Source organism: Ruegeria sp. CH11 (assembly GCF_056537105.1).
Genome location: NZ_JBQFQX010000001.1, coordinates 622,370 through 678,550, shown reverse-complemented (window position 1 = coordinate 678,550; position 56,181 = coordinate 622,370). Strand labels below are relative to the sequence as shown.

Genomic DNA, 56,181 nt, shown 5'->3' with positions numbered 1-56,181 from the left:
AGATTGTCGGCCACCAACTGCTTGTCGGCCTCGGCCTCGGCTGCTGCGTTGCGCTCTTCCAGAATGTTGATCGCCTCGATGATCACCTCGGGGTTTTCCAGCAGGTATTCGCGGACCTGCGCGCCAAACTCGGCCTTTTCGGCGTCGGTCATCGCATTCAGGTCCAGCGCCTGTGCGGGACCGGTGATCAGGGAAAGCCCCAGAAGGGCGGGTGCAGCATGTCTGAGGATCATTTCCGTCTCCTTTTCTTTTTCTGTGCGCGCTCCGCAGCAATCAGCACATCCTGCGCCCTTTGCCAACCCGGAGACCCCTCGGGCAACTGCCCGATTGCGCGTTTTGCATGGATGCCCGCATCGGCCAACCGGCCCTGCAAAGCATATCGTTCTGCGGTCACGGCCGAGGCCATGCCGTTATTTCCGACCTGAGCGTAAGCAACACCCAGATCGCGCATCAGTCTGAGGTTTCGGTAATCTCTGGCGCGGGCTTTCTCAAGGATTTCCAGCGCCTTTTTCGTCTGCCCATCCGCCAGCAGTGCGCGCCCATACCCGGCCAGGATCAGCGAGTCGTACGGTGCCATCTCGTTTGCCGATCGATACGCTTTAACAGATTCAGATACCTGTCTGTTTTCCAGCAATATTTGGCCTTTTAACTCGTAATAGTACGGGTCGTCCGGGCGCATCTCAAGCGCGGCGTTGATGGCGGCACGGGCTTGCCCAAGACTGCGGTTTTGATGATGTGCCGATGCCTCACGCATCAGGCGGATATCGCGATGGTCTTCTTCGGCGGCCCGGCGCAAGGTCCAGCCGGGCGCGCGCAGAAAGGCGGACAGTTTGCCTTTGACACGGGCAAACCAGTAATCGGCATTTGGGTTTCGCTTCGCCTGATCGCCGAATTCATCCAGAAAGGCCTCGGCAGCGCGCAGGCGTTCGCGGCTGGTTGGGTGCGAGCGCATGTAGGGGTCCTGATTAACCTCGCTCAGCAACTCCTGCCCGGCAAACTTGCGATGCAGCGTGACCATACCACTAGGTGAGATGTCGGCCCATCGCAGATAGCTGGCGGCGCTGCGGTCGGCTGCCGCTTCTTCCGCACGGGTATGGCCCAGGAAACTGCGCAGCGCGGATGAGGATGTTCCGGCGGCGATCCCTGCCGCGGCCTCTCCACCCCCCGCCAGACCGACGATCAGCGCCAATGCGGTGCCAAATTGCGCGTTGCGCTGGGCGGCGCGCAGATTTTCAACCCGGCGTGCCAGGTGGCCGTTGGCGATGTGGGCGGCCTCGTGCGCGATCACCGCCTGCAACATCTCGGGGCTGTCAACCGACAGGATCAGGCCGTAATTCAGGTAAATCGCGTTATAGTCGATGACAAAGGCGTTGAAGGTGGCGTCGTTGACAACGAAAATCCGCACTCGATTGGTGTTCAACCCGGCGGCGCGCAGCACCGGAAAGGCCAGCTCGCGCAGGCCGCGTTCGATATCGGGGTCGCGGATCAGACCTTTTGCATCGGCCTGCAACGCGCCTGCGATCCATGTCATTGCCACCAACAACAGGGCCGGGATTGACGCCAGCCTGGATACGCGTTCAAAAGCCATGGCTGCAACATGGGAGAAGGCCATGAGAAACTCAACCCGGTCCGGGGTCGATCCCTTTATCGTGATGGACGTGATGGAGGCCGCGCGCAAAGCAGAAGAGGCCGGACGCCACATCATCCACATGGAGGTCGGCCAGCCCGGAACAGGCGCCCCGAAAGCCGCGACCGAGGCTCTGGCAAAGGCGATGGAGCAGGGACCCTTGGGCTATACCGTCGCGCTTGGTCTGCCTGCGCTGCGCCGACGGATCGCGCAGCTTTACGGCGACTGGTACGACGTCGACCTGAACCCCGAGCGTGTGGTGATCACACCCGGTTCGTCGGGCGGCTTCCTGTTGGCCTTCACGGCGCTTTTTGACAGCGGTGACCGTGTTGGCATCGGCGCGCCCGGGTATCCATCTTACCGCCAGATTCTAAAGGCGCTGGGGCTGGTGCCGGTGAACCTTCCCACCGCGCCAGAGAACCGGTTGCAGCCAGTGGCACAGGATATCGCCGGACTGGATTTGCAGGGCCTGATGGTGGCATCTCCGGCGAATCCGACCGGGACAATGCTGGACCGCGCCGCCATGAGCGCGCTGATCGAGGCGGCGCGCGGGCAGGGCGCATCCTTCATCAGCGACGAGATTTATCACGGGCTGGAATACGAGGCCAAAGCCGTCACAGCGCTGGAGCTGACGGATGAGTGCTATGTGATCAACTCGTTCTCCAAGTATTTCTCGATGACCGGTTGGCGAGTTGGCTGGATGGTCGTACCCGAGGAACAAGTGCGCGTCGTTGAACGTATCGCGCAGAACATGTTCATTTGCGCCCCTCACGCCAGTCAGGTCGCAGCGCTGGCGGCGATGGAGTGCGAGGACGAGTTGCAGGCCAATCTGGACGTCTACCGGGCGAACCGGACACTGATGCTGCAAGGGCTTCCGCAAGCGGGTTTTATGAACATCGCACCACCAGATGGTGCCTTTTACGTTTATGCCGACGTGTCGGATCTGACGGATGACAGCCGCGCCTTTGCTGCCGAGATTCTGGACAAGGCCGGTGTTGCGGTCACCCCGGGGCTGGATTTTGACCCCGAACGCGGTCACACAACGCTGCGGTTCTCCTACGCGCGCTCAACGGCTGACATCCAAGAGGGGCTCGGCCGGTTGCGGGACTTCATGGCCGCGCGGGGTGCGATCACAACCGTGGCTTAAGGCGTTCACAAAATCCGGCGGGTGCGCTAGGGTCATGCACAACGATCTCGGTAAAAAAACTTGAGGCCATGAGCAGGATTATCTTCGCATTCGCGCTGATCTGGGCGCTGGGCAGTGCTGCGTTCGCGCAAAACTTCAGCGCGCTGGCACGCATATTGCCTGAACAGTCCCGCATCACCGATCAGGGGCGCGCGGGCGTACGGGTCGACCTTGCACTCAGCCAAGGGGTTCCGTACCGCATTTTCACCCTGCAAGACCCCTACCGAATGGTGCTGGATTTTCAAGAGGTTGACTGGACCGGACTGGATCGGGAAGGGTTCCTGCAAAGCCGCCGCATCAGCGATGTGCAATACGGTGCCTATGTGCCCGGCTGGTCGCGGATGGTTCTTGAACTGGGCGCGCCGCTTGCCGTTGACACAGCTGAGCTGCGCGTCGAGCCAGATAGCGGAAGCGCGCAACTGACGCTGAACCTCAAAGGCACGGATTTCAGCACCTTCGCTACCAGCGCAGGCGCACCGCGTCAGCCGGGTTGGGATCTTCCCGCGCCTTCGATCGAACCAGTCAAGCCCAGACAGAACGCAGCCCGGGCGGTGCGCGTTATGCTTGATCCCGGCCACGGTGGTATCGACCCCGGGGCCGAAGCAGCTGGAACCAACGAAAAGACGCTGATGCTGACCTTCGCGCGCGAGTTGCGCGAAGTGCTGCTGCGGTCTGGCGGTTTCGAAGTGGTTATGACCCGCGTTGACGATCATTTCGTCTCGCTGGAGCGGCGCATTGCATTGGCGCATAGGGCCGGAGCAGATGTCTTCATTTCGCTGCATGCGGATTCGCTGTCTGAAGGGCGCGCACATGGGGCGGTGGTCTATACGCTGTCTGACGAAGCATCGGACGTTGCCAGCCAGAAATTGGCCGAACGTCACGACCGGGGCGATCTGATCGCGGGTGTCGATCTGAGCGGCTCGGATGATCAGGTGGCGGATATTCTGCTGGACATGGCGCGCCGCGAAACGCGCCCGCGTACCGATGCGCTGGCGCGGGCGTTGGCCGATGGGATGGGTCAGCAGGGTGGGCCGATGAACAGCAAACCGCTGCGAAGCGCGTCGTTCTCGGTGCTCAAAGCGGCTGATATCCCTTCGGTTCTGATCGAGCTTGGGTTCATGTCCAGCCCGCGCGATCTGAAAAACCTACAGAATCCGGAATGGCGGGCTGGAATGGCGCAAGGGATCGTTAACGGGTTAGAGCGTTGGCGGCAGGACGATCTGGTCAAGCGATCCCTGATTGGTCAGTGACCCTACGGCGCAAACCGGCTATTATTGGCCATCGTGTTTTGACCCCGCGCGGGGGCGACACTATATAGGCGGCACCGCGAGCAAAAGGCAGTAACGTGATCCGTTTCATTCTTTCGATTTTCGGGGCGATTTTCAGCCTCGTGACCCTGGGTATCTTTATGGCTGCGCTGGTGATCGGCGCGGTGTTCTGGATGTATGGCCGCGACCTGCCCAGCCATGAATCGCTGGCGCAGTACAAACCGCCGACGATCAGCCGGATTTATTCGGGCGAAGGTCAACTGATCGATGAATTCGCGCAGGAACGTCGCCTGTTCACACCGTCCGAGGAAATTCCCGATCTGGTGAAACAGGCATTTATCTCGGCCGAAGACAAGAATTTCTACACCCATCAGGGATACGATCCGCGCGGTATCATCGCTGCGGGGGTTGAGGCGGTGCGCACCAAGGGCGAAACCGTCCGGGGGGCCTCGACTATCACCCAGCAGGTGATGAAGAACTTCCTGCTGTCCGGCGACCGCCGGGCCGAGCGCAAGATCAAGGAGATCATCCTCGCCACAAGGCTTGAGGATACGCTGGACAAGGAACAGATACTCGAACTTTACATGAACGAGATCTTTCTGGGTCAGAACTCCTATGGTGTGACCGCTGCTGCGCAGACCTATTTCAACAAGACGCTGCAAGAGCTCGAACCGCATGAGGCCGCTATGCTGGCCGCGATGCCCAAAGCGCCGTCGGATTATCACCCGGTCCGCCAGAAAGAACGCCTGTTGAACCGTCGTAACTATGTGCTGCGTGAGATGCGGCAGAACGGGTATATCGACCAGGCGACGTATGATGCCGAGGTCGAGATGCCGCTGCGCTCGGTGCAGAACGGCGATTTTGAAAGCTTCCGCACCGCGTTGCCGCCGCGTGACTACTTCACCGATGAAATCCGCCGCCAGCTGAGCGAGGATTTCGGTGAGGGTGAGTTCTTTACCGGCGGTTTCACCGTGCGCGCGTCCGTGGACGAAGAGATGCAGGTCGAAGCTGCGCGGGCCTTGCGTGAGGCGTTGCAGAAATACGACCTGTCCCGTGGCAAGTGGCGGGGTACCGGCGAGGTGATCGCCGAAGAAAAGCTGGCAGACGAAACCCAGTGGCGCGAGGCGTTGTCGATCATCGAAATCCCGCGTGACGTCGTGCTGCCGACCCAATGGTACCCGGCCGTTGTATTGAACGTGGCCGAGCAGTCCCTAACGGTCGGCATCGAAGATGGCCCCGCAGATGGCGTGATCCCGCGCTCGGATATCAAATGGATGCAGGGCGATTTTGCCGCCAATTTCAAACGCGGTGATGTCATCCTTGTGATGGCGGGGGAAGAGGGGCAATGGTCTGCCCGTCAGGTGCCCGAAGTGCAGGGCGGCTTTGTCGCGATGGACGTGAACTCGGGCCGTGTGTTGGCGATGCAGGGCGGGTTTTCCTACCAGGACACCGTCTTTAACCGCGCAACGCAAGCGCAGCGCCAGCCGGGATCCAGCTTTAAGCCTTTTGTCTACGCCGCCGCGCTGGATAGTGGCTATAGCCCCGCGACCATCGTGGTGGACGCGCCGATTGAGGTGAACACGCCGCAGGGTCTGTGGCGTCCCAAGAACTCGTCGAACAAATTCTACGGACCAACGCCCCTGCGCACGGGAATTGAACAGTCACGGAACCTGATGACGATCCGTCTGGCACAGGAAATCACCATGCCGGTGGTTGCCGGTTATGCCGAGCGGTTCGGGGTTTACGACCGGATGGGCGCGTTTTTGGCGAACTCGCTGGGGTCCGAGGAAACCACGCTGTACAAGATGGTTGCCGCCTATGCGATGTTCGCCAATGGCGGCGAGCGGGTCGAGCCCACTCTGGTCGACCGAATTCAGGACCGGTTTGGCAAGACCATCTATCGCCACGACGACCGGCAATGCACGGATTGTAATTCAAGCTGGCTCGAGCCGGATGAATCGCCCACGATCATCACGGATCGCAGTCAAGTTATGGATGCGATAACGGCCTATCAGTTGACCTCGATGATGAAGGGCGTGGTCGATCGCGGAACCGCGTCGCGCTATGTCAACCTGCCCGTGCCGACGGCGGGCAAGACCGGCACCACCAATGACTCCAAAGACGCATGGTTCATCGGCTTTACGTCCAACATCGTGGCCGGCTGCTATATCGGTTACGACCGTCCACGCGCGATGGGGCGGGGGGCCTATGGGGGCACGATGTGCGGCCCGGTGTTCCAGAGCTTTATGGAGAAGGCGGTCGAGAAGTACGGCGGCGGGCCGTTCGACGTTCCTCCGGGTGGTCATTTCATCAAGATCGACCGGTTCAGCGGCGCGCGTCTGCCGGACAATGCCAGTGGCGAGTACGTGGTTGCCGAATATTTCCGTGATGGTGTCGACGGCTTTATCGACCGCGTGTTCGATGGTGGATTTGCAATGGGATCCGATCTGCCTCTGTTTGAAGAGGTGCGCGGAGGAGGACGGCAGGTCACAACCTCGACCGGAGATCAGATTCTCGTCGGGCCAAACGCCAGTCAGGGTGAGTTGCAGGGCGGCGGGCTTTACTGATCCGCCGCGCGCAGCAGCAGGTTCAGCAGGTCCGCTTCGGCGTCCTCGGTGACAACGCGGCCCGAGCGCAAGAAAATCGACAGCGCACATTTGGCGGCCGACCACTTGGCCAGACGGCTGCGTGAGACGCTCATCGCCTCGGAAAACAGGTCCAGGCATTTGTCGATATGGCGGCGATTGCGCACCAGTTCCGGCAGTTCCTTTGGGTTACGCAGGGCGTTCGCCATCTCGAACGCGGGATCGCCGACATATCCTTTGGCATCAATGACCCGCAATCCACCACCGACGAGCAGGACATTGTCATAGTGCAGGTCGCCATGCAGGGGCACGTGAACGTGCTGACTGTCCAGCAGGTGCCGTGCAAGTTCCATTCCGCGCTGCATGTCTGTTTTCAGACCGACCGGGCATGTCGTGGCAAAGCGGCAGTTGAAAAACGGTGCCAGCACAGACTGGAGTGAGGCCAGACCGGGAACATCAGGCGGCGGGCTTTGGTGCAATTGGCGGGCCATATCGGCAAGGTGTGTGACCGCATCATCCGTTTCGCCGCCGCAGGCAATATCGCCCAGCGACGGCCCGTCCAGCCAGTTCATCAACACGGCGGTCGGGGTTTCAGCGATGATTACAACCGCGCCCCTGTCTTCCCAGGCTTGCAGCAACCGGATGCCAGGGGCCTCGTTTCCCCGGTTCGCACGCCGATACACCTTGAGCGCCGCCGTGTCCCCTGCAGCCGTTTTGACATTCCACACCCGGGCATGTCCTGTCTCAGAGACGGCGGCAATGACCGTCAGACCCCAACGGGACAAAATCTTGTCTGGCACGTCCTGCATTCCCGCCTCACTTGTCTTGTGGTGGCCCCAAGCTCTTGCTATCACGCAGGCCTGATTGAGCAATTTGGGACAAGACCATGCGCGCCGAAACCCAGAACATCGTGGCGGAAATTGAAAAGTCGCTGGAGCTGCTGGCGCAGCGCATGGACTATGAAACCGCGCCGCACCGGTTGGAGGAATTCAACGCCCGTGTCGAAGACCCCAACCTGTGGGACAGCCCCGAAAACGCGCAAAAACTGATGCGGGACCGGCAGATGCTGGTCGACGCCATCGAAACCTATGAATCCATCAAAACCGACCTCAGCGACAATATCGAGCTGATCGAGCTGGGCGAGATGGAGGAGGATGAAGAGGTCGTTCAGGACGCGGAAGACGCGATCAAGAAGCTGCAAGCCAAGGCCGCCAAGAAAGAGCTTGAGGCGCTGCTGGACGGCGAGGCGGACGGCAACGACACGTTCCTGGAAATCAACTCGGGCGCAGGCGGCACTGAAAGCTGCGACTGGGCGTCGATGCTGGCGCGGATGTATGTTCGCTGGGCCGAGAAAAAGGGGTATACGGTCGAACTGCAATCCGAAACGTCGGGTGAAGAGGCGGGGATCAAATCCGCCGCCTATAAGATTTCCGGCCACAACGCCTATGGCTGGTTGAAATCCGAAAGCGGCGTGCATCGGCTGGTGCGGATTTCTCCGTTTGATTCAGCGGCCAAACGGCACACGTCGTTCAGTTCGGTCTGGGTTTACCCGGTTGTGGACGACAACATAGAGATCGAGGTGAACCCTTCGGATATTCGCATCGATACCTATCGGTCCTCGGGTGCGGGCGGTCAGCACGTGAACACCACGGACTCGGCAGTGCGGATCACGCACATCCCGACCGGAATCGTGGTGACAAGTTCCGAAAAGTCGCAACACCAGAACCGCGACATTGCGATGAAGGCGCTGAAATCTCGCCTGTATCAGCAGGAACTCGACCGCCGCAACGCTGATATCAACGCCGCGCACGAGGCCAAGGGCGATGCCGGTTGGGGCAACCAGATCCGGTCTTACGTGCTGCAGCCCTACCAGATGGTCAAGGATCTGCGGACCAACCACGAAACCTCAGACACCAAGGGTGTGCTGGACGGTGATCTGGACGGGTTCATGGCCGCGACGCTGGCGATGAACGTATCGGGCAAAAGCCGGTCCGAGGCGCAGGGCGAGGGCTGATCGGGCTGTGATCAACCTGATCAAAGGCCACTGGCAGCTGATCGCGATAGTCGCATTGGTCTTTATCTTCTGGGGCACGCCCTTCGTGCTGCCGCTGAAGATACTGGTTGTTTTTCTGCACGAGCTGTCACACGCCATCATGATCATCGTGACCGGAGGCTCGGTCGAAAGCTTCTCAGTATCCCCGCAACAGGGTGGGCTGGTTGTGGGGCGCGGAGGCAATCGCTTCTTCAGCTTGTCCGCTGGCTATCTTGGGTCGTTGCTGCTGGGCATGGGTTTGTTGCTCATCGCCCTGCGTACGCATTGGGACAAAGCGGTGCTCGGCGGGTTTGGCGGTGTCATGCTGCTGGTCGCCGTTCTCTATGTGCGCGACAGTTTTGCCATTGCGTTCTGTGCGGGCGTTGGTGCCGCGATGATTGCGATGGCGTGGTATCTCAGCCGTCCGATCTGCGATCTGGTGCTGCGGATTATCGGCCTGACCAGTATGATCTACGTTCCCTACGACATCTTTGACGACACAATCAGGCGCTCGGGCATTCGCTCGGATGCCTACATGCTGGCCGAAGAATTCGGAGGCACCACGATGATATGGGGTGGATTGTGGTTGCTGCTGAGTCTGTTGGCGATTTTCTGGTGCCTCAGACGCTGTCTTGGTCGAGACAGCAATTTGCGGTTTGACCTGAAAATTCGGTAAGTCACGTCGCTCTTGCCAGAAAAGATGTATTCAAACTGTGGGTTTAAATGAGGGTGGACCCTCGCTAGGCTAGACCCGAATAGCTGCGAAAGCCCCGAGACCCTGATGGATATCACCCGATCATCTGCCGTTGACTTGCAGGCCGAACTGTCCTCTGGACGTCTGTCGTCAGAGGAATTGATGCAGGCAACGCTTGACCGCGTCAAAGCTGTGAATGGCGCGGTGAATGCGATCGTTGCACTGCGCGACGCCGACGCATTACTGGCTGAGGCCCGCGCCAAGGATGCGGGCGCTGTCAGCGGACCGCTGCACGGAATGCCCATAGCCGTAAAAGATTTGGTCGAAGTGGCCGGTATCGTCTCGACCCATGGTTCGCCGATGTTTCGCGATCATGTGCCCGCGAAAGACGACCTGCTTGCCGCCAGGTTGCGGGCCGCGGGGGCCATCCTGATCGGCAAGACCAACGCGCCCGAGTTCGGATTGGGATCACACACGTTCAACCCGGTCTATGGGGCGACGCTGAACCCTTACGACCCAACGCTGTCCTGTGGCGGGTCTTCGGGCGGTGCGGCGGTTGCTCTTGCAACAGGCATGGTCGCTCTGGCGGACGGATCGGACATGATGGGTAGTTTGCGAAACCCGGCCGCGTGGAACAACGTCTATGGGTTCCGACCCAGTTGGGGGCGCATCCCGTCCGAGCCGATCGGCGATGGTTTTCTGCACCAGCTTTCCACCGCAGGTCCAATGGCGCGCAGCCCCGAGGATTTGGCCCTGTTGTTGGATGTGCTGTCCGGGCCGGACCCGAGGCAACCGCACAGCCGCCCCGTTGCACCAGTTATGCCACTGGAAAAGGTGGAGCTCGCTGGGCTTCGGATTGGCTGGCTGGGCGATTGGGGTGGTGCCTTTCCCTGCGAAGAGGGGGTGCTGGAGACCTGCCAGAACACGCTACGCGTCTTGGCGGATCTTGGCGCCGAGATACACGAGGTTGCACCACCCTTTGATGCGGATCGAATCTGGGACAGCTGGATCACACTGCGATCGTGGAGTGTTGCTGCTGGGTTGCTGCCGCTCACTGACCGCCGAGGGCAGCTGAAGGACAGCGCGCAATGGGAATTGTCGCGGGGGCTCGCTCTAAGTGCGATGGAGGTCCATCAGGCGAGCGTGATCCGTTCGGAATGGTTCAGGCAGGCCGTCGAGGTCTTTGAGGATTTCGATGTGCTGATCCTGCCGGCCGCCCAGATTTGGCCGTTTCCCGTCGAATTGTCCTATCCGACCGAGATCGAAGGAACGGCGATGGACACCTACCACCGCTGGATGCAGGTCGTCACACCGGTCAGCCTGCTGGGTTTGCCCTGCCTGTCCGCTCCTGCAGGGTTTGGTGCGCAGGGTCTGCCCATGGGGGTGCAGATGTTTGGCCCGCGCGGATCGGATGCTCGCCTGTTGTCGATCGGGGCGGCCTATCACGCCGCGACGCAATGGCCGCAGAACAAGCCGGCCATGTGACACCGGCTGGCAGGAGGAGAAACTGGGAATGGAAAGACCGTTTGGCGTACCGCCGCTAAAGCCTGTGGATACGGCAATGTTGCGGCAGGCCCTTGCGATGGCGTGGCTGGATTTCCGTCGTGCACCGGTGTTTGGGCTGCTGTTTGCCGGGTTCTACGTTCTTGCCGGTTGGCTGATGGCCTGGGTGACGCTGAAAACCGGCACGTCATTCTGGCTGGTGCTGGCCGCCATTGGCTTCCCGCTGATCGGCCCCTTTGCCGCCGTTGGTCTTTACGAGGTTTCACGCCGTTTAGAACAAAGCGAGCCCTTGGATTTCGCAGGCGTGTTTGGCGTCGTTGTTCAGCAAGGCCGCCGTCAGTTGCCATCCATTTGTGCCATCATCGTTGTGATGTTTCTGTTCTGGTTCTTTCTTGGACACATGATTTTCGCCCTGTTTCTGGGGCTTTCGACGATGACCAATGTCTCGTCTTCTTTCGAGGTATTGCTGAGCGCGAACGGTTTGACCATGCTCGCTTTCGGATCAGCTGTCGGGGCGGTATTTGCGCTTGTGCTGTATATGATCACAGTGCTGTCAATTCCGATGCTGCTGGACCGCGAGTTGGATTTCGTCACCGCCATGATCTCAAGCTATTCCTATGTCAGCACAAACTTCCGGGTGATGGTAATGTGGGGCGCATTCATCGCAATCGTGACCTTTGTTGCGATGGTACCCTGGTTTCTGGGACTGTTGGTTGTGTTGCCGGTGCTGGGACATGCCAGTTGGCACCTGTATCGGCTGATATCGGACGACAGCGGCTCGGTCACGCAAGACGGCTGATCCGGCGGCTGCAATATGAGAGCGCTTACGAAAGTGCGGTGGTGAGGTCTGTTCTCGACGGTGCTTCGGGTGCCGCGCGGCCCAGGTTGAGCGCGACTGGAAGGCTATCGCCCAGATGGACCAGCGCAGTCGCCCGCGTGACCGGTTGTTTGCCGGACGCGCCTGCCAGATAGGTTATGTGCCCGGTCCAGATTGGCGCGCCATCGCTGGGGCTTTCAGATACAGACATCACCCGGTGATCTCTTCCACCGCGGCGCGACATCAGCACGAATACCCGCGACCCCGAGCGGCAGACAATCCCTCGAACCTCGCGTGCGGCAGGTGGCTTTTCGGGCATCAGCGCGCGTGGTTCATATCCGCGCAACAACGTCGTCTGTCCGGTCTTGCGGACGTAGAACAGCCGGTTTTGAACGTGATCGGTGTCATCGGGATCGGTTTCTGCCGAATGAAAGAATCCGACAGGCAGATCAGGTTGCCGGTGCGCCGTAAGAAACTGATCCAGGAAATCTATCGAAGGATGGCGCGGCTGGGTTTCAAATTCGCCCAATGGCTTTAGCAGAATACGGGCGTCCACATTGAAGAACCCGCAAATCCGATCCAAAACATCAGGCCGGGGAAAGCTCTCGCCCGAAAGATAGCGGTTGAACTGGGTCCGGTTGATGCCAAGCTGCCGGCACAGCTCTGAAACCGAAGGGTAGTTCTGGGCCAGAAGCCGCAGGTTTGCTCCGAACATAGTGCGCAGTTCTTCAGGGCTGCGAGAGCGATTGGTCATGTCCATCCCAGTATCTGCCGGTATTTCAGCAAAAAACACGACCCCGTCGGTCCGCGAGACCGATCTGCAGCCAAAATCACCAAAAAGACCCCATCGGACGGCGAACACCGTCACGTTGCGGCCCTTAAGCTAGCGGCGGATGTGGCAAACGCAACAGGCTTTTTCGCATTTTGCATGCTCTTTTGCTCGGTATTTCCCGATTAAGAACAATACACGCTACTGGGTTCTATTGGTTCCGATGGCGGATCGGGACGCGCAGGCTGCAAGGCTGACCGCAGGTGGGTCAGCCCGTCGGGCTGGGAATTGGTGCTCAGTCGCCGCGCAGCAGGGCCGCGACTCCGGTCCGGGCGACCTCGACCAGGCCCAGCGGGCGCATCAGGTCTGCGAAGGCATCGATCTTGTCGGGCACGCCTGTGATCTCGAAAATGAATGAGTTCAGCGTGCTGTCCACCACGTTGGCGCGGAAAATATCCGCCAGACGCAGCGCCTCGACCCGCTTTTCACCTTCGCCAACAACCTTGATGATCGCCAGTTCCCGCTCGACCGAAGGACCCTCGACCGTCAGGTCATGCACGTCATGAACAGGCACGATCCGGCCCAGTTGCGCCTTGATCTGCTCAATCACCTGCGGCGTGCCTGTAGTGACGATGGTGATGCGGCTCAGATGGCCGGTATGGTCGACCTCGGCCACTGTCAGGCTTTCGATGTTATATCCACGCCCCGAGAACAGTCCGATCACACGGGCCAGCACGCCGGGTTCGTTTTCGACCAGCAGCGCAATCGTATGGCGCTCCTGCTCGTCCGAGAAGGTGGGCCGTAGGTTATAGGCCGAGTGGCGGGTAGAGCCTTTGACGATGTTTAGCGGTGTCATGGTGTTTCCTATGAAGCGTAAGGAGCAGGAAGGGGAGTGCGAAGCCGACGAACAATGGCGGACACGCATACGATAACGGCGGCCAGCGCGACCGGAGCAAATGCGAACCGCATGCCCATGTTTGGCAGGTCGGTAAAGAACATGATCAGAAAGGCAGGTGTGATACCCAGCCACATCAGACCGGCGAGTATAAGCCCGGCTGTGTTGCCACCCAGAACACCAGCGCGCAGCAGAAACAGTGCTGCAGGTGCAAGCAGGGCGGATTCGTAGAACCACAGATAGGGGGTCGAGGTAACAATGCCCAGCAACAGCGTCGCGGCCTTCAGGTCGAACCCGATCTTCGGGCTGCGCCAGGCAACGAAGACGATAACAGCCGCCAACCCGGTCATGATCCATTGCAGTATCAGCGCCGCCTGATCCGAAATTCCAAGACCGGAAAACGCCGAGAACGCACTGATCATAAGCGAGTTTTCGTTGCTGGCTCCGCGGACATTGTCGAAGTGATATTGCATCATTGCGACCATTTCGGGCCAATATTCAACGCCGACGATGAGCGTCGAAACTGCGGTGATCACAATCGTCGTGACCGCTGCCGATACAAAGGTCGTCCAGGCCGATGCGGCGATCAGCGCGATAGGGATAAGCAGCCCAAGTTGCGGTTTGAGCGTCAGCAACCCGATGACAATGCCCGCCAGAATAGGACGTTCGGCGCGCATCAGCGCCAATGCACCAACAATGCCCGCAGTCCACAGAACGCTGGTTTGCCCCATGGTCAGGTTGGGCATCATTGCCGGGGCCAGTGCAAATCCCAGCCACACCGGCGTGATGCCACCCGAGAACGGACGGAACGCAACCAGCGAGGCACCGATTGAGGCTAGGGTAAAAACCAGCCATGCGGCAGAGAACGACAAAAGGCCCAGTGGCATCAAGGCGACGAGAAATCCAGCCGGATAAGCCCAGGGCATCCACTCATCGTCGAAAACGCCATGGACGGTAGACAACTGATCGATGTTCAGCGCATCCAGCGGTGCGCCGGAGGCGGCCAGAGTTGCGGCCGCCCAGAACACTCGGAAATCCACATTCAACGACGCTTTGCCGTCCTCGAGCAGTTCAATCCAACTCAACGAAATCCAGATCGCGCAAAACGCTAACAAAAGCGCGGGCATCAGGGTTCCAGCCTGCCAGCCCCTGCGCCCTTTGAAAATCGCCAACCGCGCCTCGGCGCGCTGGGTTTCCTGATCGCGATTTAGGTCCATCTGTTTCATTGATCGATTTGTTATTTATTACCTGAGTCTTACGCAAAGAAGTTAAACTAGAACCGACCCTTTCGAGTCGATCACGCCCTGTGTTTCAGCCTCACCCAACAGCATCTCGTTATGGGCTTTGCCCGACGGGATCATGGGGAAGCAGTTCTCGTGCTTTTCGACCAGACAATCAAAGATCACCGGACCGTCATAATTGATCATCTCGATGATTGCGTCGTCCAGATCGGCGGGGTCGCTGATCATGATGCCCTTGGCTCCGAATGCCTCGGCCAGCTTGACGAAATCGGGCAGGGCTTCGGACCAGGAATGCGAATACCGCTCGCCATGCAGCAGTTCCTGCCACTGGCGAACCATGCCAAGACGTTCGTTGTTCAGGATGAATTGCTTGACCGGCAGGCGATACTGTACGGCGGTGCCCATCTCTTGCATGTTCATCAGCCACGATGCCTCACCCGCCACGTTGATCACCAGCGCATCCGGGTGCGCCATCTGAACGCCGATCGAGGCAGGGAAGCCGTACCCCATCGTGCCCAGACCGCCCGACGTCATCCAGCGGTTGGGGTCCTCGAACCCAAGATACTGGGCGGCCCACATCTGGTGCTGACCGACTTCGGTCGTGATATAGCGATCGTGCTTTTTCGTCAGTTCTTCAAGACGTTGCATCGCGTATTGCGGTTTGATCGACTTTTCGCTGTTGGTGAAGGCAAGGCAGTTGACCTTGCGCCATTCGGCGATCTGGGCCTGCCACTGCTTCACATTTGCAGCATCGGTCTTGCGCCCGCGCGCTTTCCAGACCTTCAGAATGTCCTCGAGCACATGGGCAACGTCGCCGACTATCGGGATATCGACACGGATGACCTTGTTGATCGAGGACGGATCGATGTCGATATGCGCCTTCTTCGAATTGGGCGAGAAGGCGTCGATGCGACCGGTGATCCGGTCGTCGAATCGCGCGCCGATATTGATCATCAGATCGCAGTCATGCATCGCCAGGTTGGCCTCATAGAGACCATGCATGCCCAGCATGCCCAACCAGTTCTCACCCGAGGCAGGATAGGCACCCAATCCCATCAGGGTCGAGGTGATCGGAAAGCCCGTTGCGTCCACCAGCTCACGCAGAAGCTGGCTGGCGGCAGGGCCCGAGTTGATGACGCCGCCACCGGTGTAGAATACCGGTTTCTTGGCGGTTTCCATCGCTGCGACCAGTTCTGTGATCTCTTCCAGATCGCCTTTCAGCGTGGGCTGGTAATGCGAGGTCGACGGTTTGGGTGCCTTGTATTCACCATTCGCAAACTGCACGTCTTTGGGAATGTCGACCAAAACCGGACCCGGGCGGCCCGAAGTTGCGACATGGAACGCCTCATGCATGGTTTCAGACAGCGAATCCGTGTCCTTCACCAGCCAGTTATGCTTGGTGCAGGGGCGGGTGATGCCAACGGTATCGGCCTCCTGAAATGCGTCCGAACCGATCATGAAGGTCGGAACCTGACCAGTCAGAACCACAATCGGGATCGAGTCGAGCAATGCGTCGGTCAGGCCGGTCACAGCGTTTGTCGCGCCGGGGCCAGAGGTCACAAGCGCAACACCGGGTTTGCCGGTCGACCGGGCGTACCCTTCGGCAGCGTGAACTGCGCCCTGTTCGTGCCGCACCAGAATGTGGCGAATGTCGTTTTGCAGAAAGATCTCATCATAGATCGGTAGGACGGCGCCGCCGGGATATCCGAATACCGTGTCCACACCCTGATCCTTGAGGGCCTGAACCACCATCTTTGCGCCGGTCATCTCACGTGTCATCTGCTTTGCTCCGTTCGCGACATGTGTCTTGCGTTCCGCATAAAAAAAGCCCCCGACTTTTCGGAGGCGCATGGGTTCGAGTATGGTTTTCCGTTACCGGCCCATGCGCGTTGTTCCCACGATTACGACTAGCGCTTTCATCGCCAGAGGCTCCTTTTTTGCGTTGCAGCGACATTATGAGCGGGGGAAAGGGGCGTCAACAGGCAATTGAACCAATTTCGTAACCGAGAAGACGTTTTTTTCGAAATTTTATTGCGCGAAATGCCGCATGGCGGGAATTTTCAGGAAATCCTTCCAGAGTTGGCCGGGAAAGACGCGAATTTTCAGGTCAAAAAGCGTCAGGCCGATGTCTGAAACGGGCATGATCGGTGCCTTTGGCTGCGACAGGGTGGAGCTGATAGCGGTAAAAGGGAGGGTCGGATCATGTTGCACGATCTGATTGACGTTGGACGGTATCCGATTGATCGCCCGGACTCATGGGCCTACGCGCAACTGATCAGGGATCTTCAGCGTGACCTGAACGAAGAGGGCTGCGCGGTTCTGACCGGTTTTGTCCATGACAAGGGGATCGAGAAAATACTGGCCGAGGCTGACGCGGTCGCAGGCAACGCATATCGGTCGTTCAATCGCACCAATGCCTATTTCACAAAGGACGATCCGCGTTTCGGGATTGGCCACCCGATCCGCAGGTTCTATGACCGCTCGAACGCATTTGTTCCTGCCGACAATTTCAAAAGATCGGGACCGTTGCGCCGGATTTACGAAGACCCGTCATTCATGCCCTTCATTCGCGCCGCGCTGGGTGAACCGGCCGAACGGTTCTTTCGCTACGATGACCCATTGGCGGACGTCATCATTAATGTCGTTGAGGAAGGGCAGGGGTTTCCCTGGCATTTCGATACCAACAATTACACCGTAACTCTGGCCATTCAGAACGGCGAGGACGGAGGAGCTTTTCAGTATGTTCCCAACCTGCGCACCCCCGAAGAAGAGAACTTTGGCGCGGTTGCCTCGATTTTGGACGGTGACATGAGCGATGTTCGTCAACTGGATTTGCAGCCTGGCGATCTCCAGATCTTCAAAGGGCGCTATGCGCTGCATCGGGTCGCCCCGGTGGAAGGCGCGCGCAGACGCTATGTCGGCATATTCTCGTTCGTCGAAGCCGAAGGCATGTGCGGAGGGGTCGAGCGCACCCGCCAACTATATGGCCGGGTGCTGCCCCAACATTATGAGCGCGAAGGGAACCGGAAAGATCAGCTATTGGACTGAGGCGGGACGCGGTATGTTGGACCTCATTGAATTCAGGAGGTTCAGATGGCCAAAATATTGCAGCTCACGCCGTTTGTTTTGTGCTCGTCCCTGCAAAATCAGATCGCGTTCTACTGTGACCGGTTGGGATTTACCTGCGGGTTCACGCAGGACAACTATGCCTATCTGTCTAACGGGTCGATTGCGATACGTCTGCTGGAATGCCCGCCGCGCCCGGACGGGCGGCCGCTAGGTGACAATCAGTCGTTCTACGTCGATGTTCAGGACATTGATGACTTATATGCGGCATTGGCACCGCGCTTGTCGGATCTGCCCGAAGGGCGGGTGCGTCCGCCCTTTGATCAGCCCTACCAACAGCGTGAGTTCCACGTGATCGACGAGGATGGAACGCTGGTGTTTTTCGGCCAGGACATCAGCCCGCGCGCTAATGGGTGAGCGCTCCCGCCCGTTTTCGACACGCCTTGCGGCGCATCTCCGCCGGTTGGGCCGGGCAGCGCGTGCCGCGCTGCGGTCAGGATTGGGTTTGTCGATTACGCGCTTTTGGAGACCGTGAATTCGATCAGGTCCCAGCGATTTCCAAACGGATCTCGCCATACCGCGACGGTTCCGTAAGGTTCGTGTCGGGGTGGTTCCTCGAATTCCACACCTGCCGAAAGCATCGCCGCGTGGTCGCGATTGAAGTCGTCGGTCTCGAGAAAGAAGCCGACGCGTCCGCCGGTCTGGTTGCCGATCGCAGCGGATTGTTGCTCGCCGACCGCTTGTGCCAAGAGCAGCGAGCCGCCAGTGGACCCCGGCGGTGCAACGCGCACCCAGCGCTTGCCCGCGCCCAGATCGATGTCCTGAAGCAAATCAAAGCTTAGAACCTGAGTATAGAAAGAAATGGCCGCGTCATAGTCGGGAACGACCAGCGTCACCGCGTGAAGGGATTGCCGCATGCCTTAGCCCTTGGTCGGGTGACGGTCAGGCAGTTGGATATTGGCGACCTGTTCGGCAATGGGCGGCGAAGACAGGGGGTGATGCCCGGCGTCACCAAACTTGCTTGGGTCTTTGACGGCTTGCCACGATCCCCCCAAGTAGACCTGAAATCCCGAAAACTTGGCCTTGTAGCCCATCTTGGGGCTGCCTGGGACCCAATAACCCAGATAGACATAGGGCAGGCCAGCCTCACGCGCGATCTCGATATGATCAAGGATCATGTAGGTCCCCAGTGAGTCCTGCTGTTTGAGCGGGTCGTAGAACGAGTAGACCATGCTGAGCCCGTCATCCAGAACGTCTGTCAGGCTGACGGCAATCAGCGTGTCGGTTTCGGGATCGGCATATTCCACGACGCGGCTGCGGATCGGGGTTTCCTCGATCATTGCGGCAAATTCGAACACGTCCATGTCGGCCATGCCGCCATCCGCGTGGCGCGCGTCCAGGTATTTGCGGAACAGATCGAACTGTTCGTCCGTGGCCCAGGGCGATGTGGCCCTGCGTTTGAGATAGCTGTTTCGCCGCAACACGCGTTTCTGACTTTTGCCCGGTTGAAACGCGGCGACGTCGATACGTGCCGACAGGCAGGCGGCGCAATCGGTGCAAGAGGGGCGATAGAGAACGTTTTGCGAGCGACGGAACCCCTGCTGGGACAGGCTGTTGTTCAGCTGATCTGCGCCTTCACCCTGCAAGGCGGTGAACAGCTTACGCTCCATCCTGCCCTCAAGATAAGGGCAGGGCTGGGGTGCCGTCACATAGAATTGTGGCGCGATAGGCAGCGTGTGTCGCATGAAGGTCCTGTGTTTCCCGTGGCGCGATGATAGCAACGGTTTCAGGACCCGCCAAGTGTTTCACGCGATCTTGGTGTCAGGCGCGTCTGTTCATCATGACCGTGCCCAGAAAGGCGTCGGTCAGGCCCTGACACCGGGCGCTGGTCAGCATCATGACGACCGAGATGATCTGGAGAACCGGAAAGGCCATGCTGACAAAGTAACCGGCTGTGTGCGCCACGGCTTTGCCCATGTCCATGCGTTCGCCGAACGAATCCCGCAGCTCGATACCCATGAAGCGCATGCCCAGTGTCGCCGAGCCATTTGCGATGGTCACCACGCGATAAACAAAGCTGACGACGGCGTAGATCAGCGCGAGGATGAAGAAGCCCATGCCAAAGGTCAACAGAATGGCGACGGTGCAGAGCAGCGAGATGAAGGCGATGTCAAACAGCCACGCGACGAACCTTTTGGTTGCGACGGATTGATAGAATTCTGGCTGACTGTCTGGGTCGGGCAGGTGGGTCATTTTCAGGTTTTCCGGGTGGTAATCTTGGGAAGAACCCTGTCCCGAAATGCGGGACAGGGCAAGTCTGGATCAGGCGCGTTCGCCGTTTTCCGCGTCGTCGTGGTTATCGCGGGCGCGTTCGTCCATGAACTGGTCGAACTCGGCCTTGTCTTTTGCGTCGCGCAGGCGGCGCAGGAAGGCTTCGAAGTCCTTCTGCTCACGCTCGAGCCGGGCCAGTGTGTCGGCCTTGTAGGCGTCAAAGGCGCTGTTGCCCGACGGTTTCATTGCGCTCATGTGGCTGTTCCAGGATTTGCGGCGACCGCAGGATTTGCTGAACATACGTTTGCTCCAGATCATGTAGGCAAGAAAGGCCAGGCCGATGGGCCAGAAAAAGATAAAGCCAAGGACCATGGCAGCGATCCAGGCCCCTTTGCCCTTGCTGTCCAGCCAGGCTTCGGCGCGGTAAAGCCATCCCGGATTTTCGGGGACGGCGGGTTCGGATAATGCGGTCATGTTGTGGTCTCCGGGTTGATGTAAAAACTGTTTACATTTCCTAGATGGGGCGGGGAGAATGGGGTTGCAAGGGGTCAATGTGAAAAAGATTTACATTTTGTAGAAAGACCTGTCCGGTTGACGTTGCCAGGGTAACAGAGCAATTTGCCAAAATGTCTGTCACGGAACGAAAAACCGCCCCCTCACTTGCTGAAATCCTTGCGCTGGAAAAGCGGGTCTGGGCCGCTTTGGTCGAAGGCGACGCGCAGGCGGATCGCGCATTGCTGAGCGCGGATTTTCTGGGTGTCTATCCCAGCGGGTTTGCCAATCGCGACGATCATGTGGGCCAGTTTGCCGATGCGCCGACCATGGCGCGGTTTGAACTGAGCGAAACCCAACTGCGTGTGCTGACGCCAGATATCGTGCTACTGTCCTACCGGGCCGACTATCAGCGGCCGGGCTCTGAGATGACAGAGACGATGTTGATCTCGTCGCTATGGGAGCGGCGACACGATGTCTGGGTGAACAGTTTCAGCCAGGATACTCCGTTGGATCGCAAATGACCGCGCCTCTGTCGATTCAGCGTTTGCCGCGCGCATATGACACGGCGCTAGGCGAGGAAACCCGCGGACTGGTATGTGATGTGACGCCCGAGCAGGCCGATCTGATTGCGGGCACGGCAGGATCCAGCCCCTATCTGAAGGGGTTGATTGAGCGCGAGTCAGATTGGCTGCCAGTGGCGCTGCACAGCCCGGATCAGGCCCTTGTCGACATCATGGCCGCCGCGCGCGACCTGCCGCCGGATCAGTTGAAGCCGGGGCTTCGGGTGGCAAAGCGGCGCGTGGCGCTGTTGACCGCGCTCGCGGATCTGGCAGGCGCCTGGCCCCTGGAAAAGGTTACTGCGGCGTTGACCGATTTTGGCGCTTTGGCTGCGGATGTTGCGGCAAAGTCCGAAATTGCGGCCCTGATCCGGCGCGGCAAGTTGCCGGGAATGACGCCCGATGACGTCGAAACCGCCGCCGGTATGGTCATTCTGGCAATGGGTAAGATGGGCGCGCATGAGCTGAACTATAGCTCGGATATTGATCTGATCGTGCTGTTCGACGAAACCCGGTTCGATCCGGATGACTTCTATGATGCGCGGCAAGGAATGGTAAGGGCAACGCGGAACTTCTGCGCCACGCTCAGCGACAAGACGGCCGATGGTTATGTGTTTCGCACCGATCTGCGCCTGCGGCCTGATCCGGCGGTGACCCCGGTCTGCATGGCAATGGAAGCCGCCGAGCGATATTATGAAAGCCTTGGACGAACCTGGGAACGCGCGGCTTATATCAAGGCGCGCCCCTGCGCCGGCGATATGGCTGCGGGTGACAGGTTTCTGGAAACGCTGCGCCCGTTTGTCTGGCGTCGCCACCTGGATTTTGCCGCCATTCAGGATGCCCACGACATGCGTCTGCGCATTCGCGAAAACAAAGGCACGGGTGGCGCGCTGGTGATCCCCGGGCACGACATGAAGCTGGGGCAGGGTGGCATCCGAGAAATCGAGTTCTTCACCCAGACCCGGCAATTGATCGCGGGCGGTCGCGATCCTGATCTGCGCGTACGCGGAACTGTCCCGGGTCTTGCAGCGCTGGCCGAAAAAGGCTGGGTGCCGCAGGATGTGGCCGAAAAGCTGACCGATCATTACCGTGCGCACCGCGATGTCGAGCACCGCATCCAGATGGTGCACGATGCGCAGACCCACAAGGTGCCGAACTCCGACGATGGTATCGAGCGCGTCGCATGTCTGATGGGGATCAGCCGAGAAGAGCTGACCGCCGACCTTACCCATCGGCTGACCGAAGTCCATGAACTGACCGAGGGTTTCTTTGCGCCGGGTCAAAGCGCGCCGACACCTGCAACAGACGAGATCGAATTTGACCAAAGCGTGCTGGCCCGTTGGCCAACCTATCCCGCGCTGCGCTCGCAGCGCGCGCGACGTATTTTTGAACGCCTGCGACCAGAATTGCTGACCCGGCTGGCCAAGACCGCGCAACCCGCCGAGGCGCTTCTGGCCCTCGACGGATTTCTGGCCGGGTTGCCTGCCGGTGTTCAGGTGTTTTCGCTGTTCGAGGCCAATCGCCAATTGATCGACCTGCTGATCGACATTGTCGGCACCTCGCACGCGCTGGCCTCGCATCTGTCGCGCAACGCTTCGGTGTTTGACGCGGTGATTGGTGGCAGTTTCTTTCTCGACTGGCCCGGCCAAGGGGCGTTGCAAGAAGAACTGACCGGGTTGCTTGCGGCTGAAAGAGACTATGAATCGCAACTCGATCTGGCGCGGCGGTGGTGCAAGGAATGGCACTTTCGCGTTGGCGTTCACCACCTGCGCGGGCTTATCGACGGGGCGCAGGCGGGTCAGCAATACGCCGATCTGGCACGCGCGGTCATCGCTGCCATTCTGCCCATCGTCGCGGCGCAATTCGCCAACAAGCACGGGCCTGCACCCGGGCGCGGGGCGACTGTCCTGGGCATGGGCTCGCTTGGGGCCGCGCGGATAAACTCGCAATCCGATCTCGACATGATCGTGATCTATGACCCATTGGATCAGGACATGTCGGACGGGCCGCGCCCGCTGGCCACACGGACATATTATGCCCGCTTCACGCAGGCGCTCATCACGGCGTTGTCCGCGCCGATGTCGCAAGGGCGGCTGTACGAGGTCGACATGCGTCTGCGCCCATCCGGAAATCAGGGGCCCGTCGCCACAAGCTGGGCCAGCTTCGTCAATTATCAGCAGAACGAAGCATGGGTCTGGGAGCATCTGGCTCTGACACGCGCGCATGTGGTTGCCGGTGATCCCGGACTGGCCACGGATATTGAGAGCTTCCGTGCCGAGTTCCTGTCGCGCCCACGCGATCACCGCAAGGTCCTGCAAGAAGTGGCCGAAATGCGCGACAGGCTCGCCGCCGCCAAATCCCCTGCGGGCATCTGGGACGCCAAGAATGGACCGGGGCGGATGATGGATATCGAACTGATCGCCGAAACTGGTGCATTGCTGTCAGGAACAGCGCAGCGCGACGTCCATTCCGGTCTCGACGGTGCTGTCGCTGCTGGTCTGCTGGATGTCGCGCAAGGGCAGACTCTGAAAGAATGCTACGATCTATGCTGGTCGGTACAATGCGCGACGCGGCTGTTGTCCGGCAACGCGATCGAGTCGGACCGGATCGGCGAGGGGGGCGCGGCATTCTTGTGTCGCGCGACCGGGTTCGATCAGGTTCACGACCTTCAGGCCGCTTTGGCGGACACTTACACAACCGCCGCCGCGTTGATCCAGGCGGTAGTCGAAGAGGGCAAAGATGGCGCGCAGTGATGATCCAAACGATCCCAAAGGGCTGATCCGCGAGGCCTATCGCATCGAGGGTATCGCCTTGCCCGAATGCCGCAGCATCTTTCTGGACTGGGCGCTTGGGTTTCCACCCGACCGCGATCAGCAAAAGGCATTGGCGGTTTTGCACGCGGGGTACGCGGCCCAACATGCCGATCACCCGATGACGCAGGTGCTGCGCGAAGGGTTGGAAACTGCGCAGGCTCCGAAACGACGCGGCGGCTGGCGCGGCCGGGCGCGGTAGGGGGCTTTCCCCGACGCGCGTTCGCGACTATGAGGGCGCAATGACCCAGACCGCCGACCGCCCCCGCATCCGCCTGAAACCCAAAGCCAATGCGCGCGGCCTGCGCCACGGCTTTCCCTGGGTCTATGCCAATGACATCGTCACCGACCGCCGCACGCGCAAGATCGAACCGGGCGCTTTGGCGGTGCTTGAGGATGACAAGCGCAGCCCGATAGCTTTGGTTGCGGTCAATCCGAATTCAAAAATCATGTGCCGGGTTCTGGACCGCGATCTGAACGCCGACTTGACGCCAGAATGGTTCGAAACACGTCTGCGCCGCGCGCTCGATATGCGCGCGCAACTGTTCGACGCGCCGTATTACCGCCTGATCCACGCCGAGGCCGACGGATTCCCTGGCGTCATCATTGATCGGTTTGGCGCGGTTTGCGTGATCCAGCCCAACGCGGCTTGGACCGAACAACATCTTGAGACTCTGACCGATGCTCTGATCAAGGTGACCGGCGCGACGACAGTGTTGAAAAACGCCTCAGGCCGCACGCGCGGGCTTGAGGGATTGGATGATGTCAGCCTGACTTTGCGCGGCACGACACCCGATGCGCCGGTGCCGGTCCCCATGAATGGCGCGACTTACATGGCCGATCTGACCGGCGGTCAAAAGACCGGTCTGTTCTACGACCAACGTCCGAACCACGCCTTTGCCGCACGCTTGGTGCAACCGGGCGCACAGGTTCTCGACGTGTTCAGTCATGTAGGCGGTTTCGGGCTGGCGATGCTGGCTGGTGGCGCAGGGCAAGCCCTTGCGGTGGACGGCTCTGCTGCCGCTCTCGATCTGGCGGCGCAAGGGGCGATGGCGTCGGGGTTCGAAGACCGCTTTCAAACCCGGCACGGCGATGCTTTCGAGGTGCTGACCCAACTCAACGACGAGGGCGCGCAGTTTGACGTGGTCATCTGCGATCCGCCTGCCTTTGCCCCATCGAAACAAGCACTGGATGCGGGTCTGCGCGCCTACGAACGCATTGCCCGTCTGGCCGCGCCTCTGGTCAAACCCGGCGGCTATCTGGGCCTCTGCTCGTGCTCGCACGCCGCTGATCTCGGCCGTTTTCGCGATGCATCCGCGCGCGGGATCGGACGGGCCGGGCGTCACGCACAGATGATCCACACCGGATTCGCCGGGCCAGATCACCCGCAATTGCCGCAACTGGCCGAAAGCGGTTACCTCAAAGCTGTGTTCTACCGGCTGTGAAGGCGGTTCTGGATACCTGCGTCATCTATCCCACCGTAATGCGGGAAATGCTGCTTGGCGCGGCGAAACTCGGCCATTTCACGCCCTTCTGGTCCCCACGCATCCTCGAGGAATGGGCGCGCGCCGCCCGCAAGCTTGGCCCCGCGGGCGAGGCGCAGGCGCGCGCCGAAATCGCCCTGACACAAGCTCAGTGGCCCGGTGCCGAGCGTCCAGCGCCGCCGGGGTTGGAACACCGCCTCTGGCTGCCCGATGCCGCGGATATCCACGTGCTCGCAACTGCCGTGGCGTGCTCGGCGGATGTGATCGTCACGGTCAACGCAAAAGACTTTCCAAGGAACATTCTGGCGGAAGAAGGGCTGGAACGACGCGATCCCGATACCTTGCTGCACGGGTTCTTTGTCGATGATTCAGACGGAATGACTCAACTAGCCGAAGGTGTTCTGTCTGAGGCCAACCGCCTGTCCGGCGACCAGTGGACCCTGCGCAGCCTGATGAAAAAAGCCCGTCTGCCACGCCTAGGCAAAGCCCTGAGCGTCTGACGGGTTCCATTTCGTCTGGCTATAATTTTCCGGAGAGCGTGCGAGGCTGACCTACGCTCACCCCTGCTTCCAACGCTGCTCGAGCGTTTCCAGCGCCGCGATACGCTCATCCGTCTTCGGGTGGCTCATCAACCAGGCGGGAACAACCCCCGCGCGCTGTTGCGTCAAATCTTCCAGCTTGTGAAACAGGGATTTCTGCGGCCCGATGCCGATTCCGGCCTTGGTCAACAGGGCGGCGGCATATTCATCCGCCTCGTACTCATCGCCGCGTGACAGGCGCGAGGCCAGCAGGTGGGTCAGCATATTGGCGATCCAGGCACCGATAAACGGAATGAACCGGTTCAGCAGCATCATCAGCGCAGCCCGCAGGGCGTTCTGCCCCGAAAAATCGATCATCCGGCGTCGCGCATGTCCAAGGGCCACATGCCCCAGCTCATGGGCGATAACGCTTGCCATTTCCTCAGCCGAGACCTCTCCATTCGCAAACTTCCGGTAGAACCCGCGCGTAATAAAAATCCGCCCGTCCGGTGCGGCCAGCCCGTTCACGGGGTCGATCTCGTAGATGTAGACCGGCACGCGGTCGATCTCCAGGGCTGCCGCCAGCCGGTCGGTCATGCGTTTTAGCGCTGGATCGGCCAGTTCGGTCGATTTGGCATCCAACTCGCGATGGGTGCGCCAGACCGAAATCCGGTACATCGCAATGGCATAGAGGACGGCCAGCAGGATCGGGGTGATGCGAAGCATATGTTAGATATGGTCGATTCCGCGCAAATCGCAAGTCGGGTGGCAGCCGCGATTGCCACCCTCAATGTGCAGCGGACCGAATTGCTGGCGTCTGGTCAATCGGACCCGGTCGAGACTGGGATATATCAGTCGGTCGAACAGATGCCCCGGTCGTTGGTTTGCGTAGTGCCCTTAATCATCATGTTGTATTTGAGGCTTTCGTATTTCATCACAAAAGTCACAACGGTCTGATCCTTGATCAGCACATATGTCATCGAGTCCCCGGCCGGATAGATATCCGCTTCGCCGTCGACGGTTGAGGTCGCAATGGTCCCTTTGTCCGCGCCGCCTGTCCGGGTCAGCGTTACCTCGCTGCCATCAATGTCCGAAACGCAATTGACGACGAAATCGTCCCGTCCCAGCGGTGTATTGGCAAGCGCTGCCAGCGGAGCAAGTGTCAAAAGGGCAAGAGGAATGAGGCGGTGCAGCAGCATGGAACCTTCCGAAGTGTATTATGTTGGGGATGTGGTCTGTCCGGTGCGCGAACAGGGTTGGTTATTCGTTCTTCGGATGGCGCGTATCGGGCAATTACGACCAGATTGGGGCCGGGATTGGGTCACTGCATGGCGGCAAGCCCGCGCACGTCAATCCCAGAATTGACGGGGAAACTTCCTCAATTCCTGTCATATATGCGGATTGGCTCATATGATCCGAGACCGGGGGTTGACAACGATAGTGTCTGAATGAAACCTCGGAAACGTTGGGAGACATTGGAAAAATCAAGTAACTGCACCTTCTGCAAGGCAAACCGTCGGGGGAAACCGGCGTATGGCCGGGGTTATGTGCAGATGACGTGAATCCATCTCCCCCAAAATAAAACTTGGGAGTTCTTAGATGAAAAACAGCAGCAAGCTCAGCCTCGGCGCATTTGTGACCGCGGCCATGATGGCGCCGGCAGCCTATGCCGAAGAGTTCATCACCATTGGCACCGGCGGTGTCACCGGCGTGTATTACCCGACCGGCGGTGCAATCTGCCGCCTGGTGAACAAGGGTCGCAAGGAACATGGCGTGCGCTGCTCGGTCGAATCGACCGGCGGGTCTGTCTACAACATCAACACCATCCGCGAAGGCGAGCTGGAGTTCGGTGTGGCCCAGTCCGACTGGCAGTACCACGCCTATAACGGCAGCTCGAAATTCGAAGAGGCTGGTCCGTTCGAAAATCTGCGCGCCGTCTTTTCGGTACACCCCGAACCGTTCACCGTTGTGGCCCGTGCCGATTCCGGCATCACCAACTTCGAGGACCTGAAGGGCAAACGCGTTAATATCGGCAACCCCGGTTCCGGTCAGCGCGGCACCATGGAAGTTCTTCTGGGCGAAATGGGCTGGACCACCGATGATTTCGAACTGGCGACTGAGCTGAAAGCGGCAGAACAGTCCGCAGCTCTGTGCGACAACCAGATCGATGCGATGGTCTACACCGTTGGTCACCCCTCGGGCTCGATCCAGGAGGCCACAACCGCCTGTGACTCGGTTCTGGTGAATGTCAGCGGTGACGCGGTCAGCAAACTGGTCGACGACAACTCGTTTTACCGCACCGCGACCATTCCCGGCGGCATGTACCGTGGGTCGGATGGCGACACTGCAACCTTTGGTGTGGGCGCGACATTCGTGACCTCGTCGGACGTGTCGGAAGACGCGGTTTACGCGGTTGTCAGCTCGGTCTTCGAGAACTTCGACGACTTCAAAAAGCTGCACCCGGCCTTCGCCAACCTCAAGCCCGAGGAAATGATCGCAGACGGTCTGTCGGCCCCGCTGCATCCGGGTGCCGAGAAGTACTACAAAGAAAAAGGCTGGATTCAGTAAGCCAGACTTAAAGCAGGGTGCCCATTGGGCGCCCTGCCACCGAAACCCGAACAAATCGGGTGATCTAGAAGGCCAAAAAAGGCCGCGACGGGGAGACTTTTCATGAGTTCCGAAACGCAATCCAATCGTCCGCTATCCGAAGAAGAACTACAGGATCTGGTCGCCTCATCCGATGCGGGCGGGCGCAATCCGGTCGGCAATGTCGGAATTTTTCTGGCCGTCGTGGCGGCGATCTGGTCGATTTTCCAAGTGGTTCTGGCCTCGCCGCTGGCCAACTATGTGTTGCCGGGCAGCGTGGTGAACAACGCACGGCAATTCCATCTGGCCTTTGCCATGTTTCTGGCCTTTGCCGCCTATCCGGCGCTCAAATCCAGCCCGCGGGACTATATCCCGATCCAGGACTGGATCATGGGTCTGCTGGGCACCTTCGTCGCGCTTTATGGATACTTCTTCTACAACAAAATCGTCGACGCGGGCGGTCTGGCCGATGACACGGATAAGTGGGTCGCTCTGGTCGGATTGCTTCTGCTGTTCGAGGCCGCGCGCCGCGCGCTTGGCCCGGCGATGGCGATCATCGCGACAATCTTTCTGGCCTACGTGTTCTTCGGCTCGTCGGAATGGGTCCCCGAGGTTATCCGCTGGAAGGGCGCAAGCCTGAAAAAGGCCATGAGCCATATGTGGATCACGTCCGAGGGCGTGTTCGGCATCGCCTTGGGTGTTTCCACCAAATTCGTCTTCCTGTTCGTTCTGTTCGGGGCCTTGTTGGATAAGGCCGGGGCAGGGAACTACTTTATCAAAATGGCGTTCGGCGCGCTTGGCCATCTGCGTGGTGGCCCGGCCAAAGCGGCCGTTGTAGGTTCTGCGGCAACCGGCCTGATCTCGGGTTCCTCCATCGCCAACGTTGTGACCACCGGCACCTTCACCATTCCGTTGATGAAACGCGTGGGCTTTTCCAGCGAACAAGCGGGCTCGGTCGAGGTTGCCTCATCCGTGAACGGTCAGATCATGCCGCCCGTAATGGGGGCTGCGGCCTTCCTGATGGTGGAATATGTGGGCATCTCATATGTCGAGGTGATCACCCACGCGTTCCTACCTGCGGCGATTTCCTACATCGCGCTGGTCTATATCGTGCATCTTGAGGCGGTAAAGCGGAATATGCCGACGCTGGGCGACCGCGACGTGCATCTGGCGCGCACCGTTGTCGGGATGCTGTCCTTCTTCCTGGTTTTTGCCGGTCTGTGCTATGGCTCGCAATTCCCGGTCGATGCGGTGACCGCATGGGTGCCGTCTGCAGCGGGTCTGGTTCTCAGCCTGATCGTTTGCGCGGTTTACGTTGCTCTGCTCTATTTGGCCGCACAGGTGCCGGATCTGGAACCTGACGATCCAAACGCCAAAGAGGTGCAACTGCCGGTCATCGCCGATATCTACAAGGCCGGTCTGCATTACCTGCTGCCGATCATCGTGCTGGTCTACTTCCTGATGATCGAGCAGAAGTCACCGGGCCTTTCGGCCTTCTGGGCCACGGCGCTGCTGTTCGTGATCCTGCTGACGCAGAAACCGCTCAAGGCGATGTTCCGGGGGCAGAGCAATCTGTACAACACCTTCATCGACGGCGTTGCCGATCTGTGGCAAGGCCTGATCGACGGCGCGCGCAACATGATCGGGATCGCTCTGGCCACGGCGACGGCGGGTGTGATCGTCGGCACCGTGACTCTGACCGGTGTTGGACAGGTGATGGCGGATCTTGTCGAGTTCCTGTCGGGCGGCAACCTGATCCTGATGCTGGTGATGGTCGGCCTGCTCAGCCTGATCCTTGGCATGGGCCTTCCGACCACTGCCAACTACATCGTCGTCAGCTCGCTGATGGCTGGTGTGGTCGTGGAACTGGGCGCGCAAAGCGGGTTGATCGTGCCGCTAATCGCGGTACACCTGTTCGTCTTCTATTTCGGCATCATGGCGGATGTGACACCTCCCGTGGGTCTGGCGAGTTTCGCCGCTGCGGCCGTGTCGGGCGGGGACGCAATCAAGACGGGGTTCACCGCGTTCTTCTATTCGTTGCGGACCGTTGCGCTGCCGTTTGTGTTCATCTTCAACACCGACCTTCTGCTCATCGACGTGACATGGGTCGAGGGGATAATCGTGGCCATATTCGCGACGATCGCCATCCTGGTCTTCACGGCGGGAACCATGGGCTATTTCCTGACCCACAGCCGCATCTACGAAAGCATCGCGCTGATTCTGGTGGCTTTTGCCCTGTTCAGGCCCGATTACTTGATGGACCGCGTTTCTCCGCCGTTCACCTCGGTCGAGCCTGCGGCCTTTGTCGAAACGATCGGCGAGACGCCACCGGGAACCGAAGTGCGCATGGTCATCAGCGGGCCGGATTTCGACACGCTTGAAATGACGGACACCACGGTCGTCGTGCCGGTCGGCAGCGAGGAAGGCGGTGCCGCGCGTGTCGAGGCGATGGGTCTTCTGTTGCTCGAAGAAGATGGCCTGATCAAGCTGGAAGAACCGATGTTCGGTTCGCCGGTCGCGGATGATCTGGATATCTTTGACTATTATGGCGACGACGCCGTGCGCCTGACCTCGGTCAGCCTGCCGTCCAGCCAGCCGCCCAAACAGCTGATGTACATCCCGGCACTGATCCTTCTGGGTCTGATCGCCTTCCTGCAACGCGGCCGTGCCGCCAGACAAGAGGTGCCAGCATGACCAATTCCGTACTTTGTGCTGTCGATATCAGCAATGGTGATCTTGACGTCGGCGTACTTGAGCGCGCGGCCGCGCTGGCCGATCTGGACGGTGCGCGGCTGGATGTGGTGACGGTCACGCCTGACTTCGGAGAAGGATTTGTCAGCAGCTTCTTTGAACCGCATCACCACGAACAGGTGATGCAGGAGGCCCACGATAAGCTGGTCGCTTTGTGCGAGGCCACCTTGGGCGCAGATCGCAACGCCAGCGTCCGCCACGTTGTCGCCACCGGTACTGCTTATCAGGAGATCCTGAAAACGGCCGAGGGTGCAAGCAGCGATTTGATTGTCATCGGGGCGCATAAGCCGGACTTCAAGGACTACTTGCTGGGTCCGAATGCCGCCCGGGTGGTGCGGCATTCGACCGTGTCCGTCTATGTCGTGCGCTAGGTGCAGTTAGTAGCCGGTCATCTCAAGATAACCCTGTCCGGTGTGGCTGCCTGAGACGCGCACCGGACCCTCCCAATAGGCAAACCGGGTGCCCATCCAGGCACCGGAGTTCATGGCGGCGACCTCGATCTCGACGTCCCTTTCCGGCAGGGTCACGCGCCAGTGTGTCGGGATTTCGCGGCCCGCAACGCTATCGGTTGCCAGCGGCGTAAACTGAACCGAACCGTCCGGCAGCGCAACGCTCTGCCCGTCAGACTCGATCCATGTGGCCGAGGTGAAATCGCCGCGCGCACCCCGTAGACGGAAGGCCATCAGTTTCTGTCCGCCCTCAAAGCTCAGCGAAAACCAATCCCAACCGGTCTGATCTTCGGACAAGGGTTGCGATGACCATTCGCGATCCAGCCACCCCTGACCGGTGACCGGCACATCGCCGGTCGGCAGGTGCAGCACACCTTGGACTGTGTAGAACGGCTGTGAATAGTAGTGACTTGCCTGTCCATCCGCCGACTTGACCGAATAGCCCCGGTCGCCGTGAAAGACCAAAGGGCCGGTGGCGGTCAGGGACAGGTCGTAACTGAAGTCTGCACCGCTCGCGGCCAGGTCCAACCTGTCCATCCCTGTCCCCTGCATGTGCCAATCGTCGATCCATGCGGCAAACGGCTCTGCCCGGACGCCAGCCTGCCCAATCCCTCCCCGCGAGAGCCGCTCGGCAAAGTGGTGGCTGTCGGGCGTGGTCACGGCGGCATGGCCCATCCAGATTTGCGGGCTTTGCCAGCCTTCGGTTTCAAAGGGCTTGAGAGCGGATCGGAACAGGGTCCACTGGATGCCGTAATCTTCGCCGTCGGCGTCTTGCAGGTTTGCGGTCAGATACCACCACTCGATCCGGTAGTCGGGATGCGGGCCATGGTCCTTCGGGAATTGAAGCGCATATCCGGGCTTTGGAACATTGAACCCTTCGGCGCTGGTCCCAAGCCCGGCGTAGCCCTGTGCGAAAGCACCGACTGGCAATAGCAATACTATCAAGAGGGCCTTAACGTTCATTTGCAAACACCCTTAGCAGGTCGGCAGGTGGCAGACGCATCAGCCGCAGCGCAGGCAGGGCAGCTGCGATGGCCGCCGCCACAAGCGTCAGCACGAACAGACGCAGCCAATCAGCTGGAAACAGGTACATTGGCAATCGCCAACCGAAAGCCTGCACGTTGATCACGGCCAACAGGACCCACGCCAATACAAGCCCCAGCGGCAGTGCAAGGCAAGCGGTAAGCGCCGCTAGCAACACGCTGCGCAGCAGCTCCAGCCGGGCCAGCCTTGCGCGGGTCAGCCCCAATGCCCAAACCGGTGCGACCTGAGGCAAACGCTGGGTCCACAGCGTCAAAAGGCTGGTCAGGATGGCGAACCCGGCCACGCCCAGTGTCAGAATGTTCAGCGCCGAAGTCACGACGAAGGTCTTGTCGAATATCGCCATCGACTGCGCCTTCATGGCACCTTGCTGAACAACGGCCGAAGCGGGCAGGTCGAACTGTTTTCGCAGCGCCTGCGCCAAATCCGTTGCGCTCGCGGGGTTTGTCCGGATGCCAAAACGACGGGTCGGTGTTTCCGGAACAATCTGGTCCAGCACAGGCATCGCAACGATGGCTTGCCCGGTCGGATTGCCATAGTCGGAATAGACACCGGCGATCGTCAGTATGTGATCTGTTCCAAGGGTCAGTTCATCGCCCTGCCAGAGATCCGCGCGCCGGGCCAATTGTTCATTGATCAGAATGGCGCGGTCCGCGTGCACCTTGGTCCAGGCTTCGGGCGCGCGGGCGATCAGCGGCCAGTGTTGACGATAAGTCGGGTCGTCGACGACTCCGTACAGGAACAACGGCCCGGTCTCATGCGACAGTTCAACGCTGCGGATCGGCAGAACCGCATCAACTTTCGGTGCCAACCAAGCGGCAATCTGGCTACCTTGCGCGTCATCCTTTGCGGTGACGTAGAGCTCGGAGGCCAGGCGTTGGTCCAGCCAGCCGGTAAAGGTCAGCCTGAAACTGGACACCATTGTGCCGACACCGATATTTGCCGCCAGCGCCAGCATCAGCGCCATCAGCGCCAGCGAAAGCCCGGGCAATTGAGACCACATGTCCGCCCACACCCATTGCGCAACCGGGCTTTTGGCACGGCGCGACAGCACCGTCAGCACTCTTGATAGCATCAGCGGCAACAGCAGCGCTGCACCGGTCAGCACTCCGGCGAGTAATACAAATCCGGCAAACAAGTCCCCAATCAGCAAAAACAACGCCACGCCACCACCGATCAGCGCAAATCCGGCGATTGCGATCATCCGCCCTGATGCGCTGCTGTGGCGCCATGCCTGCATTCCGGGACCGGCCAGCAAGGGCATTTTCGACAGCCGCCAAAGCGCGTGAAGGCTGGCGGCCAGCGTACCTCCCACGGCCATGACAAGCCCGGCCAGAACCCAAGTAAGACGCAGGGCCAATTGCCCCTCAACCGGCGCACCATAGAGACCACGTAGGGTTGCCGCGACATCAGGCAGAAGGGCTCCGGCAATGAAAAAGCCAAGAACCAGCCCAAGCGTGCCCCCGGTCAGTGCCAGCAGAACAAGCTCGGCCAGGATGATGCGAACAAGGCTGGGCATAGTAACCCCAAGCGCCCGAAGGGTACGGATCATCCCGCGGCGCTGGGAAAAAGCCAGACCGACCGTGCCGTGAACGATGAACAGCCCAACGGCAAAGGACAGCAAACCAAAGGCCGACAGATTGAGGTGAAAGCTGTCTGTTAGTTGTGTCGTGTCCATCTGCGCGGCCGGGCTCGTGCGGGTCAGATCAGGGGCAATATCGTGCAACCGAGGCAGGCCCATTGGCTGGTCAGGCAGAACCAGAAGTCTGGAAATCTGACCGGGCTTTTCCAGCAGAGCCTCGGCCACGCCGATATCGGTCAAGACAAAGCCCGGAGGCAATGCGGTGCTGACCAGGGCGGGTGGGTAGCCATCCTGCCTGTCAAACTCTGACGCCAGGTCCGGTGATATCAGCAGGAGCCCGGGCGCAGTCAGAATGTCCGCAGGCTCGGGTGGGGTCTCGCTTTGCTCAATTTGGGTGACAGCGGGCAGGGCGGGGGCTGCGACCAAGTCGATGCCCATGACCCGGACCGAGCGTCCGCCAACCCTGATCGAACCATCCAGCACCGCAGCAACCTGCCAGCCCGCGCGCCGCAGGTCGACGTATCGGGACAATGGCATCGGGCCGGACGGGTCCCGAATTTCGTCAAACTGTCCAAGGGCCAACTGGTTGCTTGCGCGGGTATAGCTGGCGCGGGCCTCGGCGTTGATCGCCTGCACCGCCGACCAAAGCCCCGTTGCCAGTGCGATGCCGGTCAGCAAGGTCAGCAGTTGCATCCGGTGCGTGCGCCAATGGGACAGCAGGACCAGAACAACTGCGCGGGTCATGTGATCCGACCACCCGTCAGATGCGCGCGGCGGTCCAGCGGGGCAGCGATGTCTGGCGAGTGTGTCACCAACAACAGCGCGGTACCCGTGTCGGCAACCAGCGCCAGCATAAGATCCAACACCACCGCGCTGGCGGTTTCGTCCAGATTGCCGGTCGGTTCGTCCGCCAACAGCAGCATCGGCCTGGAGGCCATGGCGCGACCGATGGCCACCCGTTGCTGCTGCCCGCCGGACAGATGCTCGGGGTATCGGTCCAGAACGTCGCGCAGCCCAAGCCGATCGGCCAAATGCGCAACCCAGTCCGGATCATGTCGGTCGGCAAGACGCGCGTGCAGCGACAGGTTTTGCGCCACGGTCAGCGAAGGAATCAGATTGAACTGCTGAAAGACCACCGACAGACTGGTGCGCCGCAACTCGGCCCGTCCGGCATCGTCCAGCGCCGATAGGCGCGTGTTGTTCAGTGTGATCTCACCCCCATCGAACCCGTCCAGCGCCGCCGCCAAGTGCAGCAGAGTGCTTTTCCCGCTGCCGCTTTCGCCGGTCAGGGCCAAAGTCTGCCCGGCATCCAACGCCAGCGACACGTCGTTCAGAACCGGTCGCCCGCCGGGATAGGATTTCCGTACATGGTCAAGTGTCAGCAGCATTGATGGCCTCATCCGGTGCCTGTCACAATGTGCAACCCCCGCTGCATCTGTCCAGAGCCCGCATTGGTGCCTTTCGCCGCAGGGTGCCGCCCGTTGCAGGGTTGTCCTGCGCTGCGTCAAAGCGCATTCTGACCCGGCGGCCCGGGCAAACAAAGGATTGATCTCATGTCATTATCGCAGCAGATTTTCTGGGGCAGCCTCTATCTTGGGATCTGCTTTCTGATCGAAATCCTGCTGCTGACTTGGAGCGTGGTGATCATCCGCAGGCTGCTGGAGAAATGGGAAAACCGCAGCGCCGTTCTGACCACTGCCGGTCCGATCTGTATCGCGCTGATGTTCATCGTGCTGACCCACACGGTACAGGTGTGGATCTGGGCCATCGTCTGGGTCACGCGCGATGTTCTGCCGGATTGGAACGAGGCGCTATATTTCTCGCTGGTGACGTTCACGACGCTTGGCTATGGCGACATCGTTCTGGGCGACGGGCTGCGCATCTTCGGAGCGTTTGCAGCGGTGACCGGGCTGCTGGCATTCGGTCTGTCGACGGCGTTTCTGGTGGCCCTCATGACCCGCGTGTTTCAGGAAAAGTTCATATCCTAGAGAATAGGTGCCACCAGCCGCGCGAGTGGCGCGCCATACCGGACATAGACTGGCTGTTGCGGCAGACGACGCGTAAGCTCGTAGCTGTTTTCAAAATCGGTTTCCAGCATGTCGGCGACCGCCTTCGCCGCACGATCATCAAAGAACAGGGCCATCGCTTCGAAATTCAATCGGAATGAGCGATTGTCCAGGTTGGTCGTGCCCACAGCGGCCAGCGTATCGTCAACCACAAACACCTTCTGGTGCAGGAACCCGTCGGTATAGCGCAGGACCTTAACACCGCATTCTCGGATCTCATCAAAATAGGCAAAAGCGGCCAACCAGGGCAGCCGGTGGTCGATGACTTCGGGCACCAGAATGCGAACATCGACACCGCGCAGGGCCGCGTGTTTCAGGGCGGACATAATGTCGATATCGGGCACGAAATAGGGCGAGGCAATCCAGACGCGCTTTTTGGCTCCGGCAATCGCGGAAAAGAACATCATCGAGCCGGTTTCGGTTTCGTCGCCAGGTCCTGTTGCGACCAATAGCGCATTCATGTCCTGCTCGGACTCGCTGCCGGCCCAGTCCAGCTTGTCGATCAAATCTTCATTGCGCGCCCAGTGCCAGTCTTCGGTGAAGATCAGTTGCAACTGACGTACGATATGACCGGTCATCCGGATATGGGTGTCGCGCCAGCGCCCGAAATGAGGGTTTTGTCCCAGATATTCGACGCCAATATTGTGACCGCCGATGAACCCGACCTCACCATCGATAATCACTGTCTTGCGATGATTGCGATAGTTCAGCTGAAACCGAAAATTCGGACCCCGCTGTTCGCGGGGCGAAGCGACGTCAATGCCTCCGGCGCGCATATCCTCGATATAGCTTTCGGGCAGGCCATAGCTGCCGACACGGTCGGTCATGAACCGGACGTGAACACCCTTTTGCGCGGCAGCAATCAGCTTTTGCTGCATCTGCTGACCCAGCGCGTCATCTCTGACGATGTAGAACTGAATCAGTATGTATTTCTCGGCGGCATCTATGGCTTCAAAGATCGAGGCAAAGGTCGCCTCGCCATCAATCAACAGCTCGGCCCCGTTCCCGCGTGACACCGGCAAATGGGCCAGCGCCTCGAACGGGCGTGGATTGATGCGCATCTTGTCCGGGTCCGGGCGCGAGAAATCTGCAAAGGACTTGATGCCTTCGACGACCCGCTCACTTTCGCGCCGAGCAATGCGATATCCGCGAAACCTGTGATGGCCCAGAAACAGATAGGCCGGAACCCCGATCATCGGGGCGGATAACAGGAAGACGACCCATCCCACGGCCCCTTGCGGGGTGCGCGCCGTCTGGGCAGCACGTACGGAAAAGAACAGGGCCGTGCAGTACAGGCCAAACAGAAAAAGCGAAACAAGCAGGGCCCACATCAGGTCGACATCATCCGGGTAATTCAGTTCGCCCCAGTGTAGACGCGAGACCAGTCGTTCGCCATATCCACAATGACCCACCCCATGTCAGGACCCTTGTCGAGACCATCAACCAGCTTGCCAATCGGGCTTTCGCGGTCATAGGCCCATTCGCGTTCATCGTCGGTATGATGCACCAGAATACCCAAGCGCGGCCCGTCGCCTGCGGTTGTCCATTCCATCATCGCAAAATCCCCATCGGAATTTCCTCCGGCCAAAATCGGACGGCGGCCGATGGTGCGCTCAATATTGATTGGTTTGCCTTCCTTGTCGTCGACAAAGGCGATGCCAGAGGCCTTGGCGATCACCGGCGCATCCCCGTCCGAGTCATAGGTCGTCTCGCCATAGGTTCCCAGCACCTGCTCGGGCGGGATGCCATAGGCCTCTTCGGCGAACACCCGCATGAAATGCAGCCCGCCGCCCGAGACGATATAGGTCTTGAAATCTTCATCGCGCAGATAGCGCAAAAGCTCGACCATCGGCTGATAGGTCATCTGGTCATAGGGCAGCCCGGTATCCGCATGCCGGGCGGTGTCCAGCCAATCTGCGACCGATGCCTGAAACGCGTCGACGCTGACCCCGGAATGCGAAGCGTTCACCACCTCGATCAGTGCGTCATGCCCGCCTTGCAGCACGGTCGCCAGATCGCCCTCAGCTGCGGCTTGCAAAGTCGGAGTACTCAGAATCGAAGGATCTTGTTCGGCCAGTTCGGCAAGGCGGTCCATCGCGAAGATGAATTGGAAATAGACCGGCTGTTCGGCCCAAAGCGTACCGTCATTGTCGAAAACAGCGATCCGTTCGGCAGGGGTCACATAGTCCGGCCCTTGGGGATCGGTTACGGCGGCGACAAAATCGATGATCCGCCCTTTTGCCTCTGATGTGGTCCAACTGGGCAGGGGGTCGGCCAAAGCGGACAGCGGGGCACAGGCCAGAAGGGCGCTTAGAAGAATATGTTGCATGAAAAACTCTCGGATAGCTGGAAAGAGGGCCACCATGTCCATGGCGGCCCCCAGTTTGTTTTCAACCCAACCTAGTTGTTTGTCGGGGTTTGCAGTTTTTCCATCACCTGATCCAGGTTGAAGCTGGCGGCTTTCTGGCGTGGCGGGAATTCCTGGAATGTTTCCAGGAAGTTACCGACATATTGCTGCGCCGGAACCAGGAAATAAGCGCGGTCCAGCAACCAATCATAATAGGTGTTGGAGGTACGATATGCGCGTTCGTACGGGTCGCGGCGCAGGTTGACGATCAGCGGAATGCGCAGCTCGGTCCAGGGTTCGATCCATGCGCGCAGCGTTGCCCATGCTTTCTGCTCGAGGAAGATCAGCTTCCAGTCATCATAGCGCAGGGCTGTCAGGTCACCATCATCCGAGAAATAGAAGATCTCGGCGCGGGGGCTTTCAGTGGCCTCACCTGTCAACAGGGGCAGGATGTTATAGCCATCCAGATGCACCTTGTAGTCGCGGCCCATACCCGACGAGCTATAGCCCGCCTTCAGCTTCTCCTTGATGTCCGGGTCACCCGCAACCGCAAGATATGTGGGCAGCCAGTCCATGTGATGCACGATTTCGTTAGTGACCGATCCGGCCTCGATCTGACCGGGCCAGCGCACCATCGACGGAACGCGCCATCCACCTTCCCAGTTGGTGTTCTTTTCACCCCAGAACGGCGTCGCGGCGGCATCCGGCCATGTGTTCATGTGCGGGCCGTTATCGGTCGAATAGTGAACGATGGTGTTGTCAGCGATGCCAAGCTCATCCAGCAGGTCCAGCAGCTGGCCCACATGCATGTCGTGTTCGATCATGCCTGCGGTATATTCGTCCGCTACGCGTCCGGAAATTTCGTTTGCCTTGGCGCGCATCTCATCCTTGACGTGGGTGCGGAAATGCATCCGCGTGCCGTTCCACCAGACATAGAAGGGCTGGCCCTGTTCATGAGCGCGTTTGATAAAGTCGATCGCGGCTGCGACGGTTTCATCATCAACCGTTTCCATGCGCTTACGTGTCAGCGGGCCGGTGTCCTCGATGGTGCCGTCCGCCTTTGATTTGATCACACCGCGTGGGCCATAGGCTTCGCGGAAGGTGCGGCCATCGGCCAGAACCGCATCGCCGGGATAGTCCTCATTTTCCGGCTCTTCCTCGGCGTTCAGGTGGTAGAGATTCCCGAAAAACTCATCAAATCCGTGGTTTGTCGGAAGATGCTCATCCTTGTCACCAAGGTGGTTCTTGCCAAACTGACCCGTGACATAGCCATGGTCTTTCAACAGGCCAGCGATGGTTGGATCCTCGACCTGCATCCCCAGATCGGCACCGGGAAGGCCGACCTTGGACAGACCCGTGCGAAACACCGATTGTCCCATAATGTACGAGGATCGACCCGCGGTGCAGGACTGCTCGCCATAGTAATCGGTAAAGATCATGCCTTCGTCAGCGACACGGTCGATATTCGGGGTCTGATACCCCATCAGCCCCATCGTATAGGCCGAGATGTTGGATTGACCGATGTCATCCCCCCAGATCACCAGAATATTTGGCTTTTGATCCTGTGCCCAGGCGGGCAGGGCCAGCATGACAGAGACCGAGGCCACGGCGAAGCGGCGCAGATTGCTGCGCCAAGTATCTGCAATCGAACGGGGTGGTGACATGATGTGCTCCTGAATTGAACGGGTCTTAATGACCCCTTGATTGAAAACTCATTGAAGGCGGCCCAGTTATTTGATCAGGCTGCCGACAAGTCGCTGATTCCCGTTAAGAAAAATTTGGATTTGACCGGGAATCGTACGGCTTTAGCTTAGGATATGATAATACCCGGAAACCTATCATATGATGAGATTGAAGAATACTAATGTTTGATAATGCGGGCGAAAAACAGCGGTTACTTGGCTCGGGCTGGTTGGCGGCGCGTGACGCCCAGTTTCAAAAGGACCTGCTGGATTGCGGTGTCAAAAAATCGTTCAAGACTGGCGAGGCGCTCTATCACTATGGGGACCCTGCAAACGGGGTTTACGGGGTATTGGCCGGCGCGGTGCAGGTCACGGCGCCTGCGGATGACGGGCAGGAATTCGTCGTCCACCGTCAGGGGGGTGGGTTCTGGGTCGGCGATCTTGCGCTGTTTGCCGATGCCCAGCGATTGGTCAGCGTGGTTGCAACGCAAGAAACACGAACGTTGTTCCTGTCTGGCTCGCGCATTGACAGGTTGATCCAGGCGAACCCCGAATATGTACGTGATTTCTATGCGTTATCGCATGAAAACATGCAGACCGCGTTGCGGATCATGGCCAACCTGGCGGTAACGGGAACCGAAAAGCGGCTGGTTCTGCGCTTGCTGCATTTGGATGAGGGGTCGTCAAAATCTGACGGCTGGATCGTTGTGTCTCAGGACGAACTGGCCGAAATGGTCGCGGTGTCGCAGCCCACGTTGCATCGAACCCTGCATCGACTGGCCGATCTTGATCTGATCGAATTGGGCTATGGCCGGGTCCGTCTGAAAGATCGCCGCAAGCTGATCGCCAATTGTCAAAGCTGACGTGAGGGATTCAGCGGCGGAAGACTTTCCGCCTTGCGATGCGGGGTTTGCCTAAAGGACCCAAGGGCTGACAGCGCCGCCGACCAATCCTCGGCACGATCTATGCCCTGCGCCGCATACCGCGCCGCGCCGATCTGTGCCAGATGCTGTTCCAGATCCGCCGCAGCCGCAGGGGCATCTGTGCGTGACTTCCACAGGTCCAGGGCGCCATACGCCGCAGACAGGTCGTGGGCCTTGAGGGCGTCTGTCAGTTGCTTCAACGCAAATTCGGGAGAGGACCGATAACGCAATTGCCGGGCCTCACGCCATGCGCTTACACGCGGCCTTAACCAACGCAGCGCTGCCCAGACAGCCAGACCAAAAAGCACCGCCCGGATCGCCAGTGACGCGATGGTTCGCGCGTCCGGCGGCTGCCAGGCAGGGGGTGCGAGTGTCAGGTCTATGGGGGCAATATCGATGGTCTCCACCTGATTGCTGCTCAGATTGTACCAGCGAACCGAAATGGGCGGCAGTTGCGTTTCACCGCCATCTTGCGCGAGGTAGACCACCTCATCTACGCGCTGCCCAGACAAAACGCCCCGGTCTTCGGTCTCGGTAAAGCGTGGTTCTTTGGGGTAGGCGCGCAGCAATGGGTCTTGTTGGTCGGGGATCAGTTCGGGCACAAGCAGGGGCGTTGTGCCAGTGATCTTCGCGGTCAACCGGCGGGTGATGGCGCCGCCGGATTGCACGTCGGTATCCCCTTCGATCTGTTGGTCCAACTCGAACCCGGTGGCGATGATCAACGGATCCAGATCGCGCGCCGCGTCGGGAACATTGGCGCTCAGAACGATCTTGGGCAGGGCGACGCTGACCTTGACCGGCGCGTTGCTGTCGGGATCGGCAAAGGTCACATCGATTTGTTGTGCCCCCAGATCCACCTCTCCGACCCGCAACGGATACAGGCGATAGCTACGCTGAACGCCAGACCAGGGTTCGCCATCGATGGTTTCGCTTATCGGGCCCGAGGCGCGCTCAGGCAGCCGGACGATCAGGTTTTCCTGCTCCAGTGACGGGAAGACCGGGGGCGCGGGCATGAAGGTTGGAACCAGCACCTTGATCCGAACGATGGCCGGTTGCCCAACCGTGACCGGATCGGTTGGCGCTTCGATCGAGACCTGTGGTTGCACTGGCGTCTGCGCGCGCAGTCCTGCGGGTAACAAAAGCATGAGCAAAAGAAGGTATCTCATTGCTGTTGCTCCTGATTTTCCAGAAGGAAGCGATTGCGCAGGAAATCCTGCATATCGGTGTCGATCGTGCTGATCCATTGATCCGCCGACAGGGCCTGCGCCCCGTCAGCCGGGGCTTGAACAGTCGTGTCCTTGCCACGGCCAGAGTCGTTGTCGAACACCGTGTCATCCGCTCCGATCCCGGCTTCTTCGCCGGTGTCTGACTGCTCGCGGGTGGTTTCGACATAGTCCAGAACCGCCTTGGCAACGTCGAGGTTATGCTGCGCCTCGGGCCAGTTCGGTCGCCTTTCCAACGCGGTTTCAAAGGCGGTTATCGCGGGCCGGTATTCCCGGTTGCGGATACGGGCCATGCCTTCGGCAAAAGCGGCGTCGGGCGTATCTATGTCTGCAAAGATTGCTGCAGCATCGGGGTATTGCCCGGCTTTCAGATGCGCATAGCCCTTTTGGTAGGGGTCCTGAAACAACTCTGCCGCGTCGGCAAAGCGCTTCTGGTTCATCGCGATCTGACCTTGCTGATCAGCGGTCAGGAACCAATCCCGCCAGCTGTCGGCAAAAGCCGGGCCCGAAGCCGGCAGCAGAAACAGCGCCAAGAACGCCCAGCGGATGACCCAGCCCTTTCGGAACCATAGCAGTGACAACAGCGCCGCTGGCCAGGCCAGCATCCAGCCACGATCCTGCCAGTCCAGCCGATCATCATCGTCCAACGCGTCGGAATAGGCCGAGTGAATCAGGCGTTGCAACCGAGCGATATCCCGGTCGTCATCCGCGAAGGGGACAACAGTTGCCCCTTTCAGCCCGTCCAGTTGCGGCAAGCGGTCGCCGCCGGGCCGCATGGTCAGAAAAAACACCGGAGATGTGGCAGCCTCAACCGCCGACAGTTGCGACGGATCGATATCGTCCAGCACGAACAGCACCGCGCCGGGGGTGTCGCTGTCGCTCAGAATCGTCTGGGCCAGGGTCAGAGCGTCACCTGCGGCATCCCCCGGCTTTGGCATCACCGCGGGCGTGAGCCCCTCCAGCAAGGGGCGCAGGATGTTGGCGTCTTCGGTCAGGGGGGCGACGCGATGCGGCGTTCCGGCATAGGCGATCAACGCGGTGCGCGCGCCTGCGCGTGCGTTGATCAGGTCGGTTACCTTGAATTTGGCGCGTTCCAGTCGCGACGGGGCAAGATCAGCCTCTTCCATGCTGTCCGTGACTTTCAGGGCGATGATCAAGGGCGCCGTGTCCGCGACCAGCGGGTTGGGCGCCCGCGACCATGTTGGCCCTGCCGCCGCCAGCGCGATCAGGGTCGCTGCGATCATTGCAACATCGATCGGGTAAATCCGCCGCCTGTCAGACGCGCCAAGTTGAAGCGCCGCCGCCAGATGTGGTGCGATCCCAGTTGGTAGCTGCGATTGAACCGTTGGCTTGGGTCGGATCACCCACCACAGCACGCCGATGGGAATGAGAAACACTAACCAAGCCACTCGGATAAAATGAAAATCCGACAGGGTGTCAATCATGCAGCACCTCTGCGCCGTTGCGCCACATGCAGTCCGGTTGAAGCGATCAGTATGACCAGCAAGGCCAGAGCCAAGGGATAATGCGCCAGGCTTTCACGAGGACGGTAGCTTTGGGTTTCCACGATCCGGGGGTTCAACTCATCAATGCGTTGATAGGTCTGTGCCAGGGCCTCCTCATCGTCTGCAAAGAAATATGCGCCGCCGGTGCGGTCGGCGATGTCTTGCAGCGCCGCCAGATCAACCCGATCCTCGCCCGAGGCATCGGGATCGCCGACCCCGATGGTGTAGATGACAACACCTTTGTCGGCGGCAATGGCCGAAGCGTTAACGGGGGTCATGCGGCTGGAGGTATCCGCGCCGTCGCTGAGTACGATCATCAGACGTTGATCAACGTCGCTCGACTCGAATGTGCGAATGCCGAGACCAATCGCGTCGCCCAAAGCGGTGTTCGGACCCGCCATTCCAACCTGAGTTTGATCCAGGAAGCCATTCAAACTATTGAGGTCTTCGGTAAAGGGGGCCTGCACAAAGGCGCGGGTGCCGAAAATGATCAGCGCCATACGATCACCTTGTCGTTGGGCGATGAAGTCGCGCAGAACATCCTTGACGGCGGCCAGTCTTTGTTTCGGTGCTCCGTCTGCCGAGGTGAAATCGCGCTGGTCCATCGAGCCCGAGATATCGAGCGCCAGTACCACGTCCCGCGCCGATTTCTCGATCACCACAGGTTCACCCAGCCGTTCCGGGCGGGCCAGTGCAATTACCAGCAGACTCCAGATCAGAGCGACCGTAGCGGTGGCAATTCTTGACCGCCTCGGGATCGTGGACCCTGATTGCGGCTCGACCCCGGCGGCTTGGGCGACATGGCGGAAGAATGGGATACGGATGGCGCTGCTTTCCTCGCGATGGGGTGGCGCGAACAGGTGGACGAGCACCGGAAGCGGCAGCAATACGAACGCCCACGCTGCAGCGAACGAGATCATCGTGGCCGCCTTTCCGGTTTGTGGGTTTTGACCCAGTGTTTGGCCAGCGCGATCAGATCGGGACTCGGGGCGGTGTCTCTATACGGAGCCTCGATCAGCTGATGGAATGTAGCCTTTGAAAATGATTTAGAATCAGATGTTTGCTGTATGAACGCCGTCCAATCTTCGCCGTATAGCCCGGCGACCTTCCTACGCGGATAGGCGACAAGGGCGGCGCGGCGCAGGGTTTCGGCGGCTTTCGCTGCACTCAGGTCCGGAGTTGACAGCTCGGCCAGCGCCGCGCGCCGATAGGCGTTCAAATGGCGATGCCTCAGAAGCGCGAAAACAACAGCGCCAAGGCAGCCTGCCAGAACAACCGCCAGCACCACCCATCCCCAGGTTTGAGGCATCATCGACACAGGCGTTGGCACCGGAGCTGGTTCCAGCATGTCCAGCAGATCGACCAGTGATTTGCCCTCGGTCTGGATTGCCATCAGCGGCCTCCTCGGTGGCCGAAGAGCCTGAGCATCTGATCCAATGCACCTTCTGCAGTGGTTAACGGCACAATTGGGAACCCATAACGGCGTGACCAGTGCTGTAGCTGCGCCAGGCGATTGTCGAGCGTGGACCGGATGCGCTGCGACAGGCCGGGTTCGGAGCTGTCGAGTTCGATCTGTTGGACGCCATCGGACACAGTGAGTTGCAGACCGGGTGAAAGTTCTTGTGCGCTGGGGTCGGAGACTTGGAACAATATCAAGTCGTTCGCAAGTGCTAGCCTACGCAGCAGGTTTCCGGATTCGTCATCAATCCCATCAAAATCGGAGAACACGCAGACCAGAGAATTGGTGTGCGCAATCGCGGCAGCCTGTTTCAGCATGTCGTTCAGGAACACTGTTGCATCGCCGCGCATCGCCGCATGAAGTCCGGAATTCAGCGCACCGACCGACGACAAAAACCGGCTGAGCGCGGCGGCGCGGCGTTGCGGCCGATGCTCGGCCAGATCGCCGTCTCCGAACACGATGCCACCGACACGGTCGCCTTGTTTCAGAACACTATGGGCCGCGATGGCTGCTGCCTCGGCCGCGATGACCGACTTCATGAACACCTGAGTTCCAAAGAACATCGAGACACGCTGATCCACCAGCAGCAGGGCCGGGCGGTCGCGTTCTTCAGTATAGACCCTGACATGCGGTTTGCCGGTGCGCGCAGTGACTTTCCAGTCGATCGTGCGGATGTCGTCGCCGGGCAGATAGGTCCGCAATTCCTCAAAATTCAGACCACGCCCGCGCAGTCGCGATGCATGACGCCCGTTCAGGATCGAGCGCGCCGGTTGGCGCGGCAGAAGGCTTAGCGCGCGTGCGCGTGCACCGAGGCGCAACAGGTGGTCCGCGTCCACACGGATGCGTGGATCGTTGGGATATGTTGCTGTTTGGCTCACGGTAACGCCACAAGGCGCAACATCTCGGCGATCACGTCATCGGCTGACTTCGCCGCCCCTTGCGCCTCGAAGCTGAGCGTAAGGCGGTGGCGGAAAACATCATGGGCAATCGCACGGATGTCCGCCGGATCGACATAGTCGCGCTGGTTCATCCAAGCATGGGCGCGACCGCATTTGTCCAGCGCAAGTGAGGCGCGCGGGCTGGCACCAATCTCGATCCAGCTGGCCAATTCGTCGCTCAGCGCGGCAGGCGTCCGGGTGGCTTGTACCAGATCGGCCATATAGCGATCCATCGCGTCTGACACATGGATTTGGCCAATCTCGGCCCGCGCGGCAAAAACCGCGTCCTGCGGGATCGTTGGCGGCGCCTCAGCAGAGCCGCCTTTGGTTGCTGCGATCTCTTCACCGCGCACAAGGCGGATCACCTCGACCTCGTCCTCGACCGGGGGGTAAGTGATCTGCACATGCATCAGGAACCGGTCCATCTGAGCTTCGGGCAGGGGATATGTGCCTTCCTGTTCGATGGGGTTCTGGGTGGCCATCACGATGAACAGGGGCTCCATCTTGTGGGTTGTGCCGGAGACCGTGACCTGCCGTTCCTCCATCGCTTCCAGCAGGGCGGCCTGCACCTTGGCTGGGGCGCGGTTGATCTCGTCCGCCAGAACGATGTTGGCAAAGATCGGGCCGGGCTCGAACCGGAAGGTGCCGCCGTCATCGGTCTGTTGAAACACCTCGGTGCCGGTCACGTCCGAGGGCAACAGGTCGGGAGTGAATTGAATCCGGCTGAAGCTTGCATCCAGATTGCGCGCCATGGCTTTGACCGCGCGGGTCTTGGCCAGGCCGGGCAGGCCTTCGATCAGCAGGTTTCCGTTCGCCAACATCCCGATCAGCAGGCGGTCGATTACCTCAGTTTGCCCGATGATGGATTGCCCCATGCGGGTCTTAAGATCATTTATCTGATTAAGTGCATTCATTTTTCGATCCAATCGACGTCATTTGTACTGAAGCGACGTGGCTGTGTGTCAGGATAGGTGGTCAGGAAAAATGTACCGTAATGACCGAAAGTTAGCAGGGATTGCTATCCCGATCTACCGTGAAATCCGTGAGGCGAGGCGATGCAGGTCGGCCTTCAATTCCGCGCGAACGGGTCCCGTGTTCGGCGCGTCGCGTAGTGTGTTCAACAAGTGCTCTGGCGTCTGTTGCCCAGCGGCCCGGTTCCAGCTGAGGCTTCGCAAGATGGTCTGGGTTTGGGGGTCCAGTCCGTCGGGAATGTCAAAACCGTTCAACGTGGCCCAAACCCCGCTCCAGAGTCGCCCGACGGACCAGGGGTTATACCCGCCGCCGCCCAGAATCAGAAACCGGCGCGACAGCGGCCCAAGGGTGGCGACAGCGCGCCAATGGCAGTTGTTGGACAACGACAGGCGCGACAGGGGGTCTTCGGCGACGGCGTCAGCACCGCACTGCAAGACGATGGCTTGCGGTTTGAACGTCTCGGTTGCAGGCAGGATCAACTGGTCAAGGATGGCGGCGAATTCGTCGTCATTCAGGTTTCTTTGCACCGGCAGGTTCAGCGCCGCTCCGCCTGCATCATCCTGAAGCGCACCGGTAAAGGGCCATCGCCGGGTCTCGTGAACCGAGATCATCCGGACCTTGTCCGAGCCATGAAAGGCGGCCTCGACCCCGTCACAGTGGTGGGCGTCGATATCGACATAGACGATACGGTCCAGACCCATGGACAAAAGGGTCAATATCGCCAGCACTGGATCGTTAAGATAACAGAACCCGTTTGCCCGGTCCGGCAAGCCGTGATGGGTGCCGCCCGCCGGGTTGAAAACGACACCGCCATCGCGGATCAGTTCCGCCCCCAACATCGAGCCACCAGCCGCGGTTGCGGGGCGGCGATACATCTCGGGAAAAACCGGGTTGGAAAGGGTTCCAAGGCCGTACCGCGCGCGGGTGCTTTCGGATACGTACTGGGTCTCTTCTGCCTGCCGTAAGGCTGCTATGTAGTCCGGTGTGTGGAAGGCGGCCAGAGCGCTGGGTTTGGCGCGAGGGCTGACGCGGTAGTTTTCAGCGGTCAGCCACCCCAAAGCGCGGCACAGGTCGATGACGGTAGATACCCGGGGAATGGCCAGAGGGTGTTTTGAGCCATAGGTCGAGTTCCGATAGATCTCGGACCCTATGAACAGGGGCGCTTGCATCCGTTAACGCGCGGTCTTTGGTCTGTTGTCGTCGCCCAGTCGCCCATCCAGTGACATTAGGATCGCAATCGGCTTAAGTGCCGGGATGTGGCTGAAAATGATCAGGATGCAGACTGTCAGCGGGACGCTGAGGAATGCGCCGATCAGGCCCCAGACCGTAGTCCAGAAGGTCAGGGCCAGGATCACCAGAAAGGTCGACATGTTCAGCGACCTGCCCAGCATCGCGGGGTCCAGAAAATTGCCGATCAGGAACTGTACCGTCCCGCAGCCCAAAACGATGATCAGGAAGGGACCAATGGTTTCGAACTGCACAAGGGCGATCATTGCAGGGAACAGCACCGCGATGATCGACCCGATCGAGGGGATGAAGTTCAGCGCAAAGGTCAGAACCGCCCAGGTCTCGGCATATTCCAGTCCCAAAACACGGAACACGGTATAGCTGATGCAGGCGGTGACCAGGCTGATGAAGGTCTTGACGCCAACATACCGTTGCAGACTGTAAGAGATCGCGTCCAGCACCGAAGCCAGTTCGGCCCCAAGCTGCGGGTTGCCTGCGGCCATTTGTATCTTTTTGCGAAAGGCCAGGCGCTCGGCCATCAGAAAGGCGACGTAAAGGCTGATCAGAAAGAACTGATTGAGCAGCGACGTGGCGCTGCCCAACAGCACGCGTGCAACATAGGACATGTCAATGCTGACAAGATTGTCCCGGATAAAGGTGGTGACATCATTGCCCACTAGGCCGGTGATGCGATTTACCGCTCCGTCAAACTGGTTTTCGTAGGTGTTGATCGAGCGTGCGAACTGCGTCGCCTGACTGCCAAGGATGTACATGATCATGAACAACCCGGCCAAAACCACAGTGACCCCGGCCAGATTGGCCAGCCAGACCGGCATGCGGGTCAATGACATCACCCGATCACTGAGCGCGATGATCAGAACATTGACCAGCAGTGCCATGGTCAACGGGATCAGGAATTGCGACCCGGCATATAACCCAAGCACCGCGAGCGTGGCGACAATGGTAATATCGCGAAGAACCGACAGTTTCAGGCGCGGTTTGACCTGAGTGTCTTGTGGGTCGGTCGGCATGGGCAGCCTCTGGCAAATTTCGCCGGGTCGGACCTGTCCGGCGTTCCTGGTCGCGATCCTGCACGGGTTGACCGGATTGTGCAATCCGCTCAGCCGGTTACCGAGGGAAATTGATGACTTGATCAGGATTGGCAGTTCTGTCCGATGCAAAGGCCGGATAGGGTCAGGGCATGAGACACGGCGCGATTCTGATCAACAATCGATATCTCAGCGGCTTGTGGTTGGCCCTGCGCAGGTTCAACGGCAAGAACGGTTTTGTCATGAGCAGCCATGTCGCCATGTCGCTGATGATGGCGCTGTTTCCCTTTGTACTGTTTACGGTGGCGCTGGCGGGTGCGCTGTCGCAGGGCTATGTGACGGATGAATTGATCGAGCTTATCTTTGGCGCGTGGCCCAAGGACGTCGCTGATCCGATCGTGCAGGAGCTTCGCGCTGTACTGGATGGCGCTGGGTCGGGGGTGATCACGCTGGGTGGTTTGCTGGCGATCTACTTTGCATCAAATGGGGTTGCAGCAGTTCGCAAGGCGATGACTCAAGCCTATCATGACAAGGATACCTGGCCGTTCTGGAAGGCGCGCCTGTTGTGTTTCGGGCTGGTGATCGGTGGCGGTGCTGCCATTCTGGCGATTGCCGCGGTCGAGGTTGTGCTGCCCGTTTACACCCGCTTGGTGTCCGAGAAAACGGCCGTTGACGTTGGCGGTTGGCTGTCGGTGGACCGGTTGCGATGGACCTTCACGGTGGCGGTTCCGGCGGGAACCGTGATCATTGCCCATCTGGTTTTGCCCACGCGGCGGCACAGGTTGTCGCAAATTCTGCCAGGCGTTCTTCTGACGTTGGGCTTGTGGGCTGCGGGCGGCTGGGGGTTCTCGGTCTATATCGCGCAGTTCGCGACCTACAGCGCCACCTATGCCGGTCTAGCTGGGGCCATGGCTGCTTTGATTTTCCTGTACCTCTGTTCGGCGATGCTGATCCTTGGGGCCGAGTATAACGGCGCGCTGATCGATCTGTCGGACCAACCCATCCCGGACGCGGACGCATGATGCGGGGCTGGGCTGGCGCTTTGTTCCTTCTATCCCTTGCCTTTGGGCAGGTAGCTGGGGCCCAGCACTATGTCGGGTCGGATGCCTGCGTCGCCTGCCATCAGGAGGAGGCCGACGCATGGGCCACCTCGCATCATGCGCTGGCCTGGACCGAGGTTGCCGACGGGCATGTTCTGGCAGATTTCGATAACACACGGTTTGAACACGACGGAATGTCGGTGGATTTTCGCAAGCAGGGCGCATCCCTGCTGGCCGATGTGACCGAGAAAGACGGTGCCACAACCCAATACCCGGTGCATTCCGTCGTCGGGATTTCTCCGCTTCAGCAATACCTGTTTGAAACCGAACCGGGCAGGTTACAAAGCTTCGATGTGGTTTGGGACACCGAGGCCGACCGGTGGTACCACCTCTACCCCAATCAGGACCTGCCGCCGGATGACGGGCTGCACTGGACCGGGCCTTACAAGAACTGGAATGCCCGCTGCGCGGAATGCCACGCGACGGGGTTCGAGAAGAAATATGACCCGATCACGCGCAGCTACGGCTCGACCCAGTCCGAGATCGGTGTCGGCTGTGAGGCGTGCCATGGCCCGGGCTCGGCGCATATAGAATGGACCACCGGCAAGGCGCTGGACGATGGGCTAGGCGAGTTTGGCTTTTCAATGGAATGGGGCAGGGGCGAAACCGAGGCCGAGATTCAACAATGTGCCGGATGCCATTCCCGGCGCGAGGCGCTGGGCGAGGGCAATCCGCTGCCGGGGACTCCGTTTCACGACGCCTACAATCTGGCGGTGCTGCGACCCGGTCTCTACCACTCGGACGGTCAGATCCTGGATGAGGTCTATGTTTACGGCTCGTTCCTGCAATCGCGGATGTACGAAAAGGGCGTGGGATGCATGAACTGCCATGATCCGCATCGGGCTGAATTGCGAGCCGAGGGGAATGGGATCTGCACGCAGTGCCATTCGCCAGCGGGCAATCCCGATTTTCCGACGCTAGCGCTCAAAGACTATGACAGCGCAGAGCATCATCATCATCCCGATGGCTCGGACGGGGCGCAGTGCAAAAGCTGCCACATGATCGAGCGGGTCTATATGGGCACCGACGGTCGCCGCGACCACAGTTTCCGCGTTCCGCGCCCCGATCTTGGGTTGGGCGCGGATGCCTGCACCGATTGCCATGCCGATCAGGATCAGGATTGGGCCGCGCGCGCGATCGAAGGGTGGTTTCCGGAACCCACCCACCGGGGTCCGCATTTCAGCGCGGCCTTTGCGGCGGTGTCGGAGGGGCGATTACAGGACGCGGGTGTTCTGATGGACGTTGCCAACAATACCGGGCAGGCGGGGATCGTTCGGGCCACCGCGCTTTATTTGTTGCAAAACTTCCAGTCTCCGGATGTGGCCGCTGCGATGGTTGATAGCCTTTCGGATCCCGATCCGCTGATCCGAGCCAATGCGATTGCCTTGCAGCGCGCCGCGCCAATCGCGGACCGCATTGCCCGGCTTGAGCCGTTGCTGTCGGACCCGATCCGCAATGTCCGTCTGACCGCTGCGAAAGAGTTTTTGCTGATCCCGCCAGATGCGCTGACGCAAGCGCAAAGGCCCGTGGTCCAGCAGGCGGTCAACGATTGGCAGCGCAGCACGTCATTGCGGTTGGATTTCCCGGAAATGCACATGGTGCTAGGCGGTTTGGCCCTGTCGCTGCGCAACGCCCAAGCGGCCGAGCGCGCGTTTCGCGAGGTGGTCACACTTGACCGGCAGCGGGCCGAAGCCTGGCCGATGCTGGTTCAACTGGCGCATATCAATCGCGGCCCGCAAGCCGCGATTGACGTGCTGAACGAGGGTCTGTCAGTCCTGCCGGACGACCCGAACCTCGGGCAATTGGCGCAACAATACCGCCGTTGAATCGGCATCGATCAGACCGATTTGCGCCACGTTCCGGGCGAATTTCACCGGTACGCTGTTGGCATCCATTGCTTCAACAGGTGCCACATGCCCGAACGCCTCGCAACTATGGTTCAAGCCTTGGTCGGTCCGCGCAAAGACCGCCTGGATCAACGCATTGCGGAACTGCGTGACAGAAAACCTGTTGATCTCAACCATGGGGATGGGCTGATGCTGCAAGGGATGGCGTCGTCGTCGCTGCGCGAACAGCGCATCACCGGGCAAAAACTCAGCCTGGACTAACCTCTACCCACGGAACCCGGTGGCGACGACGAATTTCTCGGAACTGTCCGACCGGGATGCGGGCGGTTTCACATTCGCGACCTTTTCGAACTTCTGCTTTAGCAGCTTTTGCAGATCGCCTTCAGCGCCCCCGGCCAGAACCTTGGCAACGAATGTGCCGCCTTCTTCCAGAACGTCAAAGGCAAAATAGGCGGCAGTTTCGCACAAGGCCATGATGCGCAGATGGTCGGTCTGTTTGTGCCCCGACGAAGCTGCGGCCATGTCAGACATCACCACGTCGGCCTTGCCACCCAGCCATTCTTTGACCTTCTGGTCGGCATCGTCTTCCATGAAGTCCAGCACGTGGGCCGTTGCACCTGCGACCGGTTCGACCTCTTGCAAATCGACCCCCAGAACGGTGCCGATGCGTTTGCCGCTTTTCTCACCCAGCGCGTTGACCCGCTTGACTGCAACCTGCAACCAGCCACCCGGTGCGCAGCCCAGATCAACAACACGCGCGCCGGGCACAAGAAACCGAAATTTCTCGTCCAGTTCCAATATCTTGAACGCCGCGCGCCCGCGATAGCCTTCGGCCTGCGCGCGTTTGACATACGGGTCATTCAGCTGCCGTTCCAGCCAACGGGTCGAGCTGAGCTTGCGCCCGCGCGCGGTCTTGACCTTGACCTTCAGGTCACGCTGCCCGCGACCCGAGGAGTTTTTTCCAGTTGGTGTCTTCGCCATCAGAACGGTCCGTCTTCCAATACGCCGTCCGCGCTCATCTGCGCATAAAGCAGGCCTTCGCGCAGCCCCCGATCCGCAACGGAAAGGCGGTCGGTGGGCCAGCATCTGAGCAGCGCCTGCAAAATGGCCGAGCCGGACATGATCAGGGCCTGCCGGTCATCCCCGATCCGAGGATCACGACGGCGCCCGTGAGGGCCGAGTTCTAGATAACCTCGTATGACCTTGTCAATCTGATCGCTGGTCATACGCAACCCGTCCACTTTGGTCCGGTCATAGCGTTTGAGCCCGAGATGGGAGGCGGCAACAGTGGTGACAGTTCCGCTGGTACCAACGATCTGGAACCCTTCGCGGGCCTGTTCGTCCTTGTAGGGCGCGAAATCGGCCAAGTTTTCCTCGAAGAACCAGCTCATAAGCGCAAAACGGGCCGAGTCGTCCTCGACGTCGTGGAACTGATCCCGCAGCGTGGCGACGCCGAGCGGTACGCTGATCCAGTCCACGACTTTGGCAGCGGGAAAGGGGCTGTCGGCGGTGTGAAATCCATTGTGCAGGCGCATGATCGCGGCGGGACGGTCGCGGCGCGGCACCGACGAGATGTCGATCCAGACCAGCTCGGTCGAGCCACCGCCAATATCGACGACCAACAATTGCTCGGTCTTGGTGGACACCAGAGGCGCGCATGAGATCACCGCCAGCCGTGCCTCTTCCTCGGGCTGGATGATCTCCAGCGTCAATCCGGTTTCGCGTTTGACCTGTCGGATGAAATCGCGGGAATTCTTGGCGCGCCTGCAGGCTTCGGTCGCGACCAGACGCATCCGTCTGACCCTGTTCCGCTTGAGCTTTTGCTGACAAATCCGCAGCGCCTGTACCGTACGCGCCATCGAGGCCCGCGACAGCCGTCCGGTCCGTTCCAGCCCGGCCCCTAGCTGCACGGACTTGGAAAAACTGTCTACCACATGGAACCCGCTGCCCTTGGGCTGGGCTATCAACATGCGGCAGCTATTCGTCCCCAGATCCAGCGCCGCATACAACGCATCTGGATCGGGTCTTGCTGGCGCGGGGCTTTCGACCGCTTTCGGGAACGCGCCCGCACCTTTGGGACGCTTGGGCGCCATCTTCAACGCCCTCCGATTTTCGAGTTACCCCGACCATAGGTCGCGCAATTCGATCACGCAAGATACTCATTATCACCATGAGGATTTTGGTGTTCGGATTCGGGGAAGGGGGCGTTAAAAGCTGCGGTATCCCATCGTGGGCAAAAACGTCGCTGTGAATGCGCCGTGTGTCGAAAATCGACCGACTTGCCCCCACATTGACGTTTAGAACCGCCCCATCGGGTTAGGAGGAATCACAACAATGCCTGACGTCACCATCGTATACTGGCGCGATATTCCTGCGCAGGTCATCGTCGGCAAAGGTCGTCGTGGCGCCAAGCGGCAGTTGGAAGAACGGTTTGAACAAGCCATCGACCGCGCCGCGATGAAGGTGAACGCCAAGGACAGTGATGCCTATCTGGCCGAATGGCGCAAGGCCGACCCTTTTGCAGTTGACGGCGACCCGTCCGAGATTGCCGAGGCCGAAGCCGTGCGTCTGGAAACGGAATATGATCAGGACCGGATCAAGGCTCTGATCGCGAATGACGGTTGGGCATGAGCCCGCGACAGCTATGGGAGGCCGCAATGGCTTTGCTGAACTTCAAGAAACGTGATGCCGCCGAAAACGGACCGGTGAATCCGACCGTCGAAGCCTTTTTGCAGGGCTATTCGATCGAGGTGATGCCGCGCACCGCCGAAAAGGTCGAGGATTTCCGCGCGCTGCTGCCCGAAGGTACACGCGTCTATATCGCCCATATCGAAGGCACCCCGATCGAGGACATGGTCAAGACCGCCAAGCGGATCGCGGCCGAGGGCTATCCGGTCATGCCGCATTTCCCGGCACGGATCATCAAGGACGCGGCCACGCTGGAAAACTGGATCTCGATGTATCAGGGCGAAGCAGGGGTCGAACAGGCGCTGCTGCTGGCCGGTGGTGTGACCAACCCGCATGGCGATTTTGACAGCTCGATGCAGCTGCTGGAAAGCGGACTGTTCGACAAGGCAGGATTCAAGCGTCTGCACGTAGCGGGTCACCCCGAGGGCAACAAAGACATTGACCCAGACGGTTCGACCAAGAACGTGGACGAAGCACTGCGCTGGAAGCAGAAGTTCAGCGAAACCACCGATGCCGAAATGGCGCTGGCGACCCAGTTCGCGTTTGACGCCAAACCGATCATCGCATGGGCGGACAGTCTGAAAGAGGCGGGGATCGACATCCCGGTCCACATCGGTATCGCTGGTCCGGCGAAACTGCAGACGCTGATCAAATTCGCCATCGCCTGCGGTGTCGGTCCTTCGCTGAAGGTTCTGCAAAAGCGCGCAATGGATGTGTCAAAGCTGCTGCTGCCATACGAGCCGACCGACGTGATCACCGAACTGGCCAACCACAAGGCGGCCAACCCGGATTTCAATATCACAAACGTGCACTTCTTCCCGCTTGGCGGCATCAAGACCAACGCCAATTGGGCAATCAACAATGGCGGCGCTTCGGCAAAGCCAGCAAATGCTTAAGGAACGGACATGACCCGTACAGTCGTAGAATC

General features: G+C 59.8%; 54 protein-coding genes (2 of these 54 only partly in view). 25 read left to right on the top strand and 29 right to left on the bottom strand.

Annotated elements, in window-relative coordinates:
* Window positions 1-233 carry the beginning of a DsbA family protein gene (locus ACR0LX_RS03335; protein WP_480782553.1) on the bottom strand. 526 nt of this gene lie to the left of the window's left edge, so only the first 233 of its 759 coding nucleotides appear in the window; its start codon is at window positions 231-233; its stop codon lies beyond the left edge, outside the window.
* On the bottom strand, window positions 230-1,612 hold the full coding sequence (locus tag ACR0LX_RS03330; RefSeq protein ID WP_480782552.1) for a M48 family metalloprotease: 1,383 nt from the start codon (window positions 1,610-1,612) through the stop codon (window positions 230-232). Before ACR0LX_RS03330 ends, ACR0LX_RS03335 begins: the two co-directional genes overlap by 4 nt.
* On the opposite strand from ACR0LX_RS03330, the gene ACR0LX_RS03325 reads away from it, so the two are divergent.
* The 3 genes from ACR0LX_RS03325 to ACR0LX_RS03315 all read left to right on the top strand — a co-directional run bounded on the left by ACR0LX_RS03325 (window position 1,611) and on the right by ACR0LX_RS03315 (window position 6,648).
* Complete coding sequence (locus tag ACR0LX_RS03325; protein ID WP_480782551.1) at window positions 1,611-2,774, top strand: pyridoxal phosphate-dependent aminotransferase; 1,164 nt, start codon at window positions 1,611-1,613, stop codon at window positions 2,772-2,774. The genes ACR0LX_RS03330 and ACR0LX_RS03325 overlap by 2 nt on opposite strands.
* Window positions 2,775-2,842: 68 nt before the next feature.
* Window positions 2,843-4,063 carry an N-acetylmuramoyl-L-alanine amidase gene (locus ACR0LX_RS03320; RefSeq protein ID WP_480782550.1) on the top strand — a complete coding sequence of 407 codons (1,221 nt, stop codon included), beginning with the start codon at window positions 2,843-2,845 and terminating at the stop codon, window positions 4,061-4,063.
* A gap of 95 nt (window positions 4,064-4,158) precedes the next feature.
* On the top strand, window positions 4,159-6,648 hold the full coding sequence (locus tag ACR0LX_RS03315) for a penicillin-binding protein 1A (RefSeq protein WP_480568701.1): 2,490 nt from the start codon (window positions 4,159-4,161) through the stop codon (window positions 6,646-6,648).
* Here the strand turns inward: ACR0LX_RS03315 and ACR0LX_RS03310 are convergent.
* Window positions 6,642-7,475, bottom strand: a complete 834-nt coding sequence (locus ACR0LX_RS03310; RefSeq protein WP_480782549.1) for an aminoglycoside phosphotransferase family protein — start codon at window positions 7,473-7,475, stop codon at window positions 6,642-6,644. The genes ACR0LX_RS03315 and ACR0LX_RS03310 overlap by 7 nt on opposite strands.
* A gap of 77 nt (window positions 7,476-7,552) precedes the next feature.
* On the opposite strand from ACR0LX_RS03310, the gene prfB reads away from it, so the two are divergent.
* The 4 genes from prfB to ACR0LX_RS03290 all read left to right on the top strand — a co-directional run bounded on the left by prfB (window position 7,553) and on the right by ACR0LX_RS03290 (window position 11,694).
* Complete coding sequence (prfB, locus tag ACR0LX_RS03305; protein WP_480782548.1) at window positions 7,553-8,680, top strand: peptide chain release factor 2; 1,128 nt, start codon at window positions 7,553-7,555, stop codon at window positions 8,678-8,680.
* A gap of 7 nt (window positions 8,681-8,687) precedes the next feature.
* Window positions 8,688-9,374 carry a M50 family metallopeptidase gene (locus ACR0LX_RS03300; protein ID WP_480782547.1) on the top strand — a complete coding sequence of 229 codons (687 nt, stop codon included), beginning with the start codon at window positions 8,688-8,690 and terminating at the stop codon, window positions 9,372-9,374.
* 105 nt (window positions 9,375-9,479) lie between these two features.
* Entirely contained in the window at window positions 9,480-10,877 is a 1,398-nt protein-coding gene (locus ACR0LX_RS03295) for an amidase (RefSeq protein WP_480782546.1), read from the top strand.
* Between the two features lie 28 nt (window positions 10,878-10,905).
* Window positions 10,906-11,694: a DUF2189 domain-containing protein gene (locus ACR0LX_RS03290; RefSeq protein ID WP_480782545.1), complete on the top strand. Its 789-nt coding sequence runs from the start codon at window positions 10,906-10,908 to the stop codon at window positions 11,692-11,694.
* A 25-nt stretch (window positions 11,695-11,719) separates the two neighbouring features.
* On the opposite strand, the gene ACR0LX_RS03285 is transcribed toward ACR0LX_RS03290, so the two are convergent.
* The 4 genes from ACR0LX_RS03285 to ACR0LX_RS03270 all read right to left on the bottom strand — a co-directional run bounded on the left by ACR0LX_RS03285 (window position 11,720) and on the right by ACR0LX_RS03270 (window position 16,396).
* Window positions 11,720-12,466 (bottom strand): helix-turn-helix domain-containing protein, encoded by a 747-nt coding sequence (locus ACR0LX_RS03285; protein WP_480782544.1) that lies wholly within the window; start codon window positions 12,464-12,466, stop codon window positions 11,720-11,722.
* A gap of 310 nt (window positions 12,467-12,776) precedes the next feature.
* Window positions 12,777-13,337 (bottom strand): acetolactate synthase small subunit, encoded by a 561-nt coding sequence (gene ilvN / locus ACR0LX_RS03280; protein ID WP_480568723.1) that lies wholly within the window; start codon window positions 13,335-13,337, stop codon window positions 12,777-12,779.
* An 8-nt stretch (window positions 13,338-13,345) separates the two neighbouring features.
* Window positions 13,346-14,602, bottom strand: coding sequence for a glycosyltransferase family 87 protein (locus ACR0LX_RS03275; protein ID WP_480782543.1), 1,257 nt, complete (start codon window positions 14,600-14,602; stop codon window positions 13,346-13,348).
* A 42-nt stretch (window positions 14,603-14,644) separates the two neighbouring features.
* Window positions 14,645-16,396, bottom strand: coding sequence for an acetolactate synthase 3 large subunit (locus ACR0LX_RS03270; RefSeq protein WP_480568728.1), 1,752 nt, complete (start codon window positions 16,394-16,396; stop codon window positions 14,645-14,647).
* Window positions 16,397-16,819: 423 nt separating this feature from the next.
* On the opposite strand from ACR0LX_RS03270, the gene ACR0LX_RS03265 reads away from it, so the two are divergent.
* Together ACR0LX_RS03265 and ACR0LX_RS03260 are read left to right on the top strand one after the other, a co-directional pair.
* Window positions 16,820-17,665, top strand: a complete 846-nt coding sequence (locus ACR0LX_RS03265; RefSeq protein ID WP_480782542.1) for a HalD/BesD family halogenase — start codon at window positions 16,820-16,822, stop codon at window positions 17,663-17,665.
* 45 nt (window positions 17,666-17,710) lie between these two features.
* The gene (locus ACR0LX_RS03260) at window positions 17,711-18,100 is read left to right on the top strand and encodes a bleomycin resistance protein (RefSeq protein WP_480782541.1); all 390 of its coding nucleotides are present in this window, start codon (window positions 17,711-17,713) and stop codon (window positions 18,098-18,100) included.
* 95 nt (window positions 18,101-18,195) lie between these two features.
* Here the strand turns inward: ACR0LX_RS03260 and ACR0LX_RS03255 are convergent, their stop codons facing one another.
* From ACR0LX_RS03255 to ACR0LX_RS03240, 4 genes are all read right to left on the bottom strand, one after another.
* Window positions 18,196-18,600 (bottom strand): VOC family protein, encoded by a 405-nt coding sequence (locus ACR0LX_RS03255; protein WP_480782540.1) that lies wholly within the window; start codon window positions 18,598-18,600, stop codon window positions 18,196-18,198.
* A 3-nt stretch (window positions 18,601-18,603) separates the two neighbouring features.
* A complete protein-coding gene (locus ACR0LX_RS03250) occupies window positions 18,604-19,428 on the bottom strand; it encodes an arginyltransferase (protein ID WP_480782539.1) in 825 nt (274 codons plus the stop codon).
* Window positions 19,429-19,504: 76 nt separating this feature from the next.
* Window positions 19,505-19,936, bottom strand: coding sequence for an RDD family protein (locus tag ACR0LX_RS03245; protein ID WP_480568742.1), 432 nt, complete (start codon window positions 19,934-19,936; stop codon window positions 19,505-19,507).
* 69 nt (window positions 19,937-20,005) lie between these two features.
* A complete protein-coding gene (locus tag ACR0LX_RS03240; RefSeq protein WP_480782538.1) occupies window positions 20,006-20,428 on the bottom strand; it encodes a DUF2852 domain-containing protein in 423 nt (140 codons plus the stop codon).
* A gap of 152 nt (window positions 20,429-20,580) precedes the next feature.
* On the opposite strand from ACR0LX_RS03240, the gene ACR0LX_RS03235 reads away from it, so the two are divergent.
* Genes ACR0LX_RS03235 through ACR0LX_RS03215 form a run of 5 tightly spaced genes read left to right on the top strand, consistent with a single transcriptional unit; the run spans window position 20,581 to window position 25,800 of the window.
* Window positions 20,581-20,970, top strand: coding sequence for a DUF4440 domain-containing protein (locus ACR0LX_RS03235; protein WP_480782537.1), 390 nt, complete (start codon window positions 20,581-20,583; stop codon window positions 20,968-20,970).
* Window positions 20,967-23,759, top strand: a complete 2,793-nt coding sequence (locus ACR0LX_RS03230; RefSeq protein ID WP_480782536.1) for a [protein-PII] uridylyltransferase family protein — start codon at window positions 20,967-20,969, stop codon at window positions 23,757-23,759. The genes ACR0LX_RS03235 and ACR0LX_RS03230 overlap by 4 nt, the downstream gene beginning before the upstream one ends.
* The gene (locus tag ACR0LX_RS03225) at window positions 23,746-24,018 is read left to right on the top strand and encodes a hypothetical protein (protein WP_480782535.1); all 273 of its coding nucleotides are present in this window, start codon (window positions 23,746-23,748) and stop codon (window positions 24,016-24,018) included. Before ACR0LX_RS03230 ends, ACR0LX_RS03225 begins: the two co-directional genes overlap by 14 nt.
* Window positions 24,019-24,058: 40 nt before the next feature.
* On the top strand, window positions 24,059-25,261 hold the full coding sequence (locus ACR0LX_RS03220; protein WP_480782534.1) for an RSP_2647 family RNA methyltransferase: 1,203 nt from the start codon (window positions 24,059-24,061) through the stop codon (window positions 25,259-25,261).
* Entirely contained in the window at window positions 25,258-25,800 is a 543-nt protein-coding gene (locus ACR0LX_RS03215; RefSeq protein ID WP_480568760.1) for an RSP_2648 family PIN domain-containing protein, read from the top strand. The genes ACR0LX_RS03220 and ACR0LX_RS03215 overlap by 4 nt, the downstream gene beginning before the upstream one ends.
* A gap of 57 nt (window positions 25,801-25,857) precedes the next feature.
* Here the strand turns inward: ACR0LX_RS03215 and ACR0LX_RS03210 are convergent, their stop codons facing one another.
* Together ACR0LX_RS03210 and ACR0LX_RS03205 are read right to left on the bottom strand one after the other, a co-directional pair.
* A complete protein-coding gene (locus tag ACR0LX_RS03210) occupies window positions 25,858-26,544 on the bottom strand; it encodes a M48 family metallopeptidase (RefSeq protein WP_480568762.1) in 687 nt (228 codons plus the stop codon).
* Between the two features lie 125 nt (window positions 26,545-26,669).
* On the bottom strand, window positions 26,670-27,017 hold the full coding sequence (locus ACR0LX_RS03205; RefSeq protein ID WP_480782533.1) for a hypothetical protein: 348 nt from the start codon (window positions 27,015-27,017) through the stop codon (window positions 26,670-26,672).
* 400 nt (window positions 27,018-27,417) lie between these two features.
* Between ACR0LX_RS03205 and ACR0LX_RS03200 the strand changes: the two genes are divergently transcribed.
* The 3 genes from ACR0LX_RS03200 (at window position 27,418) to ACR0LX_RS03190 (ending at window position 31,526) form a co-directional block, all read left to right on the top strand.
* On the top strand, window positions 27,418-28,386 hold the full coding sequence (locus ACR0LX_RS03200) for a TAXI family TRAP transporter solute-binding subunit (protein ID WP_480782532.1): 969 nt from the start codon (window positions 27,418-27,420) through the stop codon (window positions 28,384-28,386).
* 102 nt (window positions 28,387-28,488) lie between these two features.
* Window positions 28,489-31,098: a TRAP transporter permease gene (locus tag ACR0LX_RS03195; RefSeq protein ID WP_480782531.1), complete on the top strand. Its 2,610-nt coding sequence runs from the start codon at window positions 28,489-28,491 to the stop codon at window positions 31,096-31,098.
* Window positions 31,095-31,526 carry a universal stress protein gene (locus ACR0LX_RS03190; RefSeq protein ID WP_480782530.1) on the top strand — a complete coding sequence of 144 codons (432 nt, stop codon included), beginning with the start codon at window positions 31,095-31,097 and terminating at the stop codon, window positions 31,524-31,526. The genes ACR0LX_RS03195 and ACR0LX_RS03190 overlap by 4 nt, the downstream gene beginning before the upstream one ends.
* A gap of 6 nt (window positions 31,527-31,532) precedes the next feature.
* On the opposite strand, the gene ACR0LX_RS03185 is transcribed toward ACR0LX_RS03190, so the two are convergent.
* Genes ACR0LX_RS03185 through ACR0LX_RS03175 form a run of 3 tightly spaced genes read right to left on the bottom strand, consistent with a single transcriptional unit; the run spans window position 31,533 to window position 35,615 of the window.
* Window positions 31,533-32,567, bottom strand: a complete 1,035-nt coding sequence (locus tag ACR0LX_RS03185; RefSeq protein WP_480782529.1) for a lipocalin-like domain-containing protein — start codon at window positions 32,565-32,567, stop codon at window positions 31,533-31,535.
* Window positions 32,557-34,971: an ABC transporter permease gene (locus ACR0LX_RS03180; protein WP_480782528.1), complete on the bottom strand. Its 2,415-nt coding sequence runs from the start codon at window positions 34,969-34,971 to the stop codon at window positions 32,557-32,559. The genes ACR0LX_RS03185 and ACR0LX_RS03180 overlap by 11 nt, the downstream gene beginning before the upstream one ends.
* Window positions 34,968-35,615 (bottom strand): ABC transporter ATP-binding protein, encoded by a 648-nt coding sequence (locus ACR0LX_RS03175; protein ID WP_480782527.1) that lies wholly within the window; start codon window positions 35,613-35,615, stop codon window positions 34,968-34,970. The genes ACR0LX_RS03180 and ACR0LX_RS03175 overlap by 4 nt, the downstream gene beginning before the upstream one ends.
* A gap of 165 nt (window positions 35,616-35,780) precedes the next feature.
* Here ACR0LX_RS03175 and ACR0LX_RS03170 point away from each other — a divergent pair, with 165 nt between their 5' ends.
* Complete coding sequence (locus ACR0LX_RS03170) at window positions 35,781-36,215, top strand: potassium channel family protein (RefSeq protein ID WP_480568785.1); 435 nt, start codon at window positions 35,781-35,783, stop codon at window positions 36,213-36,215.
* Here ACR0LX_RS03170 and cls read toward each other — a convergent pair.
* From cls to ACR0LX_RS03155, 3 genes are all read right to left on the bottom strand, one after another.
* Window positions 36,212-37,624 carry a cardiolipin synthase gene (gene cls, locus ACR0LX_RS03165; protein WP_480782526.1) on the bottom strand — a complete coding sequence of 471 codons (1,413 nt, stop codon included), beginning with the start codon at window positions 37,622-37,624 and terminating at the stop codon, window positions 36,212-36,214. The two genes, ACR0LX_RS03170 and cls, sit on opposite strands and share 4 nt — an antisense overlap.
* A 23-nt stretch (window positions 37,625-37,647) precedes the next feature.
* On the bottom strand, window positions 37,648-38,622 hold the full coding sequence (locus ACR0LX_RS03160; RefSeq protein ID WP_480782525.1) for an HAD family hydrolase: 975 nt from the start codon (window positions 38,620-38,622) through the stop codon (window positions 37,648-37,650).
* A 71-nt stretch (window positions 38,623-38,693) separates the two neighbouring features.
* Window positions 38,694-40,229, bottom strand: coding sequence for an arylsulfatase (locus tag ACR0LX_RS03155; protein ID WP_480782634.1), 1,536 nt, complete (start codon window positions 40,227-40,229; stop codon window positions 38,694-38,696).
* A 275-nt stretch (window positions 40,230-40,504) separates the two neighbouring features.
* Here ACR0LX_RS03155 and ACR0LX_RS03150 point away from each other — a divergent pair, with 275 nt between their 5' ends.
* A complete protein-coding gene (locus tag ACR0LX_RS03150) occupies window positions 40,505-41,185 on the top strand; it encodes a Crp/Fnr family transcriptional regulator (RefSeq protein WP_480782524.1) in 681 nt (226 codons plus the stop codon).
* Here ACR0LX_RS03150 and ACR0LX_RS03145 read toward each other — a convergent pair.
* The 8 genes from ACR0LX_RS03145 to ACR0LX_RS03110 all read right to left on the bottom strand — a co-directional run bounded on the left by ACR0LX_RS03145 (window position 41,176) and on the right by ACR0LX_RS03110 (window position 49,600).
* Complete coding sequence (locus ACR0LX_RS03145) at window positions 41,176-42,411, bottom strand: hypothetical protein (protein WP_480782523.1); 1,236 nt, start codon at window positions 42,409-42,411, stop codon at window positions 41,176-41,178. The two genes, ACR0LX_RS03150 and ACR0LX_RS03145, sit on opposite strands and share 10 nt — an antisense overlap.
* Entirely contained in the window at window positions 42,408-43,913 is a 1,506-nt protein-coding gene (locus ACR0LX_RS03140) for a vWA domain-containing protein (RefSeq protein WP_480782522.1), read from the bottom strand. Before ACR0LX_RS03140 ends, ACR0LX_RS03145 begins: the two co-directional genes overlap by 4 nt.
* The gene (locus ACR0LX_RS03135) at window positions 43,910-44,893 is read right to left on the bottom strand and encodes a VWA domain-containing protein (RefSeq protein ID WP_480782521.1); all 984 of its coding nucleotides are present in this window, start codon (window positions 44,891-44,893) and stop codon (window positions 43,910-43,912) included. The genes ACR0LX_RS03140 and ACR0LX_RS03135 overlap by 4 nt, the downstream gene beginning before the upstream one ends.
* On the bottom strand, window positions 44,890-45,366 hold the full coding sequence (locus ACR0LX_RS03130; RefSeq protein WP_480782520.1) for a DUF4381 domain-containing protein: 477 nt from the start codon (window positions 45,364-45,366) through the stop codon (window positions 44,890-44,892). Before ACR0LX_RS03130 ends, ACR0LX_RS03135 begins: the two co-directional genes overlap by 4 nt.
* Window positions 45,366-46,310 (bottom strand): DUF58 domain-containing protein, encoded by a 945-nt coding sequence (locus ACR0LX_RS03125; RefSeq protein WP_480782519.1) that lies wholly within the window; start codon window positions 46,308-46,310, stop codon window positions 45,366-45,368. Before ACR0LX_RS03125 ends, ACR0LX_RS03130 begins: the two co-directional genes overlap by 1 nt.
* Entirely contained in the window at window positions 46,307-47,284 is a 978-nt protein-coding gene (locus tag ACR0LX_RS03120; protein ID WP_480782518.1) for an AAA family ATPase, read from the bottom strand. The genes ACR0LX_RS03125 and ACR0LX_RS03120 overlap by 4 nt, the downstream gene beginning before the upstream one ends.
* Window positions 47,285-47,398: 114 nt before the next feature.
* Complete coding sequence (locus ACR0LX_RS03115; RefSeq protein ID WP_480782517.1) at window positions 47,399-48,511, bottom strand: acetoin utilization protein AcuC; 1,113 nt, start codon at window positions 48,509-48,511, stop codon at window positions 47,399-47,401.
* A gap of 3 nt (window positions 48,512-48,514) precedes the next feature.
* Window positions 48,515-49,600, bottom strand: coding sequence for an AI-2E family transporter (locus ACR0LX_RS03110; protein ID WP_480782516.1), 1,086 nt, complete (start codon window positions 49,598-49,600; stop codon window positions 48,515-48,517).
* Window positions 49,601-49,770: 170 nt separating this feature from the next.
* Here ACR0LX_RS03110 and ACR0LX_RS03105 point away from each other — a divergent pair, with 170 nt between their 5' ends.
* The 3 genes from ACR0LX_RS03105 (at window position 49,771) to ACR0LX_RS03095 (ending at window position 52,826) form a co-directional block, all read left to right on the top strand.
* A complete protein-coding gene (locus ACR0LX_RS03105) occupies window positions 49,771-50,640 on the top strand; it encodes a YihY/virulence factor BrkB family protein (RefSeq protein ID WP_480568821.1) in 870 nt (289 codons plus the stop codon).
* Window positions 50,637-52,544: a multiheme c-type cytochrome gene (locus tag ACR0LX_RS03100; RefSeq protein WP_480782515.1), complete on the top strand. Its 1,908-nt coding sequence runs from the start codon at window positions 50,637-50,639 to the stop codon at window positions 52,542-52,544. The genes ACR0LX_RS03105 and ACR0LX_RS03100 overlap by 4 nt, the downstream gene beginning before the upstream one ends.
* Window positions 52,545-52,631: 87 nt before the next feature.
* The gene (locus ACR0LX_RS03095; protein ID WP_480568827.1) at window positions 52,632-52,826 is read left to right on the top strand and encodes a hypothetical protein; all 195 of its coding nucleotides are present in this window, start codon (window positions 52,632-52,634) and stop codon (window positions 52,824-52,826) included.
* A gap of 3 nt (window positions 52,827-52,829) precedes the next feature.
* Here ACR0LX_RS03095 and ACR0LX_RS03090 read toward each other — a convergent pair whose 3' ends face one another.
* Both ACR0LX_RS03090 and ACR0LX_RS03085 read right to left on the bottom strand, forming a co-directional pair.
* Entirely contained in the window at window positions 52,830-53,546 is a 717-nt protein-coding gene (locus ACR0LX_RS03090) for an RlmE family RNA methyltransferase (RefSeq protein ID WP_480568830.1), read from the bottom strand.
* Window positions 53,546-54,658 carry a Ppx/GppA phosphatase family protein gene (locus tag ACR0LX_RS03085; protein ID WP_480568833.1) on the bottom strand — a complete coding sequence of 371 codons (1,113 nt, stop codon included), beginning with the start codon at window positions 54,656-54,658 and terminating at the stop codon, window positions 53,546-53,548. Before ACR0LX_RS03085 ends, ACR0LX_RS03090 begins: the two co-directional genes overlap by 1 nt.
* 241 nt (window positions 54,659-54,899) lie before the next feature.
* On the opposite strand from ACR0LX_RS03085, the gene ACR0LX_RS03080 reads away from it, so the two are divergent.
* The 3 genes in view from ACR0LX_RS03080 to ACR0LX_RS03070 are tightly spaced (at most 26 nt apart) and all read left to right on the top strand, a layout consistent with a single transcriptional unit that may run on beyond the window.
* A complete protein-coding gene (locus ACR0LX_RS03080; protein ID WP_480568836.1) occupies window positions 54,900-55,196 on the top strand; it encodes a virulence factor in 297 nt (98 codons plus the stop codon).
* A gap of 26 nt (window positions 55,197-55,222) precedes the next feature.
* Window positions 55,223-56,149, top strand: coding sequence for a methylenetetrahydrofolate reductase (locus ACR0LX_RS03075; protein ID WP_480782514.1), 927 nt, complete (start codon window positions 55,223-55,225; stop codon window positions 56,147-56,149).
* A gap of 9 nt (window positions 56,150-56,158) precedes the next feature.
* Window positions 56,159-56,181: the 5' end (the start) of a methyltetrahydrofolate cobalamin methyltransferase gene (locus tag ACR0LX_RS03070; RefSeq protein WP_480782513.1), read on the top strand. Its footprint extends 1,039 nt past the window's final position; only the first 23 of its 1,062 coding nucleotides appear in the window; the start codon lies at window positions 56,159-56,161; its stop codon lies off the right edge, out of view.

Coding starts and splice junctions, on each gene's coding strand:
- ACR0LX_RS03115 (WP_480782517.1), bottom strand. CDS start 48,511: ATGCAAGCGCCCCTGTTCATAGGGTCCGAGATCTATCGGAACTCGACC.
- ACR0LX_RS03105 (WP_480568821.1), top strand. CDS start 49,771: ATGAGACACGGCGCGATTCTGATCAACAATCGATATCTCAGCGGCTTG.
- ACR0LX_RS03090 (WP_480568830.1), bottom strand. CDS start 53,546: ATGGCGAAGACACCAACTGGAAAAAACTCCTCGGGTCGCGGGCAGCGT.
- ACR0LX_RS03295 (WP_480782546.1), top strand. CDS start 9,480: ATGGATATCACCCGATCATCTGCCGTTGACTTGCAGGCCGAACTGTCC.
- ACR0LX_RS03240 (WP_480782538.1), bottom strand. CDS start 20,428: ATGACCGCATTATCCGAACCCGCCGTCCCCGAAAATCCGGGATGGCTT.
- ACR0LX_RS03160 (WP_480782525.1), bottom strand. CDS start 38,622: ATGCAACATATTCTTCTAAGCGCCCTTCTGGCCTGTGCCCCGCTGTCC.
- ACR0LX_RS03255 (WP_480782540.1), bottom strand. CDS start 18,600: ATGCGGCAATCCCTTCACGCGGTGACGCTGGTCGTTCCCGACTATGAC.
- ACR0LX_RS03290 (WP_480782545.1), top strand. CDS start 10,906: ATGGAAAGACCGTTTGGCGTACCGCCGCTAAAGCCTGTGGATACGGCA.
- ACR0LX_RS03095 (WP_480568827.1), top strand. CDS start 52,632: ATGCCCGAACGCCTCGCAACTATGGTTCAAGCCTTGGTCGGTCCGCGC.
- ACR0LX_RS03075 (WP_480782514.1), top strand. CDS start 55,223: ATGGCTTTGCTGAACTTCAAGAAACGTGATGCCGCCGAAAACGGACCG.
- ACR0LX_RS03195 (WP_480782531.1), top strand. CDS start 28,489: ATGAGTTCCGAAACGCAATCCAATCGTCCGCTATCCGAAGAAGAACTA.
- ACR0LX_RS03220 (WP_480782534.1), top strand. CDS start 24,059: ATGACCCAGACCGCCGACCGCCCCCGCATCCGCCTGAAACCCAAAGCC.
- ACR0LX_RS03155 (WP_480782634.1), bottom strand. CDS start 40,229: ATGCTGGCCCTGCCCGCCTGGGCACAGGATCAAAAGCCAAATATTCTG.
- cls (WP_480782526.1), bottom strand. CDS start 37,624: ATGTGGGCCCTGCTTGTTTCGCTTTTTCTGTTTGGCCTGTACTGCACG.
- ACR0LX_RS03210 (WP_480568762.1), bottom strand. CDS start 26,544: ATGCTTCGCATCACCCCGATCCTGCTGGCCGTCCTCTATGCCATTGCG.
- ACR0LX_RS03110 (WP_480782516.1), bottom strand. CDS start 49,600: ATGCCGACCGACCCACAAGACACTCAGGTCAAACCGCGCCTGAAACTG.
- ACR0LX_RS03310 (WP_480782549.1), bottom strand. CDS start 7,475: ATGCAGGACGTGCCAGACAAGATTTTGTCCCGTTGGGGTCTGACGGTC.
- ACR0LX_RS03330 (WP_480782552.1), bottom strand. CDS start 1,612: ATGGCCTTCTCCCATGTTGCAGCCATGGCTTTTGAACGCGTATCCAGG.
- ACR0LX_RS03320 (WP_480782550.1), top strand. CDS start 2,843: ATGAGCAGGATTATCTTCGCATTCGCGCTGATCTGGGCGCTGGGCAGT.
- ACR0LX_RS03180 (WP_480782528.1), bottom strand. CDS start 34,971: ATGACCCGCGCAGTTGTTCTGGTCCTGCTGTCCCATTGGCGCACGCAC.
- prfB (WP_480782548.1), top strand. CDS start 7,553: ATGCGCGCCGAAACCCAGAACATCGTGGCGGAAATTGAAAAGTCGCTG.
- ACR0LX_RS03145 (WP_480782523.1), bottom strand. CDS start 42,411: ATGAGATACCTTCTTTTGCTCATGCTTTTGTTACCCGCAGGACTGCGC.
- ACR0LX_RS03185 (WP_480782529.1), bottom strand. CDS start 32,567: ATGAACGTTAAGGCCCTCTTGATAGTATTGCTATTGCCAGTCGGTGCT.
- ACR0LX_RS03225 (WP_480782535.1), top strand. CDS start 23,746: ATGGCGCGCAGTGATGATCCAAACGATCCCAAAGGGCTGATCCGCGAG.
- ACR0LX_RS03265 (WP_480782542.1), top strand. CDS start 16,820: ATGTTGCACGATCTGATTGACGTTGGACGGTATCCGATTGATCGCCCG.
- ACR0LX_RS03135 (WP_480782521.1), bottom strand. CDS start 44,893: ATGATCTCGTTCGCTGCAGCGTGGGCGTTCGTATTGCTGCCGCTTCCG.
- ACR0LX_RS03270 (WP_480568728.1), bottom strand. CDS start 16,396: ATGACACGTGAGATGACCGGCGCAAAGATGGTGGTTCAGGCCCTCAAG.
- ACR0LX_RS03250 (WP_480782539.1), bottom strand. CDS start 19,428: ATGCGACACACGCTGCCTATCGCGCCACAATTCTATGTGACGGCACCC.
- ACR0LX_RS03150 (WP_480782524.1), top strand. CDS start 40,505: ATGTTTGATAATGCGGGCGAAAAACAGCGGTTACTTGGCTCGGGCTGG.
- ACR0LX_RS03205 (WP_480782533.1), bottom strand. CDS start 27,017: ATGCTGCTGCACCGCCTCATTCCTCTTGCCCTTTTGACACTTGCTCCG.
- ACR0LX_RS03285 (WP_480782544.1), bottom strand. CDS start 12,466: ATGACCAATCGCTCTCGCAGCCCTGAAGAACTGCGCACTATGTTCGGA.
- ACR0LX_RS03085 (WP_480568833.1), bottom strand. CDS start 54,658: ATGGCGCCCAAGCGTCCCAAAGGTGCGGGCGCGTTCCCGAAAGCGGTC.
- ACR0LX_RS03325 (WP_480782551.1), top strand. CDS start 1,611: ATGAGAAACTCAACCCGGTCCGGGGTCGATCCCTTTATCGTGATGGAC.
- ACR0LX_RS03080 (WP_480568836.1), top strand. CDS start 54,900: ATGCCTGACGTCACCATCGTATACTGGCGCGATATTCCTGCGCAGGTC.
- ACR0LX_RS03100 (WP_480782515.1), top strand. CDS start 50,637: ATGATGCGGGGCTGGGCTGGCGCTTTGTTCCTTCTATCCCTTGCCTTT.
- ACR0LX_RS03260 (WP_480782541.1), top strand. CDS start 17,711: ATGGCCAAAATATTGCAGCTCACGCCGTTTGTTTTGTGCTCGTCCCTG.
- ACR0LX_RS03235 (WP_480782537.1), top strand. CDS start 20,581: ATGTCTGTCACGGAACGAAAAACCGCCCCCTCACTTGCTGAAATCCTT.
- ACR0LX_RS03120 (WP_480782518.1), bottom strand. CDS start 47,284: ATGAATGCACTTAATCAGATAAATGATCTTAAGACCCGCATGGGGCAA.
- ACR0LX_RS03130 (WP_480782520.1), bottom strand. CDS start 45,366: ATGGCAATCCAGACCGAGGGCAAATCACTGGTCGATCTGCTGGACATG.
- ACR0LX_RS03175 (WP_480782527.1), bottom strand. CDS start 35,615: ATGCTGCTGACACTTGACCATGTACGGAAATCCTATCCCGGCGGGCGA.
- ACR0LX_RS03230 (WP_480782536.1), top strand. CDS start 20,967: ATGACCGCGCCTCTGTCGATTCAGCGTTTGCCGCGCGCATATGACACG.
- ACR0LX_RS03200 (WP_480782532.1), top strand. CDS start 27,418: ATGAAAAACAGCAGCAAGCTCAGCCTCGGCGCATTTGTGACCGCGGCC.
- ACR0LX_RS03245 (WP_480568742.1), bottom strand. CDS start 19,936: ATGACCCACCTGCCCGACCCAGACAGTCAGCCAGAATTCTATCAATCC.
- ACR0LX_RS03190 (WP_480782530.1), top strand. CDS start 31,095: ATGACCAATTCCGTACTTTGTGCTGTCGATATCAGCAATGGTGATCTT.
- ilvN (WP_480568723.1), bottom strand. CDS start 13,337: ATGACACCGCTAAACATCGTCAAAGGCTCTACCCGCCACTCGGCCTAT.
- ACR0LX_RS03275 (WP_480782543.1), bottom strand. CDS start 14,602: ATGAAACAGATGGACCTAAATCGCGATCAGGAAACCCAGCGCGCCGAG.
- ACR0LX_RS03140 (WP_480782522.1), bottom strand. CDS start 43,913: ATGATTGACACCCTGTCGGATTTTCATTTTATCCGAGTGGCTTGGTTA.
- ACR0LX_RS03170 (WP_480568785.1), top strand. CDS start 35,781: ATGTCATTATCGCAGCAGATTTTCTGGGGCAGCCTCTATCTTGGGATC.